We start from the raw sequence: 57,671 nt of genomic DNA on the forward strand, positions 1-57,671 counted from the left end.
CCCGGCGGCCCTGGCCGCCGCCCTGCGCGAGGCCTACGCCGACTTCCGGGCCGGCACCCTGGCCCGCCGGGGCGAGGCGGCCCGGGAGCGGGCGGTCCGGCTGTTCGCCCAGCGCCCGGCCGCCCGCGCGGTCGCCGACGTGCTGGAGCGCGCCGAGCGGCGCCGAGGCGAACGGCGCCGCCCGCGCGGAGCCGGCGTTCGATGACCGCGACCGGGCATCGCGCGGGCCGGGTGCGCCCCTCGTTCTCCGGCAACGTGATCTGGGGCGTGGCCGGCAACGGCGGCTACGCGCTGTGCCAGTGGCTGGTCCTGGTCGTCGTGGCCCGGCTGGGCACCGCGGAGATGGTCGGGCAGTATGCGCTGGGCCTCGCGGTCGGCGCCCCGGTGGTGCTGCTGGCGAGCCTGTCGCTGCGCACCGTGCTCGTCACCGACCCCAACGGCGAGCACCCGTTCCGGCGCTACCTGCGCATCCGGCTCGCGGCGATGGCGGTGGCGCTGCTGGTCATCGCCGCGATCGTGGTCCTCTTCCGCCTGCCCGCGGCGGTGGTACTGCTCGTCGGCGCGGCAAAGGCCTTCGACGGCGTGGGCGACATCTACCTGGGCCTGCTGCAGCGCCACCACGACCAGCGCAGCATCGCGGCGGCGCAGCTGGTCAACGGCGGGCTGACGGTGGCGCTGACCGCGGCGCTGCTCTACGGCACCAGCAGCATCGCCTGGGCCGCGGCCGGCTCCGCGGCGGCGTCGCTGATCACCTGGCTCATGTGCTGCGCCCCGTTCGCCGGCCGCTTCCACAACCGGCCCGGCCCGCGCCCGCCGCGGCGCACCCACCGGGCCGCCGGCGGCGTCGGCGAGCTGCTGTGGGTCGCGCTGCCGCTGGGCCTGGCCTCCGGGCTCGCCTCGCTGACCGTGAACGTGCCTCGCTACGCGCTGCAGGACCGGCTCGGCGCCGCCGCGCTCGGGGCGTTCGCCGCCGCCGGGTACCTCGTGCTGACCGGCAACGTCTTCTTCTCCGCCGTCGCGCAGACCCTGCTGCCGCGCCTGGCCGAGCTGCGCGCGAACGGCACCCCGGAGGGCTTCCGCGGCCTGCTGCGCCAGGCGCTGCTCGGCGTCGGCGTGGCCGGCGGGCTGGGCGTGTGGGCGGCCTGGCTGTTCGGCTCCGGGCTGCTGCGGCGGCTGTACGGCGAGCAGTACGCCGGCCAGGGCCGCGTGCTCGCCGTGCTCGCGCTGGCCATGGTCCTGGGCGGGGCCTGCTTCGTGCTCGACGCCGGCCTGTCCGCCGCCCGCCGCTTCACCGGCCAGCTCGCCGTGAACGCGGCGGTGCTGGTGACCGCCGGGCTGGCCGCGCTGCTGCTGGTGCCGCGCTACGGCGCGCTCGGCGCGGCCTGGGCCACGGTAGCGGCCGCGGCCGTGCACTGCGCGCTCAAGTTGGAGGTGCTGCGGCGTGCCCTTTGACCTCGCGCAGGAGCCCTGGCTCTCGGTCGGTCTCGCGGCCGTCGCCGGGCCGGTGCTGCTGTTCGCGGGGGGCCGCCGGGACCCGCTGGGCTACCTGACCCTGTACTTCTTCCTGTTCGGCTTCGGCCCGGTGGTGAGCTACCTGACCGGCGGCACCATCTACAGCGGCACCAACCCGCAGCTCATCGGCCGGGCCGCGCTCGGGCTGCTGCTCGCCTTCGCCGGCGTCGCCGGCGCCGGCCTGCTCGTGCGGCAGCGCCGCGACGTGGCCGACCCGATGCGCCGCCCGGCCGAGCGCCGGTTGCCGCTGGTCCCGGCGGTCCTGGCGGCGCTGGCGCTCTACGGGCTGGGGGTGCTCGCCTGGGGCGGCGGCGCGTTCCTGAGCGGGACCAAGCTCGACCGCGTCGCCGTCGCCGGCCCGCTGCACTACGACTACCTGCTGCTGCAGATGTGCGCGTGCGCGCTGTACTTCGTGGCGTACGAGACCTCCACCGGCCGGTTCGCCTACCGGCTCAACCTCGCCGTCTACATCGCCTACTGCCTGGCCACCGGCGAGCGGGACTTCATCTTCGTGCTCTTCGCGCTGGTCCTGCACCGCGAGCTGGTGCGCGGCGGGCGCCGGCTGCCGCGGCCGGTGCTGTGGGGCGCCGCGCTGCTGTTCGGCGCGACCGCGCTGTTCGGCCTGCGCGGTGGCGGGCAGGCCAGCGTGCTCAACCAGGGCTCGGTGCTCTTCGTCGACACCTGGGTCATGACGCACGTGCCGTCGGCCGAGCCCTTCCAGCACGGCCTGAGCTACCTGCACGCGCTGCTCAACCTGGTCCCCGGACAACCGCAGGAGCCGCTGTCGCAGTGGCTCGTGGACCGCTACGCGCCCGGCAGTTCCTCCGGCTACGGCTTCTCGCTGACCGGGGAGGCGTACCTCAACTTCGGCCTGCTCGGCATCCCGGTGCTGTTCGCGCTGCTGACCCTGGTGCACCGGTGGCTGGCCAACCGGATCGACCGGGCGCCGGTCTACGCCTACGGCAGCCTGCTGTTCACCGTCGCCTGGATGTACGGCTTCCGCGGCGAGAGCGCGTCGCTGCTCAAGACCTGCCTCTACGGCGCGGTGTTCTACGGCGTGATCCGGCTGGTCTCGGTGCGGGTGACGCCGGAGGCCGCCCCGCGCGCGGAGGAGGAGCCGGCGTGCGCCTGGTCGTGACCAGCGAGCAGCGGTACCAGCGCACCCCCGACGGGCGGGTGTGGTCGACGACCGGCACCGCCAACGACTTCTGGCAGCGGTACCGCGCCGTCTTCGCCGAGGTGCGGGTCGTGGCCCGGGTCGCCGACGCACCCGGCCGCCCGCCGCGGGCCCAGCGCGTCGACGGCGAGGGCGTGGAGGTGTACGGGCTGCCGTACTACCTCGGGCCGGTGCGGTACCTGCTGCGCCTGCCCCGCCTGCGGGCCGCCGTGCGCGCCGCGGCCGGGCCGGGCGACGCGGTGCTGCTGCGCGTGCCGTCGGCGATCGGCACGCTGCTGCACCGGGCGCTGCGCCGCCGGCGGAGCCCGTTCGGGCTGGAGGTGGTCGGCGACCCGTACGACGTCTTCGCCCCCGGCGCGTCCCGGCACCCGCTGCGCCCCCTGCTGCGCTGGTGGTTCACCCGCCGGCTGCGGGCCCAGTGCCGGGCCGCGGCCGCCGTGTCCTACGTGACCGAGCGCGAGCTGCAGGCCCGCTACCCGGCCGGGCCCGGTGCGGTCAGCGCCGCCTACTCGAGCATCGAGCTGCCGCGGAGCGCGTTCGCGGACCGGCCGCGCCGGCCCCCGGGCGCGGCGAAGGTCGCCGTCCGGCTGGTCAGCGTCGGCTCGCTGGAGCAGCCGTACAAGGGCGTCGACGTGCTGATCGAGGCGCTGCCGCTGCTGGTCGAGGCGGGCCTGTCGGCGAGCCTGGTGCACGTCGGCGACGGCCGCTGCCGCCCCGGCCTGGAGCGGCTGGTCCGCGAGCGGCGCCTCGGCGGCCGGGTCTCCTTCGCCGGCGCCGTGCCGCCCGGCGCCCCGGTCCGGCTGTTCCTCGACGACGCCGACCTGTTCGTGCTGCCCTCCCGCACGGAGGGGCTGCCCCGGGCGCTCATCGAGGCGATGGCCCGCGGCCTGCCGGCGGTCGCCAGCCGCGTCGGCGGCGTGCCCGAACTGCTCGGCGGCGCGCAGCTGGTGCCGCCCGGCGACCCGGTCGCGCTGGCCTGCGCGATCACCGCGCTGGCGGCCGACCCGGACGCGCTGGCCGCCGCGTCCGCGCGCAACCTGGCCCGGGCCCGCAACTACGCCGCCGAGACCCTGGCCCGCCGTCGCGCCGACTTCTACCGCGCCCTGCTCGTCGTCACCGCCCCGGATCGGGTCGAAGAGGTGGTGAGCGGTGCGGACTGAGCGCCTGCGGTGGCCGCTGCGCACCCGCCGCCGACGGTTCGTCGCGGCCGCCGTCGCGCTGGTCGTGCTGCTCGCCGGGTTCGGGCTGCGCCTGGCCGCGGTCGGCGCCGACGCGGCCGGGCACCTGCGGCGGGCCATCGCCCTGGTCGGCGACCTGGAGCGGCAGCTGCGTGCCGGGGACCTGGCCGGGGCCCGGGTCACCGCCGGCGACCTGCGCCGGCAGGCCGAGGCGGCGCGGGCCGACGCGCACGGGCCGAGCTGGTGGGCCGGCCGGCGCCTGCCGGGCGCCGGGGACGATCTCACCGCGGTCGGCGCGGTCGCCGATGCCGTGGACGCCGTCGCCGCCGGGGTGCTGCCGCCGCTGCTCGACGCCGCCGACGGGTTGAGCAAGGCGATGGGGCGCGGCTCGTCCGGTACCGATGCGGATCTCAAAACGGTCGAGGCGGCGGCGCCCAGGATTGCCGCGGGCGCCGCCACCGCCCGCGCCGCCCAGCGCCGCCTCGCCGCGCTCGACCGCGCCGGGCTCACCGGCCCGGTCCGCGACGCCGTGCGGCAGGTGAGCGACGGCCTGGACCGGGTCGTGCCGCTGCTGGACCCGGCCGCGCGGGCGGCCCGGCTGCTGCCCCGGCTGCTCGGCGCCGACGGACCGCGGACCTATCTGGTGCTGTTCCAGAACCTCGCCGAGATCCGCGCCACCGGCGGCATGCCCGGCGCGTTCGCCGTCGTGCGGGCCGACCGCGGCCGGTTCAGCCTGGTCGAGCAGGGCACCGCGGCGAAGACGCTGCGCACCTTCGACGCGCCGGTGCTGCCGCTGGACGCCGACCAGGAGGACCTGTTCACCGACCGGCTCGGCACCTATCCCGCCGACGTGAACCTGACCCCGGACTTCCCGACCGCCGCCGCGCTGATCCGCGAGATGTACCGGCAGCGCTCCGGCCGCTCGGTCGACGGGGTGCTGGCCACCGACCCGGTCGCGCTGGCCTACCTGCTCGGCGCGACCGGACCGGTGGCGCTGCCCACCGGCGGGCAGCTGACCGCCGGGAACGCCGTCCGCCAACTGCTTTCCGAGGTGTACCTCACCATCGCCGCCGAGCCGGACCAGGACGCCTACTTCGCCGGGGCCGCGAAGGCCGTGCTCGAGCGGCTCATGGGCGGCGTGCCGATCAGCCGGGAGCTGGCCTCCGCCCTGTCGCGGGCGGCAGCCGAGCGGCGGCTGCTGGCCTGGAGCGCGCACCCGCAGGAGCAGGCCGACATCGCCGGGACGGTGTTCGCCGGCACGCTGCCCGACGACGACGGCGCCCGCCCCACCGTCGGCGTGTTCCTCAACGACGGCACCGGCGCGAAGCTCGGCTACTACCTGACCCGCTCGGTGAGCGTGCAGACCGGCCGCTGCCTTGCGGGCGGTGCGCGCCCGCTGCGGGTGACCGTCACCCTCGGCTCCAACGCGCCGGCCCGCGGCCTGCCGCCCAGCGTGCTCGGGCTCGGCCTGGCCGGGCCGTCGGTGGTGCGCACCAACGTGCTGGTGTACGCGCCGACCGGCGGCTCGCCCGTCGCCGCCCGGCAGGACGGCGCCGAGGTCGACCTCGGCACCGGGCTGGAGAAAGGCCGCGAGGTCGCGGTGTTCACCGTGGACCTGGCCCCGGGCGCGCACAGCACGCTCGTGGTCGACCTGGTGACCGGGCCGCTGCCGAACCAGGGCGCGGTGACCCCGCGGCTGCTGCTGACGCCCGGCAGCGCGCCGTGGAACTCGCGGATTTCGGCGGGCCCGCCCTGCGACAAATGAGCATGCGAGGAAAAGTCCGGTTCACCCCTATCGAGGGGATTTGCGGGTTTACGGTGAGGATCGGGGAGAGGAGAGGGAGAGCCATGCGAAGCCGAACAAGAACGGCGCTGACAACATTCGCCGGCCTCGCCGGCGCCGCCGTCGCGGCGGCCGTGCTCGGCGCACCGACCGTTGCCCAGGCCGCCCCCGAGGCGGCATACCCGGCGCCGGCTCCGGCCATCCGGGTCAGCGCGGCGTCGATCTCGGTCGGCGACGCGGTGCGGCTGCAGGGGCGAAGCTTCGTCGCCGGCGAGCCCATCGCGATCCGTGTGCAGTACCGCATCACGCGCAACTCCGGTGGCTTCGACAACCCGTGGGGCGTGAGCGTCAACGGTGACCGCCGCGCCGACGACCAGGGCCGGTTCTCGGCCCGGATCCGGCTGTCGATGCCCGGCTACGCGATCATCAAGGTCACCGGCAAGCAGTCGCACAAGACGCTGACGGCCGCCGTGCGGGTCCAGGCCTGGCGCAACCCGTGGCCGGACGACATCTTCGACGGCACGCCGCTGGGCTCGAGCCCGGTGCGCGCGGGCCACTGGGATGGCGGGGACCGGCCGGTCGGCTTCTTCGGCCCGTTCCGCAGCGGCTGGTCGCCGTTCCGGCTGCAGGCCAACGAGGTGGCCGCCCCGGCCGCCAAGGACGACGGGCCGCGCACCTACGGCGCGGAGCTGCTGCCGGGCCTGCTCGGCCTGACCGCCCTGGTCGGCAGCACGGTCCTGGCCTACCGCCGCCGTCGCCCGACGCACTGATCCTTCGCCGGGTTCCCCCGCGCTCGCGTCTGCCGGCTGCCGCCGGCCAGGTCACCGACCACCTCGTCGGATGCGGGTTCCCGGTTTCCACCGTCGCTGTCTCGGATTTATCCAGACACTTCGTGCCCGAATAAATCCGACATATCACGATTTAAGGGTATCCCGGCCCGTCGGTGCGATCAGCGCCCGGCGGGCCGGTGACTTCCCAGATAGGATGATCATGGGCAAAGTCGTCATCATCGGGCAGGGGTACGTCGGCCTGCCGCTGGCCATCCGGGCCGTCGAGGCGGGCGACGACGTCGTCGGGCTCGACACCGACACCGACCGCATCAAGTCGCTCGGCGCCGGGCTCTCCTTCGTCGAGGACGTCTCCGACGAGCGGCTCGCCCGGGCGCTGGCGACCGGGCGGTACCGGCCCAGCGACGACTACACGGACGCGGCCGGCTTCGACACCTGCGCGATCACGGTGCCCACCCCGCTCACCGACGGGGTGCCCGACATCAGCCACATCGAGCACGCCGCGCTGCAGATCGCGCCGTACCTGCGGCCCGGCTGCACGGTGATCCTCGAGTCGACCACGTATCCGGGCACCACCGAGCGGGTGCTGCGGCCCCTGCTGGAGCACACGAGCGGCCTGCGCACCCCCGACGACTTCCACCTCGGCTACAGCCCGGAGCGCATCGACCCGGGCAACCGCACCTGGCACCTGGGGAATACGCCGAAGCTCGTCTCCGGCATCGACGAAAGCTCGCTGGCGGCGACCCGCGCGTTCTACGAGCGGTTCGTGGAGCGGCTGGTGCCGGTCTCCGCCCCGCGTACCGCCGAGCTCACCAAGCTCTTCGAGAACACCTTCCGGCACATCAACATCGCGCTGGTCAACGAGCTGGCGATCGTGGCCGACAAGCTCGGCGTCGACGTGCGCGAGGCGATCGCGGCGGCGGCGACCAAGCCCTTCGGGTTCATGGCCTTCGACCCCGGCCCGGGCGTGGGCGGGCACTGCCTGCCGATCGACCCGTCCTACCTGTCCTGGCAGGTCAAGCGGGAGGTCGGGCAGCGGTTCCGGTTCATCGAGCTGGCCAACGACGTCAACGAGGGCATGCCGCACTACGTGGTGCAGCGCCTGACCGCCGGCCTGAACGCCCGGTTCAAACCGATCAACGGCAGCCGGATCCTGCTGCTGGGCCTTGCCTACAAGAGCAACGTCGGCGACCTGCGCGAGTCGCCGGCCCGCGCGGTCGCGGAGCTGCTCGTCGACCTCGGCGCCGACGTGCGCGCGGTCGAGCCGCACGCGCTGCCGCGGGACCTCGGACTGCTCGGCGGGGTGACGCTGGTCGATCTGACCGCCGTCGAGGTGATGGCGGCCGACGCGGTCGTCGTCCTCACCGATCACGACGACTTCGACTACGCGCTCGTGGAGGAGAACGCGCAGTACATCTTCGACACCCGCAACCGCTTCCGGGTCACCTCCGGGCGGGTGGTAGAGCGGTTGTAGCCACCGTGCGGGGCGGCACCCAGCTTGGTTCGGTAGCCTGCCGCGGTGATCGTCGCGCCCACCCGTCTGCTGCTCGTGCGAGCCGGCGTGGTGTTCGGCGGCGCCGGGGTGCTGCTCGTCGAGCTGTTGTCGGCGGTTGGCCTGCTCAATCGCGCCGCGATCATCGCGCTGTGGGTCGCGGCCGCGCTGGCGATCGGATTTTTCGGATATAAGCGGCTTTTCGGAATTGTCCGGATGGTGCCGGAGGCCTGGCGCAAGGCCGCGCGGTCCGAACGGGTGGTCGCCGGGTTCCTCGGCGCGATGCTGCTGGCCGACCTGCTCGTCGCGGTCCTGGCGCCGCCGAACAACTTCGACTCGCAGACCTATCACCTGCCCAAGATCGAGCACTGGGTGGCGCAGGGCGGCGTCGGGTTCTACCCGACCGTCATCGACCGGCAGCTGGCCATGGCGCCCGGCGCGGAGTACCTGCTGCTGCACCTGCGCCTGCTCACCGGCGGCGACGGGCTCTACAACCTGCTCCAGCTCGCCGCCGGCATCGGCGGCGCGATCATCGCGTCGCGGATCGCCGCGCAGCTCGGCGGCTCCCGGCGCGCGCAGCTGATCGCCGCGCTGGTCTTCGGTACCACTCCCATCGTCGTGCTGGAGGCGACCAGCACCCAGACCGACCTGGTGGTCGCGCTCTGGGTCGGCAGCGTGGCCACCCTCGTCCTCGACGAGCTGCGCCGGCGCACGGCGTGGCCGGCGATGCTGCTGCTGGGCGCGGCGGCCGGGCTGACCCTGCTGACCAAGGCGACCGGCCTGCTCGCGGTGGGCCCGCTGCTCCTGCTCTGGTTCGGCGCGCAGGTCAGGCAGCGCCCGATCTGGCGGGCCGTGGCCGGTGCCGCGATCGTCGCCGGGGTGATGGCGTTGATCGCCGGGCCGTACCTGTGGCGGGTGCAGACCACCTACAGCAACCCGCTCGGCCCGAGCCACCTGCGCGACTCGATCTCGATGCAGCGCCACGACCCGGCCTCGGTGCTCGTCAACGCGCTGCGCATCACCGAGACGGCGCTGCAGACCCCGGCCGGCCCGGTCGGCTCGGGCGCGATCGTCGGCCTCGCCCACGCCCTCGGCGTCGACCCGTCCGCGCGGGACATCACCTACTGGGGCGCGACCTACCCCTACGAGTCCTGGCCGCCGGACGAGGACCGCGTCTCGTTCCCCGTGCAGGGCGCCTTCATCCTCATCGGCGCGGCCGTGCTGCTGTGGCGCCGCTCGCCGGCCCGCCTCTACGCGGCGGTGTTCTGGCTCGCCGTCCTCGCCTACGTGGTGACGGTGAAGTGGCAGCCCTGGGGCAACCGGCTGGTCGTGTTCCTGATCCTGCTGGGCACCCCGCTGGCCGCGCTGTGGGCCGACAGCCTGATCTCGGTCGGTCGGCGGGTGGTCGCCGGGGTGACCGTGCTGGCGCTGTCCGCCGGCGCGGTGGCCGGCGCGTTCGCGGTGTCCTACGGCTGGCCGCGCCGGCTGGTCGGGCACGGCTCGGTGTTCACCACCAGCGACCAGGACGAGCGGTTCATCCGCCGGCCGGAGTGGGGCACCGACTACCGGTGGGCCGCCGACGCGGTGCGGGCGTCGGGCGCGAAGCGGGTCGGGATCGTGCAGGGGTACAACACGTGGGAGTACCCCTGGTGGGTCCTGCTGCGCGGGGACGACCTGGTGTCGCTGCAGTCGCTGCAGCCCGACCTGCCGGCGCCGCCGGTCGACTCGGTCGACGCCGTGGTCTGCGTGGATCCACCGATCGGATGCTGGTTCTACATCCCGCCCCAGTGGAACCCGCAGACGCACGGCTCGGTGACCTATGCGATCCGGCCCAAGTCCTGACGGTCAGTCGCCCCAGACGTCCGCCGCCCAGACGTCGCCGGACCAGGTGTAGCCGGACCACGTATAACCGGACCAGGTGTACCCGGACCACGTGTAACCCGACCAGGTGTACCCAGACCAGGTGTAACCCGCCCACGAGTCGCCGGACCAGGTGTAACCGGACCACGTGTAGCCGGACCAGGTGTAGCCCGACCACGCCGGGTAGGAGGCGGAGGCGGCGCTCCAGCCGGAGCCGGTGAGGCGCCGGCCCATCCAGGTGCCGCCGACCCACGCCGTGCCGGCGGAGCTGGCCTTGGCCCAGGCGGCCGTGTTGAACGGGCCGAAGAGGTCGTTCTCGCCGGTCAGCACGGCGTCGCCGGCGGAGAGGTGCCAGCTGCCGCGGGCCGCCTCCAGCGAACCGACGCCGGTGCTCGCCGGCCAGGTCTGCACCGCGGCCGGCCGCTTCGCGCGCGCCGCCTGGCCGAGGTTCAGCTCGCCCGCGCCGGCCGCCGGGCCGGCCTTCGGCAGCTGCCGCGCCGTGCCGACGAGCAGCGCCTTGACCTGGTCCGGGGTCAGCTCGGGGCGCTGCTGCAGCAGCAGCGCGGCGGCGCCGGAGACGACGGCGGCGGACTGGGAGGTGCCGCTGCCCTTGAACAGCCGGTCGCCCACCCGGGCGTCCGGCGACTCGGTGTCGGCGTAGCTGCCGGGGTCGCGCAGGGAGACGATCGAGCGGCCGGGCGCGACGAGGTCGACCCGGCGGGACGCGGTACCGGCGCTGCTGAAGTCGGCGACGGTGTCGTCCGCGGTGTTCGCGGTGCCCGCCGTGTCGGCCGCGCCGACCGCGATCACGTAGGGGTCGGTCGCCGGGTTGTTCAGCGCCGGCCGATCGGTGCCGCCGTTGCCGGCCGCGACCACGACCACGATCCCGGCCCGCCAGGCGTTCTCCACCGCGTGGGTCAGCGGGTCGATCTGGTAGCTCTGGACACCGTCGGTGCCGTAGGACAGGTTGAGCACCCGGATCGGCCGGCGGGGATCGTCGTTGCGGTGCTCGACCACCCAGTCGATCGCGGCGATCACCTGGGAGACGTCGCTCGCCCCGTTCGCGGCGCCGACCTTCACCGAGGTGAGCGTGGCGTCGGGGGCGATGCCGCGGAAGCCGGTGCGGGAGTCGTTGCCGGCGATGATGCCGGCCAGGTGCGTGCCGTGGCCGTAGGTGTCGAGGTGCCGCAGCGCGTCGCTCTGGCTCTCCACCGACAGGTCCGGCCCGTTGACGACGTTGGTGCCGCGCAGCCCGTCGACCGGGACGACGCCGGTGTCGACGAGCGCCACGCCCACGTTGCGGCCGGTCACACCGTCCGCCCAGAGGCGGTCGGCGCCGACGGCGCTGGCCGCCTCCGCGACGGTCGTGCTCGCCGTGGTGTCGTAGCGCCAGCGCGGGTTCCCCCGGTGCCCCGGTGAGGCGTCGCGGCCTTGCGACCGGTTGTAGCCGGGCGCCGCGTCGTTGCCCGGTGCCGCGGCGGCGACACCCGGTGCCACGGCGGTGGCCAGCACGGCAAGCGCGCCGCCGAGCAGCAGCGCGCCGCCGCGGGACGGGGAGATCTTCGGGGTCATGCAGGCTCCTTCGGTTTCATTTCGCTACGAAGCATGACCGCGCGACTACGAAGAGTGAATATGATGGGTGGCGGAATGGTCGACCGGTGAGCCGGCTCCGACCGGTGGGACGACACGGCCGTTGCGCCGCCGTTGTGATCGCCGTCGTCGCGCTCAGGAACCGTCCGCGGCTGCCGATGGGCCCGTGCTGTGGACGTATCGGGCGAATGGACCTTGGTAATGCAGGACGAACGGCCGGACCTCGGTCAGTCGATCACCGATCCGCTGACCGGCGCGTACTCGCGCGCGCTGCTGGTCCATCGGCTGACCGAGGAACTCGGGCGCGCGACCCGCAGCGGGGTCGGCTGCTCGCTGTTCCTGTTCGACGTCGACTACTTCAAGAGCATCAACGACTCGTACGGCCACCAGCGCGGCGACGAGGTGCTCAAGCAGCTCGTCGAGCGGGTCAACGGGCTCGTGCGCAGCTACGACGCCCTGTTCCGGTACGGCGGAGACGAGTTCGTCCTGCTCCTGCCCGACACCGGCAAGGCCGACGCGGTGCGGGTGGCGCTGCGGCTGGTGGACGGGGTCCGCGGCACGCCGTACCCCGGCGAACCGCCCCTGACGGTCTCCGTCAGCCTCGGCGTCGCCTCCTTCCCCGAGGACGGCGCCGACGGCGACGCGCTCATGCAGTGCGCCGACCGGCGCAACTACCTGGCGAAGCGGCGCGGCCGGGCGTGCGCCGTCGCCGACGACGTCGAGGGCGGCGAGCAGGCCGTCTCGTCCCGGCTGCTGGAGCGGGACATTCCGCTCTCATCGGTGCAGGAGCTGCTCAACCGCCTGCTCGCGCGGTCCAGCGCCGCGCTGCGCGTCACCGGCGAGCGGGGCGCGGGATACACCCGCTTCCTGGCCGAGGTGGTGAAGCTGGGCCGGCTGCGCGGCTTCCAGGTCGTGGCCGCGGACGCCGGCGCGCCGGCCCTGCCCGCCGGCCCCACGCCGGTGCTGGTCGTGGCCGACCGCGGCGAGGGACCACGGGCCGCCGAGCTGGTCCGCGCGCTGCACGCCGAGCAGCCCGACGCGGTCGTCGGCGTGGTGTACGGCGCCGACGGCTGGGCCGACCCCGGCCTCGATCTCGACCTGCCCGCGGTCGACGACGCCGAGCTGCTGCCGTGGTCCACCGCGGCGCTGCGGGTCTGGCTGCGCCTGCACCTGCAGGGCGAGCCGAGCCCGCACCTGATCGACTGGCTCGCCTCCCAGTGCGGCGGCATGCCCGCCCGGGTCCACAAGGAGCTGGACCGCCTCACCGCGCGCGGCGGGCTGGTCGCCGCCGGCACCAACGGCTGGACGATCGCCCCCGAGATCCTGCAGCGGCAGCTCAAGCCCCGCCGCCGCGTCCCGCAGCCGCTCACCGAGCTGGTCGGCCGGCAGCAGGAGACCGCCCAGGTGGCGCGGCTGCTGACCGCCGGGCGTCTGGTCACGCTGACCGGCCCCGGCGGGATCGGCAAGACCCGGCTCTCGCTCGCGGTGGGCTCGGCGGTGGCCGACTCCTTCGCCGACGGCGTGGTGTTCGCCCCGCTCGCCGAGGCGACCACCCGGGAGATGGTGGTGCAGGCGCTGGCCGGCGCCTTCCAGGTCGCCGAGGTGCCGTACCAGCCGCTCATGACCACCCTGGCCGAGGAGATCGCGGAGCAGTCCGTGCTGCTCGTGGTCGACAACTTCGAGCAGGTGCTGGACGCCTCGCCGGTGATCAGCGAGCTGCTCGGCGCCGCGCCCGGGCTGCGGGTGCTGGTGAGCAGCCGGGAGCGGCTCTCGCTCTACGGCGAGCGGATCTTCCCGGTGCCCCCGCTGCCGCTGCCCGATCCGGCCACGCTGCCGGCCGGTCCGGCGGCGGTGGCGGCCGCGCTGGCGAGCTCCCCGGCGCTGGCCCTGTTCCAGGTCCGGGCCCTGGCCGCCACGTACGACTTCAGCCTCACCGAGCAGAACCTGACCGCGACGATCGAGCTCTGCCAACGCCTCGACGGCCTGCCCCTGGCGATCGAGCTGGCCGCCGCGCGCAGCGACACGCTGAGCCCCGCGCAGATGCTCGCCCAGCTGACCGACCGGCTCGACGTGCTCGACCACGGGCCGCGGGACCTGCCCGGGCGGCAGCAGACCCTGCGCAACGCGATCGGCTGGAGCCTGTCGCTGCTGTCGCCCGACGCACTGGCGCTGTTCACCGCGCTCGGCGCGTTCACCGGCGGGTGCCGCTTGGACGCCGCCGCGCACGTCTACGGCGGGCCGCCCGAGGACGTGCGGGCCATGCTGACCGCGCTGGTTGACAAGAGCCTCGTGCAGGCCGAACCGGACGGCGAGGGCGAGGCGCGGTACCGCATGCTGGAGACCATCCGCGTGTATGCGGCGGAACTGCTGCGCGCCGACCCGCGCCGGCCCGAGCTCGAGGGCCGCTACACCGAGCTCTACGTCGCGATGGCCGACGCGTGCGGCACCCGGCTCACCGGGCCCGACCAGGGCGCGGCGATGGCGCAGATCGCGCGGGAGTACGCCAACCTGCGGGCGAGCTACACGCTGCTGGCCGAGGCCGGACGGGCCGCGGAGGTGGCCACGATGGCGCTCGGGCTGTGGCGGTACTGGCGCAACGGCGACCACCTCGGCGAGGGCCGCGAGCGGCTGGCCGTCGCCTGCTCCCTCGCCACGGGCCTCGACGCGCTCACCCGCGCCCGCCTGCTGCACGCCGCCGCGGTCCTCGCCGCCGCGCAGGACGAGCACGAGGCCGCCACCGCGCTGGCCGGCGAGAGCCTGACCGAGGCGACCGGGGCCGGCGACCGACCGGCCCAGGCCCACGCCTGCAACGCGCTGGGCATCGCCGCGCTCGGCGCCGGCGACTACGAGGCCGCCGACGGCTACTTCCACCGCTGCCTGGAGACCTGGCAGCGGCTCGACGACCCGCTCGGCATGGCCATGGCGCACGGGAACCTCACCAAGGTCGCCCTGCGCCTCGGGCACGTCGAGGCGGCCAGCGAGCACGCGGCGCACTGCCTGGCGTTCGACCGCAGCGTCGGCAACACCCGCGGCATCCAGATCGGCCTGTCCTGCGTGGGCGAGATCATGCTGGCCCGCCGCGACGTCCCCGGCGCGCGGGAGGCCCTGCAGGAGAGCCTGGAGCTCAGCCGCCGGCTCGGCGACGCCTTCGGCGAGGCGATGGCCCTGCACCACCTCGGCGAGGCGGCCCGGCTCACCGGCGACGAGGCCACCGCGGTCGCGCTGACCTACCAGGGGCTGGTGCTGCGGCACCAGGTCGGCGACCGGGAGGATCTCGCGGTGTCGCTGGACACGCTGGGCATCCTGGGCGTTGCCGCCCGGCCGGAGCTGGCCGCCCGGCTGCTGGGCGCGGCCGAGGCCCTGCGGGACCGGCACCGGCTGCCGGTGCCGGCCGCCATCGCCGAGCAGCGGCGGTCCACGCGCGCCGCGCTGGAGACCGCGCTGGGCGGCGAGCGGCTGCGGGCCGCGATCGCCATCGGCAAGGTCCTGACCCTCGACCTGGCCATCGCCGAGGCGGCAGATCTTGGCATCGCCGAGGCGGCAGACCTGGGCATCGCCGAGGCAGGAGACCTGGGCGGAGGGGGAGGAGCGAGATGATGGTGGGGCAGTTGCGGGCGCTGTTCATGGCGATCTGCGTGGCCGGATCCCTGGCCGCGTTGTGGGGTTTGGGGGGTACTCCCGGTGAGCGGGCGGCGATCGCGGCCGTCGTCGCCACCCAGGCGTGGCTCTGCATCGGCTTCCGCCGCCGTGGCTTCCCGGCCTGGAGCTGGCTGATCGAGGGCGGCGCGCTGTTCCTGGCCGCGTGGGCGTCGCACTACGCCGTCCCGGCCGTGGTGCTGTACCTGTGGGTCGGCGCTCGCGCGCTCTACGGCGGCCTGCCGGGGAGGGCGCTCGGCGCCGGGATGGTGACCGCGATCCTCGCCGCCGGCGTGCCGATCGCCGGCGTGGGCGCGCTGCCCACGGCGCGGTCGGTGGTCATCGCGCTGGCCGTCCTGGCCGCCGCGCACGCGCTGGCCGGCGCCGCCCGCGCCGGCGACATCGCCGCCGGGCGGGCCCGGACCGCGGCCGCCGCCGGCGCCCGCCTGGCCGCGGCGGCCACCCGGGCCGAGGCGATGCAGGTGGCGGTCCAGGCCGCCGTCGACATGACGAGCGACGCGGACGCCATGATCGCCACCGTCAACGGCCCGTCCCTGCGCGTGGCGGCGCGGGCCCGCCGGCGCGGCGCCGCGGAGGCGGCGAGCCAGGCCAACAGCGACGAGCTGTGGTCGCGCATCGACGCCCTGCCGCCCGGGGTGCGCGGCGTGCTGGCCGGCGACGGGCCGGCGCAACTGCGCGGCGCCGACGCCCGGGCGCTGGCCGAGGCGGTCGGGCTGCGCCCGGCCGACCGGGCCGTCCTCGCCCCGCTGGCCATGGAGGGCAAGGTGTTCGGCCTGCTCGCGCTGGTCTTCGACCGGCGCGCCGACGACCCGTCCGGCCTGCTCACCACGCTGGCCGACGAGGTCGCGCTGGCGCTGGACAACCTGCTGCTGCGTTCCCGGCTGAGCGTCGTGGTGGAGAACTCGCCCGACGCCGTCATCCTGGCCAGCGACGCGGGGATCGTGCGGTTCGTCAACCCGGCCGCCCGGCAGCTGCTCGGCCGCGACGGCGTGCTGCTGACCGGCGGCGACCTGTGCACGCTGCTGAGCCTCACGGACATCGCCGAGGTGCTGCCCGCGCCGGGCGGCGCGAGCCGGCAGCCGGTCCGCTGCCGGATCCCCACCGGCAAGGCCGCCGAGTGGACCGACGTGGACGTGATGGCCGAGCGGGTCACCGAGCACGACGGCTCGCACAGCCTGGTGGTGTATGCGCGCGACGTCTCGGAGCGGGAGCGGCTGGAGCTGGAACTGCGCCACGCGCAGAAGCTCGAGTCGGTGGGCCGGCTCGCGGCCGGCATCGCGCACGAGATCAACACGCCGGTCCAGTTCGTCGGCGACAACGTGCGGTTCCTGCGCGACGCCTTCGCCGATCTGCAGCAGCTCTGCGCGGCGTACGCGGTGCTGGCCGGCGCCGTCGGGGCCGGAACCGACACGGCCGGGCCGCTGCGCGAGGTGGAGACGGTCGCGGCCGGGGCGGACATCGACTTCCTCCTGGAGGAGGTGCCGGCGGCGGTCTCCCAGACGCTCGAAGGCGTCGCCCGCGTGGCGAAGATCGTCCAGGCCATGAAGGCCTTCGGGCATCCCGGCACGGAGGAGAAGTCCGAGGCCGACATCAATCAGGCGATCGTCAACACCCTCGTGGTCGCCAACAACGAGGTCAAGTACGTGGCCGACGTCGAGCTCGACCTCGCCGATCTGCCGCCGGTGCGCTGCCACCTCAGCGACATCAACCAGGTCATCCTCAACCTGGTGGTGAACGCCGCCCATGCCATCGCCGCCGCGGACCGGGGGCGCGGGGTGATCCGGGTGAGCACCCGGGTCGCCGACGGGCAAGCGGTGATCGAGGTGGCCGACACCGGCACGGGCATCCCGGCCGAGATCGCCGACAAGGTCTTCGACCCCTTCTTCACCACGAAGGAGGTCGGCACCGGCACCGGCCAGGGCCTGTCGCTGGTGCGGACCCTCGTGGTGGAGCGGCACGGCGGTCATATCGGGTTCACCACCGAGCCGGGCGCCGGCACCGTCTTCACGGTGCGGATGCCCATCGTCGGCGCCGCGGCCCGGACCGCGGAGCTGGTGGAGGCGGGCCGATGAACCACCGGCCGCACATCGTCTTCGTCGACGACGATCCACACATCCTCAGCGGCCTGCGCCGCATGCTGCGGGCGCACCGGCACCGCTGGGACATGTCCTTCGCCGACAGCGGGGCGGAGGCGCTGACCATCCTCGACCAGCGGCCGTGCGACGTGATCTTCAGCGACTACCGGATGCCGGTCATGGACGGCGCGGCGCTGCTCCAGCACGTCCGCGAGCGGCACCCCGGCACCGCGCGGGTGATCCTGTCCGGCCAGACCGACGAGAACAGCCTCGTGAAGGTCATGATGCTCGCGCACCGGTTCCTCAACAAGCCCAGCGCCGAGGACCAGATCGTCGGCACGATCGAGCAGCTGGTCCGCGACGCGGAGCACGGCACCGACCGCCCGGCGGGCCGCGACCTCGAGCTGATCGACGCCCTGCCGAGCCCGCCGCGGTCGCTGCACGAGCTGATCGAGGTGCTGGATTCGGAGACCTCCTCGGCCGCCTCGATCGCCGACGTGATCGAGCGGGACCCGGCCGTCGCGGCGAAGATCCTGCACCTGGTCAACTCCTCGACGTATGCGCTGCCCCGCCCGATCGTCCACGTCGCGCATGCCGTGTCGCTGCTCGGCCTGCAGACGGTCCGCGGCCTGGTTCTGATGCACGACCTGGTGCGCATGCTCGACCCGGCGGCGGTCATGCCGGGCAACTGGATCGACCGGATGACGGTGCACGCCGTCGAGACCTCGCGGGTGGCCCGCCGGCTCGCCGGCCGGGAGGAATGGGCGGGCGACGCGTTCGTCGCCGGCCTGCTGCACGAGATCGGCCAGCTGGTGCTCGCCTCGTCCCGTCCCGCCGCCTTCGCCGAGGTGCTCGGCGCCTGGCGGCCGGAGGAGGAGCCGCTGGCCGACCTCGAGGTCGACCGGTTCGGCCTCGGCCACGGCGAGATCGGCGCCCGCCTGCTGGGCCTGTGGGGCCTGAGCGGCGTGGTGACCGACGCGGTCGCCGGGCACGGCTCGCCGGCCCCGCCGGCCGGCGCCCACGACGTCGCCTCGGCGGTCGCGCAGGCGCACGCGTTCGTGGAGCGCGACCTGCGGCCGGTGTGCGGCCGGTGCGGTGATTAGGTCCGGATGATGAGCGGCTCGGCGACCGGGTCGTCGGTCGCGGCGAGGTTCCGCAGCCGGATGATCAGGCTGGGCGTGATCTCCTGACCCGCGGCGAGCAGGAGCTTTCTCGACCGGGTGCGCACCGGCGCGCCGAGCACGGTGCCCGGGGTCAGGTCGGCGATCAGCGCGGGCCGCACCTCTGCCCCGTCGTCGTCGTTGAGGACCGAGCCCAGCGCGTCCAGCAGCCGCGGGTCGTAGTCGCGGCCGGACCGGTTCTCCAGCTGGAACTGCGCCTCGGTCGAGCCCATCCCGCTCGCCGTGAGCTCGTCGAAGTCCTCCACCAGCCGCAGGATCCGGCCGCCGAGCGGGATGCCCTCCCCGGCGGCGGCGGCCTCCTGCGGGGGACCGGAGCCGTCATACCCGCGGCGGGAGAAGCGGATCGCCTCGACCACCGGTGCCATCCGCGGGATGGGCGACAGCAGGCTTTCCGCCACGTCGGGCATCTGGTCGATCATGGCATGCTCGGCCTCGCTGAGCGGCTCGCCGGCCTCGACCTTGGCCAGGACGACCGGCGGCAGGGTGATCACCCCGAGCTGGGACAGCATCGCCGCGAGCTCGATCGGCCAGCGCTCGTCCACCTCGATCTTGTCGAGCAGGCGGGTCGCGAGCCGGCGCATCCGGGTGGCCCGGCCGAAGCCGGTGGGGCTGGCCAGGGACAGCACGTCGGTGAGCGCCTTGACGCTGCCGGTCAGCGTCTGCTCCAGCAGCTCCCGCTCGGAGACCAGGCGCCGGTGGTGGGCCACGCACTCGTGCAGCGTGTTGACCATGACCTCGGTGTCGACCGGCTTGAGCAGGATGCGGAACACCTGGCCCTCGTTGACCGTGGCCGCCGCGCCCTCCAGGCTGGCGTGGCCGGTGAGCAGCACGCGCGTGGCGAGCGGCGCGGCCTTGCGCACCATCGCCAGGAACTCGGCGCCGTTGATGCCCGGCATCAGGAAGTCGGAGACGATGACGTCGAACGGCCCGGCCCGGCCCAGGGTGACCATGCCGTTGGTGGCGCCCACCCCGGTCTCCACGGAGAACTCGCGCCGCAACTGGCGTTTGAACGCGTCCAGCAGGTTTGGCTCGTCGTCCACGAACAGGACTCGGGGGAGTGGCGCCGGTGGTGTCACACCATTTTGTCTAGTGTGACCGTCTGCGTGGGCGGCGCCCCGCACCCGATTCGCACCTGATTTGCACCCTACGGCCGGCTAGGAGACCGCCGGCTCGGGCTGCGGGGCCGGCTCGGGTGCCTCCGCCGGCTCCTCGCGGCGCAGGATCGTGCGCGCCTCGCCGGCCGCCAGCAGCAGCCAGATCGCGCCGTTGGTGCCGCCGATCAGCCAGTCCTCCGTGGCGATCGTCGGCACCACGGCCAGCGCGCCGATGGTGAACCAGGCCGCGGGTAGCGTGCCGTCACGGCGGCGGCGCAGCGCGTGCCACAGCAGCAGGGCCAGGCCCACGACGAAGGCCGCCGCGCCGAAGACGCCGCCGCGGCGGAACGCGCCCACGGCCGCGTTGTCGGTGTTGAGCTGGCGGCGCGGGCCCTCCGGCGGGTTGCCGTCGTTGATCCGCTCGACCACCGCCCGCGAGGTGCGGGCGTCGCCGAACGCCTTCTCCGCGAGGCCGGCGTCCTTCCAGTCGACCCAGACCTGCCGCCAGGTGTCGGTGCGGCCGCTGGTCACGTCGCTCCCGTTGTCATTGAACCGGTCGCGGAGCAGGAATTGGTACCCCCCGCCGATGGTCACCACGATGGCCAGCACCACGAACGGCGTGGCGGCGGCGACCCAGGCCGAACGGGACGGGAGCCGGTCGACGTCGGTGTTGCGCCGCCACAGCACCAGGCCCAGGTGCACGACGGCGGCCGCGGCGGCGAAGACGAAGCCGGTCCGGGAGTCGCTGATCGAGAGCACCAGCGCGGCGAGCGCGGCCACGCCGAGGCGCTGCCAGGCGGCCAGCGCGCGGTCGAAGCCGATCCGGATGCCGGCCACGACCATGAGCCCGGCCAGCGAGTTCGGGTGGTAGAACAGGCCCTGGCCGCCCCAGAACCGGTCGGTCATCAACCGCGCCGAGGCGTTGTCGGGGATGGCGTGGACCTTGTCGAAGAGGCTGCCGGAGCCGACCAGCAGCAGCGCGGCGATGCCGAGCAGGACCGCGGCGGCCATGCCGATCGAGAGGTCCTTGCCGCCGCGGCGGGGGCTGCGGGTGAGCGCGATGATCGCGAGCACGGCCAGGGTGAAGACGCCGGCGTAGGCGACCCGCTGCCCGGCCACCTTCCAGTGCGCGACCCCGACGGCGCCGAGGACGCCGAAGATCCAGTACGCCAGGCCGAGCCACGACGCGCCCAGCGGCGACAGCGAGCGGGCCGAGCGCAGCCACGGCCACGCCCACACCGCGAACACGACCACCTCGACCGCGAGGACCGCCCAGATGATGCCGGGGCGGGTGGTCGCCGTCCAGGTCAGGATGCCGGCGAGGGTGAACAGCCCGCCGAGGACCAGGCCGTGCGGCGTGATCCCGGGCAGGCTGAGCGCCAGCCCGACCACGGCCATCGCGATCAGACCGGCCGCGAAGGCCTCGGCCGACTGCCCGATCGAGTCCGTTCGGGAGTACTCCAGCACGCCCGCCAGCAGGGCGATCACGACGGCCGCGGCGGCGCCCGCCGCGCGGCCCTTGGAAACGGTCATCCGGCGTCGGCCCCTGTGCGTCGGCGGCTGAGGAAGAAGTCGCGCACCACGCGCCGCGGCCCGGCCGGCACCAGCCAGACCTGCAGGAACGTGATGTAGTCGGTGAGGCTGGGCTTGCCGTGCCTGCGGGCCTCGCGCAGCAGCCCGAAGAAGACCTTCGGGCTGCGGCTGGCGGCGGCCATCGAGCCGACGACGCTCATCGCGAGCGCCGCATAGGCGCGCGGAGTCACCCGCGGGCGGGTCTGGTGCAGCCACTCCAGCGACTGCTTCCAGGGGGCGTCGAAGCTGATCCGCGGGCGGTTCTCGTCGGCATACCAGATGACGAGCGGCTCCTCGGCGTAGATCAGGTCGACGCCGTCCTCCTGCAGGCTGCGCAGCGTCCAGTCGAGCTCCTGCAGCCGGCGCAGCCCGTCGGCGAACGGCACTTTCCGCAGCAGCGCCGTCGGCGCCATGATCGTCGAGGTCTGGATGAAGCCGTCACCGTGGAAGAGGCCGTGCCGGACCGCGAGATACTCGCTGATCGGCTCGCCCGGCGCCGGGACCCGGCGGGGCATGATGAGCTCGGCTCGGGGCGTGCGCATGTAGAGCCGGCTACCCACGATCGGCAGCGCCACTCCCGAGGCACGGGCCCGCTCGAGCTGCGTGGCGAGCTTCTCCGGCAGCCACTCGTCGTCGTCGTCGAGGAACGCCACCCAGTCGGCCCGCGCGTGGTCGACGCCCCGGTTGCGCGCGTTGGGCGCGCCGCCGGACGAGGGCAGCTCCACCGGGCGGATCCGCTCGTCACCGACCGCCCGCAAGGCATCGACGGTCGCCGGGTCCGGACCGTCGATCACGACCACGACCTCGATGTCCGGCACGGTCTGGGCCAAGGCGCTGCGCACGGCCCGCACCACCAGCTCGGGGCGGTTGCGGGTGGGGATGACGACGCTGACCTCGGGTCTTTGCACGATGAGTTATCCGCCTCACGGGTTCGCTGGCGTAGCGTACACGACCTGCACTTTGCCCGGATATTTCGCTTCCAGCGCCTGAGCGGCCGCGATGTTGGTCGGCGCGGCCGGGTCACCGAACGCCACCGGGAGCGGCTGACCGGGCCGGACGTTGGGCCGGTGCGGGTGCTCCGCATCGACAACGAGCAGGCTCGCCTGTGGGTCGTGCACGAAGAACCGGATCGGCACCGGGCTCTCGCGCACCAGCCGGTCGAGGTCGTCGATGGTGCTGGCCTTGCCCGCCGACCCCGGGTACAGCAGCCCGGACCACGCCGGGAAGTAGCGGTACTGGTGCTGCAGCGCGGCCGCGCCCAGGGTGGCCGACCAGTTGCGCCATGGGCTGCCCATGAGGTCGACGTTCACCGCGCCGCCCCCGTCGGGGAACATCCGGGCCATCAGCAGCGCGTCGCGGGCCGCCTCCGGCGAGCCGCGGTCCTTGCCCAGGGCCAGCTTCACCCCCGGGGCCACCGGGGTGGCGTGCCACTCGCCCCCGGCCACGGCGAGCAGGGCGACGATCGGCAGCGCGACCGCCACCCGGGCGGCGGCGCCGAGCCCCGGCAGGAACCGGGCCAGACCGCCGAGCGCGGCCAGGCTGACCACGATCACCAGGTGCAGGAGCTTGTCGAAGTAGTACACCGGGCGGCCGATCGTGGCGGTCTGGTAGAGCCCCAGCCCGGCCGCCATGACGAACGCCACGGCCAGCGTGAACAGGGCGGCCCGGTGGCTCGGTGCGCGCAGCCCGCGGCGCAGCACCACGGCGAACACGGCCAGCAGGAGCAGGATCGCGGTCGCCGGCCGGTCGACCACCCGGGCCGTGCCGTTGAGCAGCAGCTGTGAGCCGCTCGAGGCGATCACCGCGGTCAGCGGCCCGATCGCGGTGACCACCGCCACCAGGGCGGCGGCGAGCCAGCCCCACCAGAACCGCCACAGCCGCGCCTGCCAGATCCACCACAGCGCGGCGAGCCCGCCGTAGGGCAGGAAGAGCGGGTAGCTGAACGAGGTCCCGACGAGCAGCAGGGCGACGGTCACGGTCTGCTCGCCGATCCGGGTGAGCGGGCGCGCGACGATCGCGGTGAGCACCGCGGCGCAGGCCAGCCCGGCCAGCTCGTTCGGGTAGCCGCGGGAGAGCACGGTCACCGGGTCGCCGAACACCAGCCAGGCCCCGGCGATGAGGTAGACCGGCAGCAGCCGGAGCGTCGGCACGCCGGGCCCGGCCAGCCGGCGGATCGCCCACAGCACGGCGAGGGCGAGCAGCAGGAAGGTGGCGACCAGCAGCCAGACCATGACGTCGACGGCGGCGCCGGCCGTAGTGTCGCGGGTCGACGACGACACGAACCGCCCCACCACGGCGTAGGCGAAGTGCAGCCCCTGCGGGTAGTTCGCGATGCCGGAGAGCTCCTCGTCGGGCACGAACGGCCGCAGCTGCTCGGGCCGCATGAAGAGGTAGCCACCGGTCCGCCCGATGGCGTCGAAGATCAGGTAGTGGCGGGCGATGTCCTCGCCGGCCAGCGGCAGCCCGAGCCGCCCGCCGAGGTCCCGCGCCGCATAAGGCACCAGCGAGACCAGCGCGACCGCACCGAACGCCAGCCCGAGCAGCGCGTTGCACCCGCGCGCGATTCGTCGGACATTTCCGACATTTCGGTTAAGTCGGTTCGTGCCGGCGGCGATGAGCACCAGGACGGTCAGCGCCACGCCGGCCACCAGCGTCGGGTGCAGGTGACCCGGCCACAGCGTGATCGCCAGCCCGAAAACACAGGCGGCGCCGAACAGTTGGGCGCACGCGAGCACGAACCGGTCGATGAGCCCGGAGGCCCCCCGCTGCACGGCCATCGTGCCCGCGAGGATCAGCAAGGGCAGGACGGCATCGAGGCGGAGCGGGTGGGCGACCAGCGGCACGATCCAGGCCAACGCCAGCCCGGCCACGATCCGTGCGACCCGGGCCCCCCGGCCGGTGCGAGCGGCGACGCCGTCGCCGGTCTCCGGCTCGACCACCGTCACCACAGGCACTCTCCGTATCGGCAATCGCATCGGCCCCTGCGACGTGACGATATCGCGTCCTCCCGCTACGGTCCTTTGCGGCATCATCCTCGTGACGCAAGGTGATGGCCGGCGAAGCCCGTCTCTGCAGATCGCCGCCCGCCGCGATTTGTCGCATTTCCGCCCCGCCGCGGCGTTGTTGATCTCGATAAGTCGGGCGCTCCGCGCCACGACTTATCTGATTTTTCGCCCGACAGGGCATAGGTCTGAATCACGGCTTTCTCCGGATTCTTCGCTGCTTTGTCCACGCGCGTTGTCGCCGGGCCAGAAAATGGCGGCCCAGCGGGAGAAAGCGGCCCGCAAGGCCGGCTGCGAGGACGGCGCGCGGACCCTGTCAGGTGTGAGGCTGCGGGCGGCGGAGCCGGGGTCGACGTGCAGGTGCCCGTCGCCTGATCGTGGAGGTTGGCGTCAGGCGGAGGAGGTGGGCGGTCACCGCAGTTGGGCGTCGCTGGCAGCTGGTGGGCACGGAGGTCGTCGGCGCCGCCCCCGGCCGGGCGTTTACGGATGTCTCGCCAACGTCTGCTTGCGGCCGGCGGCGCTCAGGCCGGCCGGACGGACGCGCCAGCATCCGATCGGTGTGGCCGGGGCGGACGTATGTCTCCGTGATCATGCTTCACCCGCCGCCGACACCACGGGTTTGCCATGATCGCGGAGACTTTCGGTACACGGGTGTACATGGACACTCCGTGATCATGAAAAACCGTTGGTGTCGGCGGCGGGTGCTGCATGATCGCGGAGAGTTCTGGTCGCTGTGCGGTGCGGCGGCCGCCCGGTGTGGGCAAGCGGCGGACCCGGCCTGGGCGGGAGGCCGGGTCCGCGGTCCGGTGCGAGGGAGCGACGCCTTAGTGCTCGGCGAGGGCGCTCAACTCGGTGCGCAGCGTGCGGAGGGCGGCGGCCAGCAGGCGGGAGACGTGCATCTGCGAGATGCCCAGCTCGGCGGCGATCTGCGACTGGGTCAGGTTGCCGTGGAAGCGCATCGCGATGATCCGCTGCTCGCGATCCGGCAGCTTGGCCAGCAGCGGGCGCAGCGCCTCGCGGTTCTCCACGTTCGCCATGTCCGGGTCCTCGGCGCCGAGCAGGTCGCCCAGCCCGGCCGCGCCCGGCTCGCCGCCGTCGCCCGCGGGGGCGTCCAGGGAGAGCGCGCGGTAGGCCTGGCCGCAGTCAAGGCCCTCGATGACCTCCTCCTCGCTCACGCCCAGGCGCTCGGCGAGGTCGGTCACCGTCGGGGAGCGGCCCAGGTCCTGGGCCAGGTCGCCGGAGATCTTGCTGATCTCCAGGCGCAGCTCCTGCAGGCGGCGCGGCACGCGCACGTCCCAGCCCTTGTCGCGGAAGTGGCGCTTGAGCTCGCCGACGATCATCGGGATCGCGTAGCTGGTGAACGCGGCGCCGCGGGTCGGGTCGTAGCCGTCCACGGACTTGATCAGGCCCAGGTTGGCGACCTGGACCAGGTCGTCGAAGTGTTCGCCGCGGTTGCGGAAGCGGCGGGCCAGGTACTCGGCGAGCGGGATGTACAGCTCGATCAGCCGGGCGCGGACGCGGTCGCGGTCCGGGCCGGCGGGCAGGTCGGCCATCAGGGACAGCAGCGCCCTGGCCTGCGCGTCGGTGGCGCGGGTGCTGGTGGCCTTCTGATCGGCGGAGCCGGCGGCGCTCGGGGCGTGCTCGGCGAGGGCGCGGTCGATGGCACGGTCGACGGAGACGGTCACGGGATTCGACCCTTCTGGTGCGGTGACCGGCGGCGGCCGAAGCGCAGACGGATGCTGCGGCAGGAGAGGGTAAAGAAAGGCAAGCGCCGCCACGCCGGTCGGGAATCGCTCTCGGCACCCGTTTCTTGAGCGCCGGTGCAAGACCTGCGAGGCTCACCGGGGCCGACCCGCCGCTGCTGGACGGTGCCCCACACCGAACGTCCCGCGATCGGCGGACCGTTCGGACGACGTGAGCTGAGCCGACTGTACTAGATATTGCCCGAACACGCGACTTCCGAGCGTTGAAGTTGGTCGCTCTATCACTGGCCGTTCAGTAGGGCAATACGCTGAGTGTTCAAAAGGTTCGGGTGTGCATTTCAGTTTGGTAGTCGATCGGGTCCGCATGGCGATACCGGGGCTGCGTTTTCGCAGCGCGCAGGCTACCGTCTCCATCGTGGCGTGTGCCTGTTTCAACATTGATCCGTGAGGTGCGGATCGGGGCGCCGTCGCTAAGGAGTTACACGTGGCATCAGGCACGGTGAAGTGGTTCAACTCGGAGAAGGGCTACGGCTTCATCTCGCAGGACAACGGTGGGCCCGACGTGTTCGCGCACTACTCGGCGATCCAGGCCACCGGCTACCGCGAGCTGACCGAGGGTCAGAAGGTCGAGTTTGAGATCACGCAGGGCCAAAAGGGGCCGCAGGCCGACAACATCCGCGCGGTCTGACACCAGCACCCCGAGTCGTAGGCCGAGACCCGCTTCACGGCCGAAGGAGTAGCAAGCCCCCGTCCGAGACACCCTCGGCGGGGGCTTTGCGGTTTCAGCGGGCGGGCCAAGTTCCAGCGGGCGGGCCAAGTTCCAGCGGGCGGGCCAAGGGGCCGGACACGAAGCGGCCCGGCCGCTGGTGGAGCGGGCCGGGCCGGGGGACGGCGGGTGCGGCGACGCTCAGGTGAGTGCCGCCTTCGGCCGGGCGAACACCTCCGGGGTGCATGATTCGGCGTAGGCGTGCCTGATCATCCGCAGCGCCCAGCGCATCCGGGTGATGGCGGTGTCCGGGTGGTCGCCGAACTCCGTCGCCATGCTGGCGGCGCAGCCCTGCACGCCGATCCGCCGTAGGGTGCCCGTCACGGCCAGCCGCACGTCGGCGGCGACCGGGCGCTGGGACATCTGCAGCGCGGAGGCGAAGAGCGCTTCGGCGCGCACCGCTTCGAACGTTGACTCCATCGTCGAGACCTCCTGCTGGCAACTCCCTGCTGTGGTCCAGCTAACTCCTGTCCAGGTGCCGGTGCGGGGACCTTCGGTTGCTAAATGGTTAGGTCGTGTTTTCATCGGCGAGTCCGAACTCCGACAGGACGCCGGTGATCTGCAGCAGCCGGCGCACCGGCGGGCTCGCGCCGGTGATGTGCAGGCCGCCGCCGACGTCCGTGTTTGCGGCCACGAGGACCTGCAGGCCCGTCGAGTCCATGAAGGTGACCGCGGTCAGGTCGAGTTCCACGCGCGACGGGCCGTGCGAGTGAATCGCCTCGCGGAGCACGGTGATCAGCTCGGGGGCGCTGGTCATGTCGAGTTCGCCGGAGACGGTGATGGTGACGGTACCGTCCGGGCTCGGGGTGGCACCGACAACGGCGGCGAAGGGCGTCATAGCAGCTTCGTCACCTTCATGAGCAGGCCGTCGCTGTCCACGTCGACCTCGTCGGCCAGGGAACGCACGACCCGGAGGGAATGTCCGGAGGCGGTCAGGGCGTTGACAGTGTCAGCGGCGGACTCGCCGGGATTCGTGACTTCAATCACACATCGCTTCTCGTCGACCGTCGCCCGGACCTGGAAGGCCACGCCGACCCGCACGTGAGCGATCACGTTCGCCCACGTTTCGTTAACGATCAGGGCGATGTCCGTGCGAGCTTGTTCGGCGACGCCCAGCCCGGCCAGCGCCCCGTCGAGGACGTGCCGGAGGGTGTTCATGCGATCGAGGTCGCGCGGCAGGTCGACGGTCAGGCGAAGGTCCACAACTCAACTGATACCGCGTCGGCCGCAGAAGAAAACACCCGCGTCCCACCGGAAGGGACCGCGAGGTCAGCCGGCGTAGGCGAACTCACGGGAGGCGAGATCCTCGTAGGCGTTACGGATCATCCCGAGCGCCCAGGCCATGCGCGTGGCCGCCGTTTCCGGGTACTCGCCGAACTCGCCCGCGACCCGGGCCGCGCAGCCGCCGATGCCGTGGCGGCGCAGCGTGCTGGTGACCGCGGCGCGGACCTGCGCCGGCGTCGGCTCCTGCGAGGCCTGGAGGGTGGAGGCGAAGAGGGCCTCGGCGCGTACAGTGTTAAACGTCGTGTCCATGTCAACCCCCCGGTTGGTGTGCTCCTTGACACCATCCAGGGAACCGGCGCACTGGTGCCGGTCGAGGACCCGTTCGGTTGCCGCCCGGTAGCGCGCCACGCCACCGCAGGGCTTGCCCACGGTTGCCGTTCGGGTTACGGTCGATCCAGTCCCGCGGAAGTCGGCGATCTGCCGCCCGGGGACGCCCTTCGCCACCGCGTGTCACGCTCTCGCGCAGGAAGCCAGGCGGCCACCGCACACGCAGCGCAATCCGGTTCGCCGGCATCGGGAGATGGCAACCACGCGACTCGGGAGACGGCAAACACGCGATTCGCGGGAGATTCCTTTCCGAACGGCCGCACAGTCCTTAGGAGGACGCATATGGCCCCAACCGAAGTGTTGGAACGTACCACCACAAAGCAGAGCCCCTCTGGCCAGAGCCAGGGCCGGCGGCGCACCCGCTCCGCGCAGCGCAATCGAGACCACAGCCGCCCGGGCAACCAGCCTCAGCTGCCCACCTCGGGCGAGGCTCGCGACGTCGCCGGCATCGTCGACGTGTACCGCGACAAGATGATCCTGCGGGTCGACAGCTACCTGCCCGGCCCGGACGACGTCACGATCCCGGCCGCGATGGTCCGCCGCTACGGCTTGCGCCACGGCGACGCGATCACCGGCGGCTCCAACGGGGGGACCCTCACCCGGCTGGACACGGTCCACGGCAACGACCCCGAGTGGGCCCGCAACCGCCCCGAGTTCAGCAAGCTGACCGCGCTGTTCCCGCAGGAGCGCCTGCGCCTGGAGACCGGCCCGCGGCAGCTCACCACCCGCCTGATCGACCTGGTCATGCCGATCGGCAAGGGCCAGCGGGCGCTCATCGTCTCGCCGCCGAAGGCGGGCAAGACGATGGTGCTGCAGGCAATCGCCAACGCCATCGCGCAGAACAACCCCGAGTGCCACCTCATGGTGCTGCTCATCGACGAGCGGCCCGAAGAGGTCACCGAGATCCAGCGCTCCGTGCAGGGCGAGGTCATCGCCTCGACCTTCGACCGGCCGGCGAACGAGCACACCGGCGTCGCCGAGCTCGCCGCCGAGCGGGCCAAGCGGCTGGTCGAGCTGGGCCACGACGTGGTCCTGCTGCTCGACTCCATCACCCGGCTCGGCCGGGCCTACAACAACGCGGCCCCGGCCTCGGGCCGCATCCTCACCGGCGGCATCGACGCCAACGCGCTCTACCCGCCGAAGCGGCTGCTCGGCGCGGCGCGCAACATCGAGAACGGCGGCTCCCTGACGATCATCGCCTCGGCGCTGGTGGAGACCGGCTCGACCGGTGACACCGTGATCTTCGAGGAGTTCAAGGGCACCGGCAACGCCGAGCTCAAGCTCGACCGCAAGCTCGCCGACCGGCGCGTCTTCCCGGCCATCGACATCGACGGCTCCAGCACCCGTCGCGACGACGTGATCCTGCACCCGGACGAGTTGCTCGCCGTGCAGCGCCTGCGCAAGGCGCTGGGCGCCAACGGTCAGCCCGCCACGGAGCAGTTGCTGGAGCGGCTGGCCAAGACCCAGTCCAACGCCGAGTTCCTCACGCTGCTGCTGCGCGGCCAGGCCTGACCCGGGCCGGCCGGCACCGGGTGAGCGCCCGCTACAGGGCCACCCGGGAGCGCATCAGGGCCTCCTCGGTGGGCAGGACCCCCAGTGCCGAGGCGAACGCCATGTCGCGGCCCCAGGCGGCGACGTCGGCCGGAGCGAGGTCGCTGACGCCCTCGACCGCCACCAGATGGGAGCGGTACGCGAGCCAGTCGGCCGCCACCCGCATGCCCTCCGGCGTGCTCCGGTCGCTCCAGCGCAGCTCGACCCCGAGATACAGGGCGAGGAACACGGCGCCGGCGGCCATGAGCGAGCCGGTGATCTGGTCGGTCAGGCTTGCGTGCAGCATGGCCGAGGTCACCATCCAGGTGGCGAACATCAACCCGGCCGGCACGATCGCCACGCCGAGCAGCATGCGCCGGGTCCGCGGGGCCAGGCGGGGCCGTGCCAGGCCCCGGTCGCGGGCCTCGGAGATCACCGCCCGGTAGAACTCGCCGCGCCACCGGCGGGCCTCCGACCAGCTGCGGAACGCCAGGCTGGCCAGTGACGCCTCGCCGGAGACGGAGAGCTTCTGCACCCGGTCGAGGACCTGCTGCTCGTAGGGCGTGAGGCTGCGACCGTCGCCCTTGCGCAGCCGTACCGTCGTCTCGGCCGGATCCTCACCCGGCTGGCGCAGCTCCAGGAAGCCGCGCGCGGCCAGGTCGAGCAGGGTGCTGTCGATCGCGTCTTCGTCGGAGTGCCAGCGGTTCACCATCAGGCTGACGACCGCCGGGGGCTCGTCACCCGGAGGGGTGTCGACCGCGGGGCCGGCCTCCGGCAGCCGCGTGCGGGAGCGCCCCAGCGCGGTGGCCGTCAGCCCGACCCACACGGCCAGCGTGACGGCCACACTGAGCTGCAGGATCGCGGGCCAATCCACGGTGAACCTCCGAGCGGGCGGGCGGGGCGGCCAAGCCGGGTAGTCCACCAGACTAGTCGGTCAGGCCCACAATCCCGTGATGACGACCTTTGCGGAGGACACCTTGCGCGTGCCGCTGCTGCCGGAGCTCGACCTCGAGCTGGCCGATGAAGGGGTACGGCTGTTCGACGCCACCGGCGGCTACCGCAGCGACCGGCCGCCGCCCTTCTGGTCGTTCGCCTGGCCGGGCGGGGTCGCGCTGGCCCGCCACCTGCTCGACCACCCCGGGCTCGTCGCCGGCCGGACGGTGGTCGACCTCGGGGCCGGATCGGGGCTGGTCGGGATCGCCGCGGCCCGGGCCGGGGCGCGCCGGGTCACCGCCGTCGACACCGATCCGGCGGCGCTCGCCGCGGCGGTGCGCAACGCCGCCCGCAACGGTGTGACGCTCGCGACCGCGGCCGAGCCGGTGCCGGCCGAGGTCATCGTGGCCGGTGACGTGTTCTACTCCGAGCCGGTGGGCAGGGCGGTGCTCAAGGTGCTGCGCGGCGCGGGAGCCGAGGCGATCGTGGGCGACCCCGGGCGCGGGTTCCTGCCCGAGCGGCTGTTCGAGGAGCTCGGGAGCTACGACGTCCCCGTCCGGGCCGAGCTGGAGGACGGGGACGTCATGCGCACGCGCGTCTGGCGGCTCGCGCCTACTTCCGGCGCTGCTTCGGCTGCTCCTTGAGCCCGTCCAGGCCCTTGTCCAGCCCGGCCCGGCGCAGGGCGTCGGCCAGCGCGCCGCCGCCGGTGAGGGGCTCGCGGGACGGGCGCCCGCCGCCCGAGCGCGAGTCGCCGGAGCGCGAGTCGCCGCCGCGGGGCCGTCCGCCACCGCCACCGCCACCGCCACCGCCGTTGCCCCGGTCCCGGTCGCCGCGCTCGCCGCGGGGGCGCCCGCCGTCGCGCTGGCCGGGCGTGGCCTCGTCCTCCAGGCGGAGCGTGAGCGAGATGCGCTTGCGCGGGATGTCGACGTCGAGGACCTTGACCCGCACGATGTCGCCGGGCTTGACGACCTCGCGCGGGTCCTTGACGAACGTGCGGGACAGCGCCGACACGTGGACCAGCCCGTCCTGGTGCACGCCCACGTCCACGAAGGCGCCGAACGCGGCCACGTTGGTGACCACGCCCTCCAGCAGCATCCCGGGGGTCAGGTCGGAGATCTTCTCCACGCCGTCGGCGAACACCGCGGTCTTGAACGCCGGGCGCGGGTCGCGGCCGGGCTTCTCCAGCTCCTTGAGGATGTCGGTGACGGTCGGCAGGCCGAAGGTGTCGTCGACGAAGTCGGCCGGCTTGAGCTTGCCCAGCGCCGTGCCGTTGCCGATCAGCGTCTTCATGTCGCCACCGGTCGCGGCCAGGATGCGCCGGACCACCGGATACGCCTCCGGGTGGACGGACGAGGTGTCGAGCGGGTCGTCGCCGCCGGGGATGCGCAGGAAGCCCGCGCACTGCTCGAACGCCTTCGGGCCGAGCCGGGCGACGTCCTTGAGCGCCCGGCGATTGCGGAACGGGCCGTTGGCGTCGCGGTGCGCGACGATCGCGTCGGCGAGGCTGGAGCCGATGCCGGAGACCCGGGTCAGCAGCGGGGCCGACGCCGTGTTGACGTCGACGCCCACGCCGTTGACGGCGTCCTCGACGACCGCGTCGAGGGAGCGGCTGAGCTTCGACTCGGACAGATCGTGCTGGTACTGCCCGACGCCGATCGACTTCGGGTCGATCTTGACCAGCTCGGCGAGCGGGTCCTGCAGGCGCCGGGCGATGGAGACCGCGCCGCGCAGCGACACGTCGAGGCCGGGCAGCTCCTGGGAGGCGTAGGCGGAGGCGGAGTACACCGACGCGCCCGCCTCGGAGACGACCACCTTGACCACGCTGAGCTGCGGATACTGCTTGAGCAGGTCGGCGGCGAGCTTGTCGGTCTCCCGCGACGCGGTGCCGTTGCCGATCGCGATCAGCTCGACCTTGTGCTTCTGGCACAGCGCGGCCAGGATCACGATCGACTCGTTCCACTTGTTCTGCGGCACGTGCGGATAGATCGTGTGCGTGTCGACCACCTTGCCGGTGGCGTCGACGACGGCGACCTTCACGCCGGTGCGGAAGCCGGGGTCGAGGCCCATCGTGGGGCGGGTGCCGGCCGGCGCGGCGAGCAGCAGGTCGCGCAGGTTGGTGGCGAAGACCCGCACCGCCTCCTCCTCGGCCGCCTGCCACAGCCGCATCCGCAGGTCGATGCCGAGGTGGACCAGGATCCGGGTGCGCCAGGCCCAGCGGACGGTGTCGCCGAGCCACTTGTCACCCGGGCGGCCCTCGTCGCGGATGCCGAACTTCGACGCGATCGTGGGCTCGTAGAGCGACGGCGCCTCCGGGTCGGTGGTGGGCTCCATCACCAGGTCGAGCATCTCCTCCTTCTCCCCGCGGAACATCGCGAGGATCCGGTGGGAGGGCAGCTTGGTGTAGGGCTCGCTGAAGTCGAAGTAGTCGGCGAACTTGGCGCCGTCGGTCTCCTTGCCCTCGCGGACCTTCGACACGAGCCGGCCCTGGCCCCACATCGTCTCGCGCAGCTCGCCGATCAGGTCCGCGTCCTCGGAGAAGCGCTCGACGAGGATGGCCCGGGCGCCGTCCAGCGCCGCCGCGGTGTCGGCGACCCCCTGCTCCGGGTCGACGAAGACGGCCGCGGCCGCCTGCGGGTCGACGGTGGGGTCGGCGAGCAGCCCGTCGGCCAGCGGCTCCAGCCCCGCCTCGCGGGCGATCTGTGCCTTGGTGCGCCGCTTGGGCTTGTACGGCAGGTAGATGTCCTCCAGCCGGGCCTTGGAGTCGGCCGCCATGATCTGTGCCTCGAGCGCCTCGTCCAGCTTGCCCTGGCTGCGGATCGACTCGAGGATCGCGGCCCGCCGCTCCTCCATCTCGCGGAGGTACCGCAGCCGCTCCTCCAGCGTCCGTAGTTGGGCGTCATCGAGCGTCTCGGTGGCCTCTTTGCGGTACCGGGCGATGAAGGGCACCGTGGCCCCGCCGTCGAGCAGATCGACGGCCGCCGCCACCTGCCGCTCCTTGACGCCGAGCTCTTCGGCGATGCGCTGGTGAATCGAGGTGGTCACGAAGATGCATTCTGCCCCACCCGGCACCCCGGAGCCCAGCAGCCACAGACCAGACCCCGAAACGGGGCCCCGTCGCGAATCGCTCTCACCTATGCTCTCGCGTCGTGACCGACTTCGACCCCGCGGCGGCCTTCCCGGAGCTGCTGGAACTGCGCGCCGCCGTGACCCGCCGGGACTGGCCGGCGATCGCGGCGCTGTTCGCCGGCCTCACCGACCCCGAAGATCAGGCGTTCGCCGCCGGCATCGTCGCCGAGGTGCCCGGCAGCGAGGGCTTCCTGGGCGAGGCGGCGCAGCGCGAGCCGGGCACGCTGGCCCGCACGCTCTACGGCGCCCGGCTCATCGTGGCCGGCTGGAGGATCCGCACCGCAGCCCGGGCCAAGGACGTGAGCCGGGAGCAGTTCGAGGCCTTCCACGACCATCTGCGCCGGGCCGAGCGGGTCCTGATCGAGGTCACCGCCGAGGATCCGGCCAACGCGCCGGCCTGGGCCCGGCGGATCACCACCAACCGCGGCCTGCAGCTGGGGCAGAACGAGGCCCGCCGCCGCTACGACCGGCTCAGCCGCCACGTGCCCGACCTCTACGCCGCCCAGAGCGGGATCGTGCAGCAGTTCTGTCCGAAGTGGAGCGGCAGCGTCGAGAAGGTCTACGCCTTCGGGATGGAGTGCATGCGCGGCGGCCGTGACGGGTCGCTCGGCGCGCTGGCACTGCTCGAGGCTCACTTCGAGATTTCGCTGGAGCTCGGCGGCGTCGAGCGGGACGGCTACTGGCGCCGCCCGCAGGTGCGCGCCGAGCTCGACGAGGCGGCACACCGCTCGGTGCGCCACCCGGCCTTCCGCGCGACCGGCTACCGGGCCCGCACCGCCCACGGCACCTTCGCGCTGGCCTACCACCTCGCCGGCGACCGCGCCGCGGCGCGGCCGCACTTCGAGGCGACCGGGGGCCACGGCGCCGGCGCCTACTGGCAGTACATCAGCGGTGACGAGACGGCCGCGTTCAAGGCGGCCATGGCGAGGGCGATGAAGGCATGAGCATTCCGCAGCAGCTCGAGATCGACGGGGTGCCGACGCTGTTCGCCCGGCACGACGGCCCGACGCTGGCCGGCCTGACCTTCCGGGTCGGGCAGGCCGACGAGACCCTCGCCTCCCGGGGCATCACCCACCTGCTGGAGCACCTGATGCTGCACGGGCACGGGCTGACCGACTACCACTACAACGGCAGCACCGGCGTGGTCATCACCATGTTCCACCTGCAGGGCGGCGAGGAGGACGTGGTCGCGTTCCTCAACGGCGTGTGCGCCTCGTTGCAGGCGCTGCCGCTGCACCGGCTGGAGACCGAGCGGCAGGTGCTGCGGGCGGAGGAGAGCAGCCGGCGCGGCGGGATCACCGACTCGCTGGCGCTGTGGCGCTACGGCGCGCGCGGTTACGGCCTGCCGGCGTACAACGAACTGGGCCTGCCCCGGATCACCGGCGACGACCTGTGGCGCTGGTCCCAGGCCTGGTTCACCCGGCAGAACGCGGTGCTCTGGGTCGCCGGCGAGCGGGTGCCGCCGGCGCTGAAGCTGGCCCTGCCCGAGGGGGTCCGCCGCCCGGTGCCGGCGCCGACCTCCGCGCTGCGCGGCACCCCGGCGTTCTTCGGCGGCGACGGGCCGAACGTGGCCTACGACGGCATCGTCCGGCGCAGCGTCGCCGGGTCGGCCCTGGCCGGTGTGCTGGAGCGGGAGCTGTACCGCAGCCTGCGCCAGGAGGACGGCAACTCCTACACCGCCGCGGCCGCCTACGAGCCGCGCGGCGACGGCTACGCGAGCGTGACCGTGGTCGCCGACGCCGTGCCGGACAAGGAGGACGCCGTCCTCGGCGGCTTCGTCGACGTGCTGGCCAAGCTGCGCGCCGGCCGGATCGAGCCGGCCGACCTCGACGCGGTCAAGGCCAAGGCCGAGGACGCCATGCGCGACCCGTCGGCGGCCGTCGGCCGGCTGCCCGCCCAGGCGATGGACCTGCTGGTCGGGGCGCCGCTGCGGGCGCTCGATGACGTCCGCGCCGAGCTGCTCGGGCTCACGGTCGCCGACGTGCACGCCACCGCCCTGGAGATGCTCGGCACCGGGCTGCTGCGGGTGCCCGGCGGCCACGAGGCGCGGTGGGCCGGCTTCGAGCCGGCGCCGATGTGGTCGGAGCACCCGATCGAGGGGCAGCGGTTCCCCTCCCGCGCCGGGGACGGCCCGGACAAGGTCAGCCTGATCGTCGGGCCGCTCGGTGTCGGCATCGACCGGCCCGGCCGGCCGCCGGTGGCGATCCCGTTCGCCGAGTGCGCCGTCTCGCTGGCCTACCCCGACGGCGGGCGCCAGCTCATCGGCAACGACAGCCTCACGATCCGCATCGAACCGACGGTGTATCCGGTGCCGCCGGCCGTGCTGGCCCAGGTCGACGCGGCCCTCGCCCCGGTGACGGTCCCGCAGCCGCCCCGCGAGCCGGGGCAGATCCCGACCGGCGAGCCGGCGGCCAAGCCGCGGCCGGGCGGAGACGGGATCGGCCTGCTCGTCGGCGCGATCGTGGCGCTGGTGTTCTCCGTGCTCGCGATCTGCTGCAGCGGGTTCTTCACGCTGCTGGTCGTCGACGACAGCGACCCCGAGGCCCACATCCCGCTCAACGGGTTCTCGATCACGGTGCTGGCCGTCGGCTACGGCAGCGTGGTCGGGCTGGCCGCGCTCGGCATCTATCTGCTTCGACGTCGTAACCGAAAGTAGTTTTTCGGAACCTGTTATTGACCCTGCGCAGCCGCGTCTCCTCAATAGGTTCGACAGGAGGCGCTGATGAGCACGGCCACGGTGATCGCGGCGAGGGCCGGCGACCAACGGGCACTTGATGCCCTGGTCGGCGAGTACCTGCCGCTCATCTACAACATCGTCGGGCGGGCGCTGCAGGGGCATGCGGACGTCGACGACGTCGTGCAGGAGACGATGCTGCGCATTGTCGACGGCCTGCCCCGGCTGCGCGAGCCGGACAGCTTCCGGTCCTGGGCGGTCGCGATCGCGATGTCCCAGGTCCGCGACCGGCACCGCCGCCAGGTGCAGGCCCCGCTGGTCGGCGACCGGGCCGACCCGACCGACACCGCCGACCCGGGCGCCGACTTCGCCGACCTCGCGATCACCCGGCTGCGCCTGTCCGGCCAGCGCCAGGAGGTCGCCGAGGCGACCCGCTGGCTCGACCACGACGACCGCGAGCTGCTGTCGCTGTGGTGGCTGGAGGCCGCCGGCCAGCTCGACCGCGAGGAGGTCGTCGAGGCGCTGCACCTGACCCGCCAGCACGCCGCGGTCCGCATCCAGCGGATGAAGGCCCAGCTGGACGCGGCGCGGGCGGTCGTGCGCGCGCTCGCCGCCCGGCCCCGGTGCCCCGAGCTCACCGCGGTGCTGCACAGCTGGGACGGCCGGCCCAGCGCCCTGTGGCGCAAGCGGCTGGCCCGGCACACCCGCGAGTGCCGCCAGTGCGACCGCAGCTGGGCCGACCTGATCGCCGCCGAGCGGCTGCTGGCCGGCGTCGCGCTGGTCCCGGTGCCGTTCGTGTTCGCCGCCACGGCGGCCGGCACGGGCACGGTCGTCGCCGGTGCCGCGGCGGCCGGCGGTACCACCGCCAAAGCGGGCGGGCTGAAGGCGCTGTTGTTCGGCTGGGTGGCCGCGTCGAAGCCGGCGCTGGTGGGCGTCGCGGCGACGGTCGCGCTCGCCGGAACGGCCGGCGCGGTGTATGTCGCCACGCAGGGCGAGAGCCAGCCGGTCGTCGCCGCGGAGGCGCCGTCTTCGTCGCCGTCGGCCGCCCAGCCGCTGCAGGCCCAGAGCGTGCCGGCGCCCAGCGCGCCCCCGCCGAGCAGCGCGCCGCCGACCCCGACGCCCTCGAAGACCACCGTCGCCGCCCTGCCGCCGGCCACGAAGAGCGCGAAGAAGGGCGTGAGCACCAACGACAAGTTCGGCGCCAACAACGCGCCCGCGCTCAAGGACGTCAAGGCCGCCTGGTACTACGACTGGTCGCCCAACCCGGTGGCGACCGTCTCCGGCGTCGAGTTCGTGCCGATGGTGTGGAACGGCGACAACCTCAGCGCCAACCTGGCCAAGGCGAAGGCCAACGGCAAGACCCTGCTCGCGTTCAACGAGCCGGATCTCAAGGAACAGTCGAACATGACCCCAGCCCAGGTGCTGGACCTGTGGCCGCAGCTGCAGGCGACCGGCCTGCGGCTGGGCAGCCCCGCACCGGCCTACGGCGCGGACACCCCGGGCGGCTGGTTCGACCAGTTCATGACCGGCATCAAGGACCGCGGCTACCGGGTCGACTTCATCACCCTGCACTGGTACGGCGGAGATTTCTCGGCCAACGCCGCGGGCCAGCTCAAGACCTACATCCAGAACGTCTACAACCGCTACCACCTGCCGATCTGGCTGACCGAGTACGCGTTGATGCGCTTCGACAACGGCACGGTCTACCCGTCGACGGATCAGCAGGTCGCGTTCGTCAACAGCTCCACAGCGATGCTGCAGGGGCTGTCCTACGTCGAGCGCTACAGCTGGTTCCTGCTCTACACCAGCAAGTCCGGCGACACCGGCCTCTACAGCAACGGCACCACCCCGACACAGGTGGGCGCCGCCTATCGAGCCGCAGGAGGATGACCGTGGACGCGAGATCGGCTGGGGCCGCCACACTGCTCGGCGCCCTCAACGACGCCTGTGAGGATTTTCATCGGTACGGCCAGCAGGTGGCCGCCACGCACGGCCCCCTGCACTGGGAGCTGATCGGCCGGATCGGCCCGGGCGAGGCGCCGTTCGCGCTGGTCGGGGTGGTGCTGCGCTACGAGCGCACCACCGTCGACCTCGGCGTCGACGTCTGGGTGCGGGAGGGGGCGTTCGAGGTCAGCGGCTACGGCACGGTGGACGGCCGGCGGCTGCTGATCGACCTGCCCGACGTCCTGACCGACGACATCGACGAGGCGATCGCCGCGCTGCGCGAGTACACCCGCCGGCTGTGCTCCTACCGCAACGTGCTCGACGAGGTGGCCTGACTAGCCACGCGCGACTTCGTCGCTGTCGCAGGCGTGCGTCCCAACGCTTGTGGGCGGGCGCGGGCGGCGATCAGGTCCCACCCGTCGGGTGCTGCGCGCCGCGCAGCGCGGCGTAGCGGCCGGAAGTCTCCGTGATCATGCGCAACGCGGCATCGACACGGCGGTTTTTCATGATCGTGGAGTGCTGATGTACCCCCGCGTACCACAAGTCTCCGGGATCATGGTAAACCCGGTGTGCGGTTACCGCGGGCATCATGATCACGGAGACATATGTCCGGCTCGGCCGCGCAGATCGGAGGTTGCGCCCGGCGGGTGCGACATCCGCAGCGTCCGCGCCGTCCCGCCCCGCCGCGCGGCCCGGGGGCGGCGCCGATGATCGCTGTGCCCCACCGTCCGCCACCGACGCCCAGCATGCGGCGGCCAGTTGGCCATCGACCAGCGCGGTCGGGCGAGGGGCTCATACGTCGCGCGAGCGGACGTGACCCTATCGCGCCTGCGGCGCGGTGGTTGGGGTTTTTTGTTGCGCCTTTGGCGCGTTTGGTTGCGGCCGATAGCTAGCCACGCGCGACTTCGTCGCGGCGCTGTGCCTGGGGGGTTCCCACCCCAGACCCCCCATGGTCGCTGCGCGGCCACTTTTGCTGCGCTTTGCGCCCCTGGCGTCTTGGGTGCGGTTGCTTGTTGCGCCTGCGGCGCGGTGGTTGGGGTTGCTTGTTGCGCCTTCGGCGCGTTTGGTTGGGGTCCGTAAGCTAGCCACGCGCGACTTCGTCGCGGCGCTGTGCCTGGGGGGTTCCCACCCCAGACCCCCCATGGCCGCTGCGCGGCCACTCTGCGCTGCGCTTTGCGCCCCTGGCGTCTTGGGTGCGGTTGCTTGTTGCGCCTTCGGCGCTGGGGTTGGGGTTTTTGTTGCGCCTTTGGCGCGTTTGGTTGCGGCCGATAGCTAGCCACGCGCGACTTCGTCGCGGCGCTGTGCCTGGGGGGTTCCCACCCCAGACCCCCCATGGCCGCTGCGCGGCCACTTCTTGCTGCGCTTTGCGCCCCTGGCGTCTTGGGTGCGGTTGCTTGTTGCGCCTTCGGCGCTGGGGTTGGGGTTTTTGTTGCGCCTTTGGCGCGTTTGGTTGCGGCCGATAGCTAGCCACGCGCGACTTCGTCGCGGCGCTGTGCCTGGGGGGTTCCCACCCCAGACCCCCCATGGCCGCTGCGCGGCCACTCTTTGCTGCGCTTTGCGCCCCTGGCGTCTTGGGTGCGGTTGCTTGTTGCGCCTGCGGCGCGGTGGTTGGGGTTGCTTGTTGCGCCTTCGGCGCGTTTGGTTGGGGTCCGTAAGCTAGCCACGCGCGACTTCGTCGCGGCGCTGTGCCTGGGGGGTTCCCACCCCAGACCCCCCATGGTCGCTGCGCGGCCACTTTTTGCTGCGCTGCGCGCCCCTGGCGTCTTGGCGGCCTTAGCCTGTTGCGGGGCATGGGTGGTGGAAGCGGGCTATCAGTAGGGCGATCGTGCCTAGCGCTGCGGTGGCCATGCCGCATACCACGAATGCGCGGGCTGGGCCGGCTGCCTGGACCAGGGGTGCGCCCAGGAGTGTGCCCAGTGGGGTGGAGACGACCAGCACCGCGCCGCGGGCGGCCAGGGCCGGGGCCAGTCGCTCGGCGGGCACGGCGCGCTGGAACAGTGACACGCTCGCGGTGGGGTAGGGCGCCCAGGCTAGGCCGGCCAGGGCCAGCGTCAGCAGGTCCGCCCAGCGCGGCAGGCCCAGGCCCAGCGGCGTGAGCAGCAGGCCGAAGGCGATCACCGCGCCGATCGCGGCCGGCCACAGTGGCAGCCGGCGCAGGTGTCCGGTGATGATCGCGCCGGTGACCGCGCCGATGCCGAAGGAGGTGTACAGCAGGCCGACCTCCGCCGCCGTCGACGCGAACAGCGGCACGGCCACCGGGATCGGGCCGAAGAGCAGGAAGAACCAGAACGACAGCACCATGAGGCCGAGCAGGTGCCGGTCGCGGCGGATGGCGGCGAGCCCGGCCGAGCAGCGATCGCGGCGCGGTCGGGCGGCTCGGGGAGGTACCGATAAGAAAGAAACGGCGAGGACCGCGAACGTCGCCGCGTCCACCGCCAGCACCGCCGGCGCGCCCAGGGCGCCGATCAGCACCCCGGCCAGCACCGGGCCGGCCACGGTGGAGGCCTCGGTGATGACCGTGAGCAGCGCGTTCGCCGCCAGGTGCAGGTCGGCCGGAAGGACCTGCACGACGAGGGTGTACCGCCCGGCCGAGCCCCACGCCGACAGCAGCGCCGAGGCGGCCAGCAGCGCCGCGTATCGCCCGATGGTGAGCGCGTGCGCGTAGGCCAGCACCGCGATGGCGCCGAGGAAGACCGCGCGCAGCACCGCGTCGAGGGCGGCCAGGTGGGCGCCGCCCCGCCCGCGCAGCAGCGGCGCCAGCCCGATCGCGCCGACCGCGCCGGGCAGCGTGTACGCGGCCACGGCCAGCCCGACCCACAGCCCCCGCTGGTGCGCCGGCGCGTACTGCAGCGCGAGCCACCCGATCGCGACCGCGCTCATCCCGTCGCCGACCGCCGAGAGCGCCAGGCCCGGCACGAGCCGCCCGAAGACCCGGTCGCGAACCACCGGCCAATAGGGAGACATCGATTGATTCTGTCCCATGGGCTGGCCCTGGGTCGACAACTGCGTAACCCACGCCACAGCGGGTAAGCGGAGCACATGGTGAAATTCGGGTACACGATGATGTGCGAGCAGAGCGGCCCGACCGAGCTCGTCGACCACGTGGTGCGCGCCGAGGCGGCCGGCTACGAGTTCGCGGCGATCTCCGACCACTACAACCCATGGCTGACCGAGCAGGGGCATTCGCCGTTCGCCTGGTCCGTCCTCGGCGCGGCCGCCCACGCCACCCGGGACATCGACCTGATGACGATGGTGACCTGCCCGACCCGCCGCTACCATCCGGCCGTGGTCGCCCAGCAGGCGGCGACGATCGGGGTCATGTCGCGCGGCCGCTTCACCCTCGGCCTGGGCGCCGGGGAGAACCTCAACGAGCACGTCGCCGGCGCCTGGCCGCACCGCAACCAGCGGCACGAGCTGCTCGCCGAGGCGATGGAGATCATCCAGCCGCTGCTGGCCGGCGAGACGGTACGCCACTCCGGCACCTACTACGAGGTGCCCGAGGCGCGGCTGTGGGACGTGCCCGAGGACGGCGTACCGGTCGTGGTCGCCGTCTCCGGCGAGGAGTCGCTGGAGATCGCCGACCTGGCCGACGGTACCGTCTCGATCTCGCCGGACCCGTCGCTGCGCCGCCCCGGCAAGCCGTTCTTCGGCCAGGTGGCGCTGTGCTACGGCCGCGACGAGGCGGAGTGCCGCAAGCGGGCGCTCGACCAGTTCCGCTGGTTCGGGCTGCAGTGGCCGGTCATGGCCGAGCTGCCCGACCCGCGCGCGTTCGACGCGGCCGCCTCATTCGTCACCGAGGACGACGTGACCGCCGCCATCCCGTGCGGGCCGGACCTCGACAAGCACGTGCAGGCGGTGAGGAGGTACATCGACGCCGGCTGCACGCACATCGCGCTGCTGCAGATCGGCGGCGACCACCAGAACGAGTTCATCGAGTGGTCGCGCGCCGAGCTGCTGCCCGCCCTAAACGCCGCCGGGGCGTAGCCGGGGCAGGCGGGTGTCGACGTCGGGCACGGAGTAGCCCAGCGCCCGCAGCCGGGTGCTGACCTCCTCGATCGGCTTGCGGATCTTCTGTGCCGCGGCCAGCAGGTGGTTGAGCGGCACCGGCTGCCCGGCGTCCAGCCACGGCCGCGAGCCGTCCAGGTCGGTGCTGGCCAGCAGCAGGTCGTTTGGCTTGACCGACTCCACCGCGATGCTGCTCAGGTCCACGTCGACGGTGTAGCCGAGCGTCTCCAGCCGGGCGGCGATCTCGTGCACGGGCCGGCGCACCCGGCGGGCCGCCTGCAGCAGGTGCGGCAGCGGTACCTGCTCCTCGAGGTCCAGCCAGGGCTGCGATCCGTCCAGGTCGCGGCTGGTGATGAGCAGGTCGTCCGGCTCGACCTGGTCCAGCGACGGGCCCGCGCCGTGCAGGCTGACCGCGTATCCCAGGAACGTCAGCCGGGCGGCGATGTCGTGCACGCTGCGCCGGGTCCGCTGGGCGGCGCGCAGGATGCGGATCGTCGGCACCGGCTTCATCGGGTCGAGCCAGGGGTCGGAGCCGTCGAGGTCCTCGCTGGTGATGGTGAGGTCGTCGGGCTCCAGGTGATCGATGAGAATCGCGTCCGGGTCGATGTCGACGCGGTACCCGCACGCCGACAGCCGGGCCGCGACCTCCCGCAGCTCGCGGCCGGTGGACTCGGCGGCGCGCAGCAGGTGGATCAGCGGGACCGGGCGCGAGGAGTCCAGCCACGGCTGGGAGCCGTCCAGGTCCCGGCTGGCCAGCTGCAGGTCCTCCGGCTCCAGCTTGACCACCTCGATCGCGTCGAGGTTGCCGCCCAGCCGGAAGCCGAACGAGCGCAGCCGGGCCACCACCTCGGCGACCGGCCGCGCGCTGCGCTCGGCGGCGCGCAGCACGTGCACCGGCGCCACCTCCTCGGCGAGGTCCAGCCACGGCGACGTGCTGTCCAGGTCGCGGGAGATGATCACCAGGTCGTCGGGCTCGGTGACCAGCGAGTCCCAGCCGCTGTCGAGCTGGTAGCCCAGCAGGGCCAGGCGGGCCGCGGTCTCGTCGGCCGGCAGCGTCACCTTGTGCGCCGCCCGCAGCAGGTGCAGCAGGGTGACCGGCTCGCGCGGGTCCAGCCACGGGTGTGAGCCGTCGAGGTCGCGGCTGGCGATGATGAGGTCCTTCGGCCCGAACTGCTCCAGCGGCAGTACCTCGACGTCGACGTCCACGGTGAAGCCCAGCTGCCGCAGCCGGGCCACCACCTGGTGCACCGTGCGGCCGCTCTTGTGTGCCGCCCGCAGCAGGTGGACCAGGTGCACCGGCTGGTCGGGCTGCAGCCACGGGCGGGTACCGTCCACGTCGCGGCTGGTGAAGATCAGGTCGTCGGGGTCGACGCCCACCGTCTCGGCGCCCACCGAGGGCTCGAATCCCAGCGCGTCGATCCGGGCCGCCACCTCCGGCGCCGACCGGCCGGTCTTGCGGGCCGCGCGGACCAGGTGTACCAGCGGCACGATGTCGACCGGATCGAGCCACGGCCCGGTGCCGTCCACGTCGACGCTGAGCAGCAGCGCGTCGGACGGCCGGGCGCGCAGCGCGCGCTTCCAGTCCGGCCCCGGCTTGAGCACCTTGCGGTAGCGCCCGCCCGCGGCCAGCGCGGTCAGCCGCCACTCGACCAGCTCGTCCGGGCCGCCGACCGGCCCGTCGTTGGCCACGAAGCAGCCGGTCACCGCGGCGTCGACGGTCTCGCCGTCCATCTCCCACTTGCCGTGGCCGCGCTCGATCGCCTGCTCGAAGATCAGGTCGGCGACCAGCGGGCGCACCGGGGCGAGGCGGCACAGCCAGTCGTAGCCCAGCAGGGTCGTGCCCGGCGCGGTGAGGGCCGGCACCGCCTCCCAGAGCAGGCGGTCGACGTCGTCCTCGCGGTACGCCAGGATCTTCGTCCGGTCGACCGACAGCCGCGGCGCGAGGTCGCGGTTGAGGTTGACCACCGCGCCGAAGATCTCCTTGCCGGCGTAGAGGCCGTCGGCCAGCAGCGCGCCGTTGCCCCGGCACCACCAGACCCGCGACCCCTCGGCCGCCACGACGCCCGGGCCGACGCCCTCCTCCTCGTCGTCCTCATCGTCGGCGGCGCTGGCCGCCGCGGACAGCTCGCCGGGCGCCCAGTGGTGGCTCTGCACGCCGTCGGCGGCCTCGGTGGCGAACTCGGCCACCCAGAGCAGCTTGCGCAGCTCCTCCACCGAGCTGACGGTCACCCCCTCGCGCAGGTGCAGCCGGACCGTGGTGCCGGTCTCGGTGCCGGGCCCGAGATCCTGGATGCGGAACAGGCTGCCCGGCCCGGCGATCGACACCCGCAGCCGCTCGCCGGCCTGGCCGTCGCGGCCCATCCGGCACGTCTCCACGGTCAGCTCGTCGGCGAGCATGAAGTAGCTCAGCACGCCGATGCCGAAGCGGCTGTTGGGGTACAGCTGCACCGGCGGGTCGAGCCGGGCCCACTCGGCCTGCTCCTCCAGGAACTCGGGCAGGTCCGCCAGGCGCACGCCGGCCTGCGAGAAGACCTCGCTGAGCTCGCGCACGCCCATGCCGATGCCGTTGTCGGAGCAGTCGAGATACGCCCGGCCGTCCTCGTCGAGGCCCTGCGCGAACCGGATCCGCCCGTCCCAGGGCAGCTTGCGGTCCTGCGCGCGGGTCAGGTACTCGGTGCGCGCCTCCCGGTAGCGGCAGGCGTCCAGCGCGTTCTGGTACAGCTCGCGGATGGCGAGGGCGGGGTCGCCGTAGAGCTGCTCGCCCATCAGCAGCTCGCGGACCCGGTCCTCGGCGAGCCGGAAGCGCACGCCCGCCGACTGGTAGGCCGGGACCCCGTCGCGCACCAGCGGCCCGACGTCGTCGGTCGCGGCCCGGTTGGGCAGCTGGCGCAGCGCGACCAGCGACTCGTCGCGCGCCGCGGCCCGCTGCGCCTCGGCCAGCAGCTGGTTGAGCGTGTCGATGTGGGCGCGGAGCGCGACCTCGATCGACGGGTGCGCGCAGGCGGCGCTGAGCACCAGCGTCGCGCCCCGCGGCTCCCACCGCCCGTTGCGGACGGTGTCGAGGACCTGCCCGGCGGTGACCGGGTCGCCGATGCCCAGGTGCTCGCCGACGACCTCGGGCAGCACCGTGACCTCGATCGCCAGCCCGCGGGCGATGGCGAGCAGGAAGGCGACCAGCCGCTCCCGGACCTCGCCGTTGTGCGCCAGCAGTGCCTCGGGCCGGTCGTGCCGGTTGAGGAAGGCCGGGTCGGCCCGGATCGCGCGGAGCATCTCGGCCGTGCGCGGGTCCTCCGCGGCGCCGGTCAGCGTGGCGACGGTGGCCGGCAGATAGGCCTGCGGGCGGCGCCCGATCCACCGGTGCAGCAGCCACCAGCCCAGCTCGGCCGCCGTCTCCCGGCGCCCGGCCCGGATCGCGGCCAGCGCCCGGCGGTGCGGCTGGGCGTAGGTCTGGGTGAACCGCTCGAACGCGGCCCGGTCGCTCGTCGCGTCCTGCGAGGGCTCCAGGTCGCCCGGCTCCACGCCGCGCTCCTGTGCGGCGAGGCCGGACCAGAGGGCGTCATGCAGCAGCGGTACCGTCACCAAGAGCGACGCCTCATCGCCGGTCAGCGTCAGGTCCGCCGGCAACAGGTCGATCAGCCGCCCCACCTGCCGCGACATGCGCGCGGCGAAGTCGTCGTCCTGCCACGGATCGTCACCAAGCGCCCCGGCGGATCGCTCCCGCGCCGCTTGGAGCCGTTGGGCTAGCGTGACGGCTCGATCACGGTAGGTCTGCGCGTGCGCAACGCGATCCCACACCGTATGCTCCGCGACGATCGTTCCCCAGACCTGTGGCACCATGCGGGAAAACTTACCGGCCGACCGCAACGCGCTGCGCCCAATACCCCTGCGTGAGTTCGGGTTGTGACACGCATTGGACTTATGGCCGCTCGCGCGTTGTCGGTCAGGCAGGCTACGGTGCTCCGGTCACCACCGGCGATTGAGGGGGTAAGGCGGCATGTCCGTCGATGGAGACGGGAAAGACGCGGGCGAATCGGGCGGTTTGCCCCCCGCGGCCTCGCCCCGCGCTCGCCACCGCGTGCCACCCACGGCGTCGGCGGCGGTCCCGGTCCTGCCCGAGCCGTTCACCCCGGCGAAGCCGACCATCCCGCAGATCCCCCGCCAGCGCCGCCCCGACGGCCCGACGGCGGTCGCGACCGCCGCGATCCCGGCCGCCGGCACCGGCACGGTGCTCGAGGACGACGACGATCCCGACGCGCCCGACCCGGCGACGGTGGGGACCCTGGGCGGCGCGGCCCGCGCCGACCTGGCCGAGACCGCCGAGATGCAGAATCTCGAGTTCATCGTGACGCTGCCCGGCACCGACGTCACCAACGACCCCGACGTGGCCCCAGCCGCGGAGCCCGAGCCGGAGGCCGTTTCCGACGCCGCTGCCGAGGAGCCCGCGCCGCCGGCGGCGGATCCGGCGCAGACCGCCGAGATGGAGGTCGTCGACGGGGAGCTGATGCCGGCCGGCCCGACGGTGCCGGCCGACGACTCGCCTACCGTCGCCGACTATCCCGCGCCCGCCCTGGCCATCGTCGCCGAGGACGACGACGAGGACGGCGCGTATCGCGGCAGCCGCCGCAAGGGCGCCCCGTGGCGGCGCTACCCGATGGGCGCGGTCGCCGTCGCGGTGCTCATCCTGCTCGTCACCGGCGCGGTGAGCTTCCAGCTGGTCAACAGCGGCGGCTCGGGCGGCGGCCGGGACAACGCCCTGCCCGCCAGCGTGCCGGGCGTGAACCTCTCCGACATGCCGGAGCCGGTCGGCGGCGCCGCGGCCGACCCGTCGCCGGAGGAGGAGTGGACCCCCGGGGTGACCGTGGCAAACCCGGGCGGTCCCCGCTCGCACCCCGCCTCGGCCCTGCCGCCGTCCGCGTCGACCTCCCTCGCCGCCTCGGCCGACGTCCCGGGCGCGCCCACCCCGACCTCGGTCGCGACCACGGCGGCGCCGCCCCCGCCCGGGCAGCCGGTCACCACGGCCCACTTCTCGCTGTACAGCTTCCAGCCGCGGTACAAGAAGTGCCTGGAGTACCGCAGCGGCCAGGGCAACCAGACCGTGATCGACAACTGCGACACCAACACCAACCAGGTCTGGAAGATCCACGGCGACGCCACCAAGGGCGCGACCATCACCGCCGACAACGGCTACTGCCTGGACGTCCAGAACGCCGGCACCGGCAACGGCAACGCGGTCTGGATCTTCCCCTGCAACAACTCCGTGGCCCAGACATTTGTGCGCCGCTCGGACGGCCGCTGGCAGAACCCGCACGCCGGCCGCTGCCTGACCGCCGCCAACAACGGCACGGGCGCCGGCACACAGATCGTCATCTGGGACTGCAGCAACAACTTGATCAGCCAGCTCTGGAGCGTCGCCTGAGGCCGGTTCCCCCGGGGGTCATCGCCGTCCTGGTCCGCGGCTCCTAGCGGCCGGCCGGCCCGGGCCGCTGCGACGCGAGTTCCGCGACGGCTTCGGCGGCAGGATCGCCCGCGACCGCGCCGCCGCGCCGCTCCACCGCCGGGTTCAGCACCAGAGCCGCGGGCGGGCTGGGCCGGCGTTGGCACGCCGCGGGGCCCTGGCCGCCTGTGCTGTGATGCGCGCCCGTCCCGCGGGGAGGCACGAATGCGGCGGTCGCGGCGGGCCGCTTCGCGCAGCGGGCCGCTGCGGGGCGGGGCGGGCCGCTTCGCGGGGCGGGTGCTTCGCGGGGCGGGTGCTTCGCGGGGCGGGGCGCTGTGGGGCGCTCCGCCGGACGCGCCGCTTCGCCGGGCGAGGCGCTGCGCTGCGGGGCGAGGCGCTGCGCTGCGGGGCGAGGCGCTCTGCGCGGCGGGGCGAGGCGCTCTGCGCTGCGGGGCGCTGCGGGGTGGGCCGCTTCGGGGCGGGCGCTTGCTTCGCGGGGCGGGGCGCTGTGGGGCGGAGTGCTTCGCGCGGCGGGGCGCTGCGGTGCGGAGCGGGGTGCTTCGCCGGGCGAGGCGCTGTGGGGCGGGTGCTTCGCGCGGCGCGGTGGCGCCGACCCGACTCGCGACCATAACGCTCCACGATCATGCGGCACGCGGCGCCGTTCACCCACTTTTTCATGATCGTGGAGCGGAAACGTACCTCCTGGTACCACAAGACTCCGTGATCACGGAAAACCGTTGGTGTCGAGGGCGATCGGAGCATGATCGCGGAGACTTATGACCGGCCGGCCGGCGGCGCCGGGCGACTTAACGGATATATCGGCCGTCGGGGTATAAGTCCGAAAAGTCGTGGCGCGGAGCGCCCGACTTTTCGTGCCCACGGCGCCGCAAGTGTGGCCAAGCTGAGGCAAATTGCGGCTTCCATGGGGAGCGGTCGATCGGTAGTTTGTTAGGGGTCGAAACGAACCACCCCGGCGGGTGGGGGTGCCCTCGGCGGGGTGCCTCCGGCCGCGTTCTGCCCCTGTGACATCCCGGCAACTGAAAGTACCGCTCAGCGGTATCGGCGGCCGTTGCGCGAAGCCCCGCCCAAGGAGCTCCGTGTTCAACGTTCGGAGGCGCGCGTCCCGCGTGCCGTTCATCGCCGCGGCCTTGCCGCTCGTCGCCGGAGTCGTCGTGGCGCTGCCCGCGCCGGCGCAGGCGGCACCGGTGCAGGCCCCTCCTCAGCAGCCGACGATTCCCCAGGTCCGGGCCGCCGCCGGGCCGTTCGACGTGCTGGTGTTCTCCAAGACCGCCGGCTTCCGGCACGACTCGATCCCGGCCGGGATCGCGGCCATCCAGGCGCTCGGCGTGGCCAACGGGTTCACCGTCGACACCACCGAGGACGCCGCCTTCTTCACCGACACCAACCTCGCCAAGTACGAGGTCGTGGTCTGGCTGTCGACGACCGGCGACGTGCTCGACGGCGAGCAGCAGGCCGCGTTCGAGCGGTACATCGAGCGCGGCGGCGGCTACGCCGGCGTGCACGCGGCGGCCGACACCGAGTACGACTGGCCGTGGTACGGCGACCTGATGGGCGCCTGGTTCACCAGTCACCCGGCGCAGCAGCAGGCGACGATCAAGGTCGAGGACCCGGCGCATCCGTCCACGAAGGACCTGCCGGCCCGGTGGAGCCGGTTCGACGAGTGGTACAACTTCCGGACCAACCCGCGCGGCAAGGTGCACGTCCTGGCCAGCCTCGACGAGTCCAGCTACACGCCGGGCACCGGGGCCATGGGCGCGGACCACCCGTTCGCCTGGTGCCACGACTACGACGGCGGGCGGGCCTGGTACACCGGCGCCGGGCACACCCAGGAGTCGTACTCCGACCCGCTGTTCCTCGGCCACCTCCTGGGCGGCATCCAGACCGCGGCCGGCGTGGTCAAGGCCGACTGCAGCGCCTCGCTGACCGGCAGCTTCGAGAAGGTCACGCTCGACAGCAACACCAACAACCCGATGGAGCTCGACATCGCGCCGGACGGCCGCGTGTTCTACGTCGAGCGGGACGGGCGGGTGCAGATCGTCAAGCCGGACACGCACACGACGGTCACCGCCATCACGGTCCCGGTCTTCACCGGCAACGAGGACGGGCTGCTGGGCATCACCCTCGACCCGCATTTCTCGCAGAACCATTGGGTGTACCTGTACTACTCGCCGGCCGCGGGCCCGCCCCGCAACATCCTCGGCCGGTTCACGGTCGCGGGCGACAGTATCGACCCCGCCAGCGAGCGGCAGTTGCTGACCGTGCCGACCCAGCGCAACACGTGCTGCCACGAGGGCGGCACGATGACGTTCGACAACCACGGCAACCTGTTCCTCGCCACCGGCGACAACACCAACCCGTTCGAGTCGAGCGGCTACGCGCCGCTGGACGAGCGGCCCGGGCGGGAGGACTACGACGCCCAGCGCACCGCGGCCAACACCAACGACCTGCGCGGCAAGGTCCTGCGGATCACGCCGCAGGACGACGGGACCTACACCGTCCCGGCCGGCAACCTGTTCGCGCCGGGTACCGAGAAGACCCGGCCCGAGATCTACGCGATGGGCTTCCGCAACCCGTTCCGCATCGGCGTCGACCCGCTCACCGGCACGCTGTACCTCGGCGACTACGGGCCCGACGCGGCGCAGGCCGACCCGAACCGCGGCCCCGGCAACACCGTGGAGTGGAACATCATCGCCCAGCCGGGCAACTACGGCTGGCCGTACTGCACCGGCAACAACGTGCCCTACCGGGACTTCACCTTCCCGTCCGGGCCGTCCGGGGCCGCCTTCGACTGCGCGGCGCCGGTCAACAACTCGCCCAGCAACACCGGCCTGACCAACCTGCCGCCGGTGATCCCGGCGACCGTCGACTACGACTACGACGGAAACCCCCGTTTCCCGGAGATCGGGGGCGGCGGCGCGCCGATGGGCGGGCCGGTGTACCGCTACGACGAGAACAACACCGCGGAGAACAAGTGGCCGGCGTACTACGACGGCAAGGCGATCTTCGGCGAGTGGAACCAGAACAAGCTCTACACGATGCAGGTCTCGGCCGACGGCAGGTCCCTGGTGGACATCAACCAGCTGCTGGCGGGCATGCCGTTCATCCGGCCCATGGACATGGACTTCGGCCCGGACGGGGCGCTGTACCTCATCGAGTGGGGCACCGGCTTCGGCGGCAACAACGACGACTCCGGCGTCTACCGGATCGACTACGTGGCCGGCAACCGCGCCCCGATCGCGCAGGCGCTGGCCCAGCCGACCAGCGGCGTCGCGCCGCTGACCGTGCAGTTCTCCAGCCAGGGCTCGCGCGACCCGGACGGGCAGGCGATCACCTACGCCTGGGTGTTCGGCGACGGCGGCACGTCCACCGAGGCGAACCCGGCCCACGTCTACACGGCCAACGGCAACTTCACCGCCCAGCTGACCGTGACCGACGCCGGCGGGCGCACCGCGACCGCGAACGTGCCGGTGACGGTGGGCAACACGGCGCCGACGGTGCGGATCACGCTGCCGCCCGACGGCGGGTTCTACGACTGGGGCGACCAGGTCAAGTTCACCGTCGAGGTGAGCGACCCCGAGGACGGCCCGATCGACTGCGGCCGCGTGCAGGTCCAGTACCTGCTCGGGCACGACGAGCACGCCCACCCGCTGCAGCAGTACACCGGCTGCTCCGGCACCGTGCAGACGGCGCTGGCCAGCGGGCACGGCGCCGACGCCAACGTCTTCGCGGTGATCGAGGCGTCCTATGTGGACGGGGGCGGGGCCGGCGGTGCGGCGCCGCTGACCGGGCGGTCGCTGGTGCAGCTGCAGCCCAAGCGCAAGCAGGCGGAGTACTTCGCGGCGACCGGGCGGGTGCCCGGCGTCAACTCCGGCGGCACCCCGGGCGTGCAGCGGGAGAACACCGGCGACCCGCAGGGCGGCTTCCAGAACATCGGGTTCGTCGAGGAGGGGGACTGGTTCTCCTTCGCGCCGGCGAACCTGACCGGGATCGACAGCCTGCGGATCCGGGCCGCCACCAACAACGCCGCCGGCGGCACGATCCAGATCCGCACCGGCTCGCTGGACGGGCCGATCGTCGGCTCGGTCGCGGTGCCCGGCACGGGCGGGTGGCAGACGTATGCCGACCTCAATGTCCCGCTCACCGGGAGTACCACATCCGGGCCCTTGTATTTCATCGCCACGGGCTCGGGGGCCGGTTACAACGTCAACTGGGTCGACTTCCTGGGCCGCGGCGTGACCGACAACGCGCCGCCGGTGGTCACCGCGACCGTCACGCCGTCGAGCGGCACCACGCCGTTCGTGGCCTCGTTCGCGGGCTCGGCGACCGACGCCGAGGGCGACACCCCGCTGACCTACGCGTGGGACTTCGGCGACGGCGGTACCGCCGCCACGGCGAACGCCACGCACACCTACACCGCACCGGGGACCTTCACCGCGACGCTGACGGTCACCGACGCGCGCGGCGCCAAGGGGACCGCCTCGGCGACGGTGCGCGCGGAGGCGCCCAACACGCAGTGCTTCGGCGCCCGCTCGGACGACTTCCTCGGATCCACATTGGACCGTACGAGGTGGACGGTCGTGCGGGAGACGCAGACGCTGTCGGTGAGCGGCGGGGCGCTGCACCTGCCGACCGCCTCCGGTGACCTGTACGGCGCCACCAACGGCGCGACCAACCTGGTGCTCCAGCCCGCGCCGGCCGGCGCCTGGCAGGCCACCGCGAAGGTGACCCTGCCGACGACGGCCAACTACCAGCAGGCCGGGCTGATCCTGTACGGCGACGACGACAACTACGCCAAGCTGGACCTGCTGCACGCCGACGGGCGCAAGGTGGAGTTCATCCGCGAGACCGCCGGCAGTCCGCGCAACGAGGGCGCCGACGCGACCGCGGCCCAGCCGGGCGACACCTACTACGTCCGGCTGATCTCCGACGGCACGAACCTGACCGCGGCGTACTCCGCCGACGGCACCACGTTCGCCCCGGTCGGGCGGCCCGCGGCGCTGGCCGGCCTCGCGAACCCGCGGGTCGGCCTCTACGCGCTCAACGGCGGCACGACCGCGCCGGTGGTCGACGCGGCCTTCGACTGGTTCCAGCTCGCGCCGGACCAGCCGCCGGCCGGCCTGGACCCGAACGACGAGTTCACCGGGCCCACGCTGGACCACTGCCGGTGGAACGCGGTCGTGCGGGAGGACTCGGCCGGCTACCGCATCACCGGCGGCGCGTTGCAGGTCGACGTGCCGGGCGGGGACATCTACGGCACCGGCAACAGCGGGCCGAAGAACTTCATCCTGCAGCAGGCCCCGCCGGGGGACTGGACGATCGAGACCAAGGTGGACGGCTCGGCCTTCACCGAGCAGTACCAGCAGGGCGGCCCGATCGTCTACGTCGACGACGACAACTACATCAAGCTGGACTACCTCGCCGACAACCCGCCCGGCCAGGCGCTGGTGCGGCGGATCGAGTTCCGCAGCGAGGTCGCCGGCGTGGTGCAGGATCCGCAGCCGAACGTGAGCAACCTGACCTCGGGGGTGTGGTACTTCCGCATCGCCAAGGCCGGCAACGCCTACACCGGCAGCTACTCCGCCGACGGCAGCACCTGGACCACGATCGCCACGCTCACCAACGCGGCGGTCGGCACCGGTGCCAAGGTGGGCCTCTACACCCTCGGCGCCGGCCAGACGGCGTCGAAGCCGGCCGCGTTCGACTACTTCCACCTCACCACGGCCGCGGCGGACCACACGCCGCCGGTGGTCGGCGCGAGCGTGCAGGGCACCGCGACCGGCGGCTACTACACCGCGCCGGTCACCGTCACCCTGACCGCGACCGACGACGGCGGGGTCGACAAGGTCGAGTACCAGCTCGATTCGGCCTCGACCTGGACCCCGTACACCGCACCGATCGCGGTCAGCGGGGACGGCACCCACCAGGTCCGCTACCGGGCGGCGGACAAGGCGGGCAACGTCAGCGAGCCCAAGACCCAGGAGGTGAGGATCGACGCCACCGCGCCGGTCACCACCGCCGCGTTCGCGCCGGCCTCCGACGCGGGCTGGCACAACGGCGCCACGCCGGTCACGCTCGCCGCGACCGACGCCGGCTCCGGGGTGGCCCGGATCGAGTGGGCGCTGGACGGCGGGGCCTGGACGGTGTACTCGGCGCCGGTGAACGTGACCGGCGAAGGCCAGCACGAGCTGCTGTACCGCTCGACCGACGCGGCCGGCAACGTCGAGACGCTCAAGTCGGCGATCCTGAAGATCGACGCCACCGCGCCGACCGTCATCGTCTCGGGCCTGGCCGACGGCCAGCTCTACGGCGACAGCCAGGACGTGCGGGTGACCTGGCAGGCGGTCGACACCACGTCGGGGATCCGCTCGGTCAGCGGCTCCCTCGACGGCGGGGCCTATCAGACCGGCACGCTGCAGGCGATGTACGAGCTGACCCTCGGCATGCACCGGCTGAGCGTCGTCGGCACCGACAATGCCGGGAACGCGACCACCACCACGGTCACGTTCTTCGTCACCACCTCGTTCCGGGACATGCAGAACCTGCTCGACCGGTTCAAGGCGACCGGCCGGCTGACGAACACGGTGTACAACCAGCTCTCCGACGCCCTCGCCAAGGCCCGCAAGGCGGAGGCGAACGGTAACGACACCAAGGCGCTCAAGGCGCTCGCGGACTTCCGCGCGCTGCTCACGGCCGCCCTGGTGCCCGAGGCCGAGATCCGCGACACGCTGATCCGCGACGCCGACGCGATGACCCTACGGCTGGGCGGCACCCCGCCCAGCACCGCCGGCGTCACGGCGAACGCGGGACAGACCCTGAAGGGCACCGGGCGGCTGGACGCCGACCCGAAGCGATTGTCGAAGAACGGAAAGCTGTGAGGGTTCTGTACCTGCTGATGACCCTCGCTCTGTTCGCGCCCAGCCCCGGCGGCCTCCGGCTGGAGGTCGCGGGGGACGGGGCGACGGGGGTGACCGTCCGCGCGTTCGGCGCGGACGGCCGCCCCGTCGAGACCGAGGTCCGGCTCGTGCTGACCGCCACGGCCGACCCGTCGCTGGGCGGCCGGACGGTCGGCCCGATCCAGCTCAACCCGGCCGGCGAGGGCCGCGGCTTCTACACCTCCGGCCCGGTGCTCTCGCCGGGCCGGTGGACGGTCGTGGTCACCTCGCCCGGGTCGGACGCGGCGCGGACCGAGGCGGTGGTCGAGGCCCGGGCCGCGCAGAGCCCGCCCGCGCCGTCGTCACGGGCCGCCGCGCCCCCGCCGCCGTCGTCGCCGGCCCCGCTGTGGCCGTGGGCGCTGGCGGCGGCGGGTGTTGCCGCGGTGTTCACGGCGGTGGCGTTCGTCCGGCTGCGGCGCTCCTGAAGGGCGAGGGCCGCGACCGAGGCCAGCAGGAGGCCGCCGCCGGCCGCGGACCACGGGGTCAGCGGTTCGTGCAGCACCAGCACGCCGAGGGCGACCGCGGCGAGCGGCTCGCACAGGGCGACCACCGACGCGGTGGTCGCCCTGACGACCTTCAGACCCCGGAAGAACAGCGCATACGCCAGCGCGGTCGGTACCGCGCCGAGGAATGCCAGCAGCCCGATCGTCAGGCCGAGGCCGTCGGCGCGCGGCAGCAGCCCCTCGGCCGCGGCGAGCGGCAGGAGAACGACCGAGCCGACCGCGAAGCCGCCGAGCGCGGCGGCGTACGGATCGCCGGTCGCGGCCCGGTTGATCAGCGTGACCGCCGCGTAGCCGGCCGCGGAGACCAGCGCCACCGCGATGCCGGCCAGCGGGTGCCGGCCGGTGTGCGGGTTCTGGGTCACGAGCAGGGCCAGGCCCAGCACCGAGACCGCGACGGTGGCGAGGCCCGCCCGGCCGAGCCGCTCGCCGAGGAACAGCCGGGCGCCGATCGCGATGAGGACAGGGCCGGAGCCGAGCGTGACGACGGTGGCGATGCCGACGCCGGCCAGGTCGATGGCGACGAAGTACGCCGTCTGGTACAGGGCCATGCCGAGCCCGTTGACCACGTTGGGGGTGATTCTGGTCGGGCGCAGGGCGGCCAGTACGGCCAGGCCGCCGGCGTACCGCCAGAACGTGACGGCGATCGGCCCCAGGCCGCTGTGCCGGTAGAGCAGGGCGGCCACGAAGCCGCCGACGCCCCACGAGATCGCCGCGAATGCTATGTACAGCAGTGCCATTGGTGGATTTCTCCCGGTTCGTGTCGTGTCGACTGGAGGCGTTGAACGCGGGCAGCCGCCATCGACCCGGGATCACCTCACCGGGCTGTGGATCTCCGCCTGCCCGCTACCGCAGCGGCGGCGGGCACACGACACGCAAGCACATGGCGCGGACCTTAACGATCGCCCGCCCGGCGTACATCCGAATTTCCATTCCCCATCACGATGTGATGACAAGTCCCCGACAGTCCCGTGATGATCACCACGGAAAGCGACCGTGACACACCGCGCGACACGCCGCTGACGAGGGAATTCTTGCGCCGTCGTCACTATTCGTGTACGCGATTTCGCTGAATCGTCATACCTCGATGGGATGCCCGGGTGGTCGGCGACGATTACGCTGTAGCGACACGCACAGCCCGGAGGTCGCCGTGGCCCTTCCCGCCCCCGCCACGTTGGCGCAATCCCGCAGTGACCTGCCCTGGACCCTCACCGGGGGTCGGGGCATCTTCGGGCTCGACCCGGTCACCGGGGCCATCGTGCTGTGGCTCGGGCTGATGGCCTTCATCGTGCTGTTCGTGCTGCTCGCGGCCGCGATCTCGCGCTGGACGCTGTATCGGCTCAACCGCGCCGACCGCCGCGCCGCGGTTGAGGAGGCACAGGCGAGCCTGAGCCCGGCGGAGCGCGCCCGGCTGCGCACCGAGGCCGGCGAGCTCATCCGGCAGGCCGCCGCGACCGCCGCCGCCGCCAAGCGCGCGCAGATCACCGTCGTCGAGGCTCGGGCCAGCAGTGCCGCCGCCCAGCAGGCCCGGGAGCAGGCCTGGGTCACCTTCGACGTGGCCCAGAAGGCCTACCAGGAGGCGCTGCGCGCGGCCGGCCAGGTCTCCGCGGAGTTGCCGGCCGGCGAGCAGGACGAGGCGAACAAGCGCGAGGTCTCCCGGGCCGCGCTGGATGCGTTCAAGCGCGGCGACATCACGGTCGACGCGCTGGAGCAGGTGTTCAAGGGCGTCAGCGGGGCCGACCCGCTGCAGGAGCTGGCCGCCCGCGAGGTCGAGCTGCGCCGCACCGCGGAGAGCCGGGCCCGCCGGCTCTACGAGGCGGCCGCCGCCGCGGAGCGCGCCGCGGTCAAGGCCGCCGATGTCGCCGTCGTGGCCGCCGCCGCGCTCGCCCAGGAGGCGGCCGAGGTCGCCGAGGAAGCGGCGGAGCTGCGCGACACCCTCGACGCGGCCCGCCAGGCCGGCATCACCGCGGCGACGATGCGGCCGAGGCAGCGCGTCCCCCGCCAGCGCGCCCGCAACCTGCGCTCGGAAGCATCCGCACCGGAGAAGCAGGCGCTGCGCACTCCCGAGGCGGCTTAGGCGCTCTCGGACAGATCGGGCGGCGGGAAGTGCATTTCGGCCAGCGCCGCCTGGAGCCGGGGCAGGTCGGCCTCGGCGAGCTGGAACGACGCCCGGCAGATCCGGTCCACCCACAGCGACACGACCACCGTGCCGCGCTGCGGATGGCAGGTCACCCGCATTGTGCGGTCGCCCGCACGCACGTCCTCGAATACGTCGCCCGTCTTGGGCAGCGCCACCAGCTCACCCATGTAGCCATGCTGCGGCACTGAACGTTGGTTCAGCAAGCGTTCAGTGCCGCGTCATCCCGGATCTCGCCTCGATGGGTCAATCGATCGGGATCACCGCGCTCGGCGACGGGTGCTCCAGCACCACGCGGGCCTGGCTCGGCACGCCGGTCTCCGCATCCAGGTCCAGCAGCGCCACCGTGCCGGAGTGCTGGTTGGCCACGCACAGCGCGCCGTCGAGCACCGCG

General features: G+C 73.2%; 38 protein-coding genes and 1 pseudogene (2 of these 39 only partly in view). 22 read left to right on the plus strand and 17 right to left on the minus strand.

All coding sequences use genetic code 11. The features are described 5' to 3' along the window. The 8 genes from ACQPXD_RS02015 to ACQPXD_RS02050 all read left to right on the plus strand — a co-directional run. Positions 1–205, plus strand: the final stretch of a protein-coding gene (locus ACQPXD_RS02015; RefSeq protein WP_432834222.1) for a glycosyltransferase. The gene continues 1,001 nt to the left of window position 1, outside the view; only the last 205 of its 1,206 coding nucleotides appear in the window; its start codon lies beyond the left edge, outside the window; it ends in the stop codon at positions 203–205. Next, positions 202–1,452: a lipopolysaccharide biosynthesis protein gene (locus ACQPXD_RS02020; protein ID WP_432834224.1), complete on the plus strand. Its 1,251-nt coding sequence runs from the start codon at positions 202–204 to the stop codon at positions 1,450–1,452. Before ACQPXD_RS02015 ends, ACQPXD_RS02020 begins: the two co-directional genes overlap by 4 nt. After that, a complete protein-coding gene (wzy, locus tag ACQPXD_RS02025) occupies positions 1,442–2,650 on the plus strand; it encodes an O-antigen polysaccharide polymerase Wzy (RefSeq protein ID WP_432834226.1) in 1,209 nt (402 codons plus the stop codon). The genes ACQPXD_RS02020 and wzy overlap by 11 nt, the downstream gene beginning before the upstream one ends. Continuing rightward, positions 2,635–3,849 (plus strand): glycosyltransferase family 4 protein, encoded by a 1,215-nt coding sequence (locus tag ACQPXD_RS02030; protein WP_432834228.1) that lies wholly within the window; start codon positions 2,635–2,637, stop codon positions 3,847–3,849. The genes wzy and ACQPXD_RS02030 overlap by 16 nt, the downstream gene beginning before the upstream one ends. Beyond that, positions 3,839–5,632 carry a DUF4012 domain-containing protein gene (locus ACQPXD_RS02035; protein WP_432834229.1) on the plus strand — a complete coding sequence of 598 codons (1,794 nt, stop codon included), beginning with the start codon at positions 3,839–3,841 and terminating at the stop codon, positions 5,630–5,632. The genes ACQPXD_RS02030 and ACQPXD_RS02035 overlap by 11 nt, the downstream gene beginning before the upstream one ends. Positions 5,633–5,715: 83 nt before the next feature. Continuing rightward, positions 5,716–6,420, plus strand: coding sequence for a hypothetical protein (locus tag ACQPXD_RS02040; protein WP_432834231.1), 705 nt, complete (start codon positions 5,716–5,718; stop codon positions 6,418–6,420). Between the two features lie 220 nt (positions 6,421–6,640). Next, positions 6,641–7,912: a nucleotide sugar dehydrogenase gene (locus ACQPXD_RS02045; protein WP_432834233.1), complete on the plus strand. Its 1,272-nt coding sequence runs from the start codon at positions 6,641–6,643 to the stop codon at positions 7,910–7,912. Between the two features lie 234 nt (positions 7,913–8,146). Continuing rightward, entirely contained in the window at positions 8,147–9,772 is a 1,626-nt protein-coding gene (locus ACQPXD_RS02050) for a hypothetical protein (protein WP_432834235.1), read from the plus strand. Positions 9,773–9,775: 3 nt separating this feature from the next. On the opposite strand, the gene ACQPXD_RS02055 is transcribed toward ACQPXD_RS02050, so the two are convergent. Beyond that, positions 9,776–11,362: a S8 family serine peptidase gene (locus ACQPXD_RS02055; protein WP_432834237.1), complete on the minus strand. Its 1,587-nt coding sequence runs from the start codon at positions 11,360–11,362 to the stop codon at positions 9,776–9,778. Between the two features lie 219 nt (positions 11,363–11,581). Between ACQPXD_RS02055 and ACQPXD_RS02060 the strand changes: the two genes are divergently transcribed. From ACQPXD_RS02060 to ACQPXD_RS02070, 3 genes are read left to right on the plus strand one after another with little or no spacing between them, the layout of a single operon-like run. Further along, complete coding sequence (locus ACQPXD_RS02060; protein ID WP_432834239.1) at positions 11,582–14,977, plus strand: diguanylate cyclase; 3,396 nt, start codon at positions 11,582–11,584, stop codon at positions 14,975–14,977. Next, entirely contained in the window at positions 14,974–17,109 is a 2,136-nt protein-coding gene (locus ACQPXD_RS02065; RefSeq protein WP_432834241.1) for an ATP-binding protein, read from the plus strand. The genes ACQPXD_RS02060 and ACQPXD_RS02065 overlap by 4 nt, the downstream gene beginning before the upstream one ends. Continuing rightward, positions 17,106–18,215 (plus strand): HDOD domain-containing protein, encoded by a 1,110-nt coding sequence (locus ACQPXD_RS02070; RefSeq protein ID WP_432834243.1) that lies wholly within the window; start codon positions 17,106–17,108, stop codon positions 18,213–18,215. Before ACQPXD_RS02065 ends, ACQPXD_RS02070 begins: the two co-directional genes overlap by 4 nt. Here ACQPXD_RS02070 and ACQPXD_RS02075 read toward each other — a convergent pair. The 5 genes from ACQPXD_RS02075 to ACQPXD_RS02095 all read right to left on the minus strand — a co-directional run bounded on the left by ACQPXD_RS02075 (position 18,212) and on the right by ACQPXD_RS02095 (position 25,646). Beyond that, positions 18,212–19,333 (minus strand): HD domain-containing phosphohydrolase, encoded by a 1,122-nt coding sequence (locus ACQPXD_RS02075; RefSeq protein WP_432834245.1) that lies wholly within the window; start codon positions 19,331–19,333, stop codon positions 18,212–18,214. The two genes, ACQPXD_RS02070 and ACQPXD_RS02075, sit on opposite strands and share 4 nt — an antisense overlap. Before the next feature lie 114 nt (positions 19,334–19,447). Then, positions 19,448–20,920: a hypothetical protein gene (locus ACQPXD_RS02080; protein ID WP_432834247.1), complete on the minus strand. Its 1,473-nt coding sequence runs from the start codon at positions 20,918–20,920 to the stop codon at positions 19,448–19,450. Next, complete coding sequence (locus ACQPXD_RS02085) at positions 20,917–21,867, minus strand: glycosyltransferase family 2 protein (RefSeq protein ID WP_432834249.1); 951 nt, start codon at positions 21,865–21,867, stop codon at positions 20,917–20,919. The genes ACQPXD_RS02080 and ACQPXD_RS02085 overlap by 4 nt, the downstream gene beginning before the upstream one ends. Before the next feature lie 15 nt (positions 21,868–21,882). Then, a complete protein-coding gene (locus ACQPXD_RS02090; RefSeq protein ID WP_432834251.1) occupies positions 21,883–23,904 on the minus strand; it encodes a hypothetical protein in 2,022 nt (673 codons plus the stop codon). An 881-nt stretch (positions 23,905–24,785) separates the two neighbouring features. Next, on the minus strand, positions 24,786–25,646 hold the full coding sequence (locus ACQPXD_RS02095; RefSeq protein ID WP_432834253.1) for an RNA polymerase sigma factor SigF: 861 nt from the start codon (positions 25,644–25,646) through the stop codon (positions 24,786–24,788). A 502-nt stretch (positions 25,647–26,148) separates the two neighbouring features. On the opposite strand from ACQPXD_RS02095, the gene ACQPXD_RS02100 reads away from it, so the two are divergent. After that, complete coding sequence (locus tag ACQPXD_RS02100; protein ID WP_190251213.1) at positions 26,149–26,352, plus strand: cold-shock protein; 204 nt, start codon at positions 26,149–26,151, stop codon at positions 26,350–26,352. A 219-nt stretch (positions 26,353–26,571) separates the two neighbouring features. On the opposite strand, the gene ACQPXD_RS02105 is transcribed toward ACQPXD_RS02100, so the two are convergent. From ACQPXD_RS02105 to ACQPXD_RS02120, 4 genes are all read right to left on the minus strand, one after another. Beyond that, positions 26,572–26,850 carry a hypothetical protein gene (locus ACQPXD_RS02105; protein ID WP_432834255.1) on the minus strand — a complete coding sequence of 93 codons (279 nt, stop codon included), beginning with the start codon at positions 26,848–26,850 and terminating at the stop codon, positions 26,572–26,574. A gap of 88 nt (positions 26,851–26,938) precedes the next feature. Then, positions 26,939–27,268: an STAS domain-containing protein gene (locus tag ACQPXD_RS02110; protein ID WP_432834257.1), complete on the minus strand. Its 330-nt coding sequence runs from the start codon at positions 27,266–27,268 to the stop codon at positions 26,939–26,941. Beyond that, a complete protein-coding gene (locus ACQPXD_RS02115; RefSeq protein WP_432834259.1) occupies positions 27,265–27,633 on the minus strand; it encodes an ATP-binding protein in 369 nt (122 codons plus the stop codon). Before ACQPXD_RS02115 ends, ACQPXD_RS02110 begins: the two co-directional genes overlap by 4 nt. Positions 27,634–27,699: 66 nt before the next feature. Then, on the minus strand, positions 27,700–28,158 hold the full coding sequence (locus tag ACQPXD_RS02120; protein ID WP_432834261.1) for a hypothetical protein: 459 nt from the start codon (positions 28,156–28,158) through the stop codon (positions 27,700–27,702). Positions 28,159–28,374: 216 nt separating this feature from the next. Between ACQPXD_RS02120 and rho the strand changes: the two are divergent. Further along, positions 28,375–29,553, plus strand: a pseudogene (rho, locus tag ACQPXD_RS02125) (transcription termination factor Rho); the annotation flags it as partial. Positions 29,554–29,584: 31 nt separating this feature from the next. Here the strand turns inward: rho and ACQPXD_RS02130 are convergent. Continuing rightward, entirely contained in the window at positions 29,585–30,445 is an 861-nt protein-coding gene (locus ACQPXD_RS02130; RefSeq protein WP_432834263.1) for a DUF2207 family protein, read from the minus strand. Positions 30,446–30,524: 79 nt separating this feature from the next. Here ACQPXD_RS02130 and ACQPXD_RS02135 point away from each other — a divergent pair, with 79 nt between their 5' ends. Beyond that, positions 30,525–31,148 carry a class I SAM-dependent methyltransferase gene (locus ACQPXD_RS02135; protein WP_432834265.1) on the plus strand — a complete coding sequence of 208 codons (624 nt, stop codon included), beginning with the start codon at positions 30,525–30,527 and terminating at the stop codon, positions 31,146–31,148. Here the strand turns inward: ACQPXD_RS02135 and ACQPXD_RS02140 are convergent. Beyond that, the gene (locus ACQPXD_RS02140; RefSeq protein ID WP_432834267.1) at positions 31,117–33,546 is read right to left on the minus strand and encodes a Tex family protein; all 2,430 of its coding nucleotides are present in this window, start codon (positions 33,544–33,546) and stop codon (positions 31,117–31,119) included. The genes ACQPXD_RS02135 and ACQPXD_RS02140 overlap by 32 nt on opposite strands. 104 nt (positions 33,547–33,650) lie before the next feature. Here ACQPXD_RS02140 and ACQPXD_RS02145 point away from each other — a divergent pair, with 104 nt between their 5' ends. The 4 genes from ACQPXD_RS02145 (at position 33,651) to ACQPXD_RS02160 (ending at position 38,583) form a co-directional block, all read left to right on the plus strand. Next, positions 33,651–34,574 carry a hypothetical protein gene (locus ACQPXD_RS02145; protein WP_432834269.1) on the plus strand — a complete coding sequence of 308 codons (924 nt, stop codon included), beginning with the start codon at positions 33,651–33,653 and terminating at the stop codon, positions 34,572–34,574. Continuing rightward, entirely contained in the window at positions 34,571–36,286 is a 1,716-nt protein-coding gene (locus ACQPXD_RS02150; RefSeq protein ID WP_432834271.1) for a M16 family metallopeptidase, read from the plus strand. The genes ACQPXD_RS02145 and ACQPXD_RS02150 overlap by 4 nt, the downstream gene beginning before the upstream one ends. Before the next feature lie 66 nt (positions 36,287–36,352). Further along, a complete protein-coding gene (locus tag ACQPXD_RS02155) occupies positions 36,353–38,194 on the plus strand; it encodes a sigma-70 family RNA polymerase sigma factor (RefSeq protein WP_432834273.1) in 1,842 nt (613 codons plus the stop codon). A 2-nt stretch (positions 38,195–38,196) separates the two neighbouring features. After that, entirely contained in the window at positions 38,197–38,583 is a 387-nt protein-coding gene (locus ACQPXD_RS02160) for a hypothetical protein (RefSeq protein WP_432834275.1), read from the plus strand. A gap of 1,438 nt (positions 38,584–40,021) precedes the next feature. Here the strand turns inward: ACQPXD_RS02160 and ACQPXD_RS02165 are convergent. After that, on the minus strand, positions 40,022–41,212 hold the full coding sequence (locus ACQPXD_RS02165) for an MFS transporter (RefSeq protein WP_432834277.1): 1,191 nt from the start codon (positions 41,210–41,212) through the stop codon (positions 40,022–40,024). A 75-nt stretch (positions 41,213–41,287) separates the two neighbouring features. Between ACQPXD_RS02165 and ACQPXD_RS02170 the strand changes: the two genes are divergently transcribed. After that, positions 41,288–42,232, plus strand: a complete 945-nt coding sequence (locus tag ACQPXD_RS02170) for a TIGR03557 family F420-dependent LLM class oxidoreductase (protein ID WP_432834279.1) — start codon at positions 41,288–41,290, stop codon at positions 42,230–42,232. Here ACQPXD_RS02170 and ACQPXD_RS02175 read toward each other — a convergent pair. Beyond that, positions 42,212–46,090 (minus strand): HD domain-containing protein, encoded by a 3,879-nt coding sequence (locus tag ACQPXD_RS02175; RefSeq protein WP_432834281.1) that lies wholly within the window; start codon positions 46,088–46,090, stop codon positions 42,212–42,214. The two genes, ACQPXD_RS02170 and ACQPXD_RS02175, sit on opposite strands and share 21 nt — an antisense overlap. A gap of 238 nt (positions 46,091–46,328) precedes the next feature. Between ACQPXD_RS02175 and ACQPXD_RS02180 the strand changes: the two genes are divergently transcribed. After that, positions 46,329–47,669, plus strand: a complete 1,341-nt coding sequence (locus ACQPXD_RS02180) for a ricin-type beta-trefoil lectin domain protein (protein ID WP_432834283.1) — start codon at positions 46,329–46,331, stop codon at positions 47,667–47,669. Positions 47,670–48,784: 1,115 nt separating this feature from the next. Next, complete coding sequence (locus ACQPXD_RS02185) at positions 48,785–54,583, plus strand: ThuA domain-containing protein (RefSeq protein ID WP_432834285.1); 5,799 nt, start codon at positions 48,785–48,787, stop codon at positions 54,581–54,583. Between the two features lie 232 nt (positions 54,584–54,815). On the opposite strand, the gene ACQPXD_RS02190 is transcribed toward ACQPXD_RS02185, so the two are convergent. After that, positions 54,816–55,880 (minus strand): DMT family transporter, encoded by a 1,065-nt coding sequence (locus tag ACQPXD_RS02190; protein WP_432834287.1) that lies wholly within the window; start codon positions 55,878–55,880, stop codon positions 54,816–54,818. Positions 55,881–56,290: 410 nt separating this feature from the next. Between ACQPXD_RS02190 and ACQPXD_RS02195 the strand changes: the two genes are divergently transcribed. Beyond that, positions 56,291–57,217 carry a hypothetical protein gene (locus ACQPXD_RS02195; protein ID WP_432834289.1) on the plus strand — a complete coding sequence of 309 codons (927 nt, stop codon included), beginning with the start codon at positions 56,291–56,293 and terminating at the stop codon, positions 57,215–57,217. Here the strand turns inward: ACQPXD_RS02195 and ACQPXD_RS02200 are convergent. Further along, the gene (locus tag ACQPXD_RS02200; RefSeq protein WP_432834291.1) at positions 57,214–57,447 is read right to left on the minus strand and encodes a hypothetical protein; all 234 of its coding nucleotides are present in this window, start codon (positions 57,445–57,447) and stop codon (positions 57,214–57,216) included. The two genes, ACQPXD_RS02195 and ACQPXD_RS02200, sit on opposite strands and share 4 nt — an antisense overlap. 76 nt (positions 57,448–57,523) lie before the next feature. Continuing rightward, positions 57,524–57,671 carry the 3' portion of a lactonase family protein gene (locus ACQPXD_RS02205; protein ID WP_432834293.1) on the minus strand. The gene runs 806 nt beyond the window's last position, so the window shows 148 of its 954 coding nt (coding positions 807–954); its start codon lies off the right edge, out of view — the gene reads right to left on this strand; the stop codon is at positions 57,524–57,526.

The organism is Dactylosporangium sp. CA-092794, from assembly GCF_050948465.1.
Lineage (GTDB): Bacteria > Actinomycetota > Actinomycetes > Mycobacteriales > Micromonosporaceae > Dactylosporangium.

What these genes read in the sequence shown, in the direction of transcription:
- ACQPXD_RS02020 (WP_432834224.1), top strand. Translation starts at nt 202, where the DNA reads ATGACCGCGACCGGGCATCGCGCGGGCCGGGTGCGCCCCTCGTTCTCC.
- ACQPXD_RS02040 (WP_432834231.1), top strand. Translation starts at nt 5,716, where the DNA reads ATGCGAAGCCGAACAAGAACGGCGCTGACAACATTCGCCGGCCTCGCC.
- ACQPXD_RS02045 (WP_432834233.1), top strand. Translation starts at nt 6,641, where the DNA reads ATGGGCAAAGTCGTCATCATCGGGCAGGGGTACGTCGGCCTGCCGCTG.
- ACQPXD_RS02050 (WP_432834235.1), top strand. Translation starts at nt 8,147, where the DNA reads ATGGTGCCGGAGGCCTGGCGCAAGGCCGCGCGGTCCGAACGGGTGGTC.
- ACQPXD_RS02055 (WP_432834237.1), bottom strand. Translation starts at nt 11,362, where the DNA reads ATGACCCCGAAGATCTCCCCGTCCCGCGGCGGCGCGCTGCTGCTCGGC.
- ACQPXD_RS02060 (WP_432834239.1), top strand. Translation starts at nt 11,582, where the DNA reads ATGCAGGACGAACGGCCGGACCTCGGTCAGTCGATCACCGATCCGCTG.
- ACQPXD_RS02065 (WP_432834241.1), top strand. Translation starts at nt 14,974, where the DNA reads ATGATGGTGGGGCAGTTGCGGGCGCTGTTCATGGCGATCTGCGTGGCC.
- ACQPXD_RS02070 (WP_432834243.1), top strand. Translation starts at nt 17,106, where the DNA reads ATGAACCACCGGCCGCACATCGTCTTCGTCGACGACGATCCACACATC.
- ACQPXD_RS02080 (WP_432834247.1), bottom strand. Translation starts at nt 20,920, where the DNA reads ATGACCGTTTCCAAGGGCCGCGCGGCGGGCGCCGCCGCGGCCGTCGTG.
- ACQPXD_RS02105 (WP_432834255.1), bottom strand. Translation starts at nt 26,850, where the DNA reads ATGGAGTCAACGTTCGAAGCGGTGCGCGCCGAAGCGCTCTTCGCCTCC.
- ACQPXD_RS02110 (WP_432834257.1), bottom strand. Translation starts at nt 27,268, where the DNA reads ATGACGCCCTTCGCCGCCGTTGTCGGTGCCACCCCGAGCCCGGACGGT.
- ACQPXD_RS02135 (WP_432834265.1), top strand. Translation starts at nt 30,525, where the DNA reads ATGACGACCTTTGCGGAGGACACCTTGCGCGTGCCGCTGCTGCCGGAG.
- ACQPXD_RS02150 (WP_432834271.1), top strand. Translation starts at nt 34,571, where the DNA reads ATGAGCATTCCGCAGCAGCTCGAGATCGACGGGGTGCCGACGCTGTTC.
- ACQPXD_RS02155 (WP_432834273.1), top strand. Translation starts at nt 36,353, where the DNA reads ATGAGCACGGCCACGGTGATCGCGGCGAGGGCCGGCGACCAACGGGCA.
- ACQPXD_RS02165 (WP_432834277.1), bottom strand. Translation starts at nt 41,212, where the DNA reads ATGTCTCCCTATTGGCCGGTGGTTCGCGACCGGGTCTTCGGGCGGCTC.
- ACQPXD_RS02170 (WP_432834279.1), top strand. Translation starts at nt 41,288, where the DNA reads ATGGTGAAATTCGGGTACACGATGATGTGCGAGCAGAGCGGCCCGACC.
- ACQPXD_RS02175 (WP_432834281.1), bottom strand. Translation starts at nt 46,090, where the DNA reads ATGGTGCCACAGGTCTGGGGAACGATCGTCGCGGAGCATACGGTGTGG.
- ACQPXD_RS02190 (WP_432834287.1), bottom strand. Translation starts at nt 55,880, where the DNA reads ATGGCACTGCTGTACATAGCATTCGCGGCGATCTCGTGGGGCGTCGGC.
- ACQPXD_RS02200 (WP_432834291.1), bottom strand. Translation starts at nt 57,447, where the DNA reads ATGGGTGAGCTGGTGGCGCTGCCCAAGACGGGCGACGTATTCGAGGAC.